51 protein-coding genes and 1 pseudogene (1 of these 52 cut by a window edge) are annotated in these 57,076 nt (G+C 73.5%); 40 read left to right on the plus strand and 12 right to left on the minus strand.

What is annotated here, in order from left to right:
- The first annotated feature begins 112 nt into the window (after positions 1-112).
- The 12 genes and pseudogenes from rbfA (at position 113) to E1166_RS04440 (ending at position 12,387) form a co-directional block, all read left to right on the plus strand.
- Positions 113-601 carry a 30S ribosome-binding factor RbfA gene (gene rbfA / locus E1166_RS04385; protein ID WP_132335991.1) on the plus strand — a complete coding sequence of 163 codons (489 nt, stop codon included), beginning with the start codon at positions 113-115 and terminating at the stop codon, positions 599-601.
- Positions 602-618: 17 nt separating this feature from the next.
- Positions 619-1,650, plus strand: a complete 1,032-nt coding sequence (locus E1166_RS04390; RefSeq protein WP_132336093.1) for a bifunctional oligoribonuclease/PAP phosphatase NrnA — start codon at positions 619-621, stop codon at positions 1,648-1,650.
- Between the two features lie 138 nt (positions 1,651-1,788).
- A complete protein-coding gene (locus E1166_RS04395; protein ID WP_132335993.1) occupies positions 1,789-2,196 on the plus strand; it encodes a hypothetical protein in 408 nt (135 codons plus the stop codon).
- Entirely contained in the window at positions 2,196-2,405 is a 210-nt protein-coding gene (locus E1166_RS04400; RefSeq protein ID WP_207914003.1) for a DUF6186 family protein, read from the plus strand. The genes E1166_RS04395 and E1166_RS04400 overlap by 1 nt, the downstream gene beginning before the upstream one ends.
- Before the next feature lie 650 nt (positions 2,406-3,055).
- A complete protein-coding gene (locus E1166_RS04405; protein ID WP_132335995.1) occupies positions 3,056-4,372 on the plus strand; it encodes an MATE family efflux transporter in 1,317 nt (438 codons plus the stop codon).
- Positions 4,373-4,435: 63 nt separating this feature from the next.
- The gene (gene truB / locus E1166_RS04410; protein ID WP_132335997.1) at positions 4,436-5,320 is read left to right on the plus strand and encodes a tRNA pseudouridine(55) synthase TruB; all 885 of its coding nucleotides are present in this window, start codon (positions 4,436-4,438) and stop codon (positions 5,318-5,320) included.
- A gap of 52 nt (positions 5,321-5,372) precedes the next feature.
- Positions 5,373-6,302 carry a bifunctional riboflavin kinase/FAD synthetase gene (locus E1166_RS04415; protein ID WP_132335999.1) on the plus strand — a complete coding sequence of 310 codons (930 nt, stop codon included), beginning with the start codon at positions 5,373-5,375 and terminating at the stop codon, positions 6,300-6,302.
- Between the two features lie 194 nt (positions 6,303-6,496).
- Positions 6,497-6,766: a 30S ribosomal protein S15 gene (gene rpsO / locus E1166_RS04420; RefSeq protein WP_109804764.1), complete on the plus strand. Its 270-nt coding sequence runs from the start codon at positions 6,497-6,499 to the stop codon at positions 6,764-6,766.
- Between the two features lie 221 nt (positions 6,767-6,987).
- Positions 6,988-9,360, plus strand: a complete 2,373-nt coding sequence (locus tag E1166_RS04425; protein WP_132336001.1) for a polyribonucleotide nucleotidyltransferase — start codon at positions 6,988-6,990, stop codon at positions 9,358-9,360.
- Between the two features lie 138 nt (positions 9,361-9,498).
- Positions 9,499-10,764: pseudogene (locus E1166_RS04430) on the plus strand (pitrilysin family protein); the annotation flags it as partial.
- A gap of 84 nt (positions 10,765-10,848) precedes the next feature.
- Positions 10,849-11,622 carry a 4-hydroxy-tetrahydrodipicolinate reductase gene (gene dapB / locus E1166_RS04435; protein WP_132265590.1) on the plus strand — a complete coding sequence of 258 codons (774 nt, stop codon included), beginning with the start codon at positions 10,849-10,851 and terminating at the stop codon, positions 11,620-11,622.
- A gap of 291 nt (positions 11,623-11,913) precedes the next feature.
- Positions 11,914-12,387 (plus strand): GNAT family N-acetyltransferase, encoded by a 474-nt coding sequence (locus E1166_RS04440; protein ID WP_132336005.1) that lies wholly within the window; start codon positions 11,914-11,916, stop codon positions 12,385-12,387.
- A gap of 9 nt (positions 12,388-12,396) precedes the next feature.
- Here the strand turns inward: E1166_RS04440 and E1166_RS04445 are convergent, their stop codons facing one another.
- Positions 12,397-12,975, minus strand: a complete 579-nt coding sequence (locus E1166_RS04445) for a GNAT family N-acetyltransferase (RefSeq protein WP_132336007.1) — start codon at positions 12,973-12,975, stop codon at positions 12,397-12,399.
- A 35-nt stretch (positions 12,976-13,010) separates the two neighbouring features.
- Between E1166_RS04445 and E1166_RS04450 the strand changes: the two genes are divergently transcribed.
- On the plus strand, positions 13,011-14,321 hold the full coding sequence (locus tag E1166_RS04450; protein ID WP_132336095.1) for a glycosyltransferase 87 family protein: 1,311 nt from the start codon (positions 13,011-13,013) through the stop codon (positions 14,319-14,321).
- Here the strand turns inward: E1166_RS04450 and E1166_RS04455 are convergent.
- The gene (locus E1166_RS04455) at positions 14,220-14,771 is read right to left on the minus strand and encodes a GNAT family N-acetyltransferase (RefSeq protein ID WP_132336009.1); all 552 of its coding nucleotides are present in this window, start codon (positions 14,769-14,771) and stop codon (positions 14,220-14,222) included. The two genes, E1166_RS04450 and E1166_RS04455, sit on opposite strands and share 102 nt — an antisense overlap.
- Before the next feature lie 152 nt (positions 14,772-14,923).
- Here E1166_RS04455 and E1166_RS04460 point away from each other — a divergent pair, with 152 nt between their 5' ends.
- The 3 genes from E1166_RS04460 to E1166_RS04470 all read left to right on the plus strand — a co-directional run bounded on the left by E1166_RS04460 (position 14,924) and on the right by E1166_RS04470 (position 17,315).
- Positions 14,924-15,223, plus strand: a complete 300-nt coding sequence (locus tag E1166_RS04460; RefSeq protein ID WP_165944232.1) for a PASTA domain-containing protein — start codon at positions 14,924-14,926, stop codon at positions 15,221-15,223.
- A gap of 101 nt (positions 15,224-15,324) precedes the next feature.
- On the plus strand, positions 15,325-16,542 hold the full coding sequence (locus E1166_RS04465) for a crosslink repair DNA glycosylase YcaQ family protein (RefSeq protein ID WP_132336013.1): 1,218 nt from the start codon (positions 15,325-15,327) through the stop codon (positions 16,540-16,542).
- Between the two features lie 290 nt (positions 16,543-16,832).
- On the plus strand, positions 16,833-17,315 hold the full coding sequence (locus tag E1166_RS04470) for an SH3 domain-containing protein (protein ID WP_132336015.1): 483 nt from the start codon (positions 16,833-16,835) through the stop codon (positions 17,313-17,315).
- A gap of 104 nt (positions 17,316-17,419) precedes the next feature.
- Here E1166_RS04470 and E1166_RS30740 read toward each other — a convergent pair whose 3' ends face one another.
- A complete protein-coding gene (locus E1166_RS30740) occupies positions 17,420-17,593 on the minus strand; it encodes a hypothetical protein (protein ID WP_165944233.1) in 174 nt (57 codons plus the stop codon).
- A 50-nt stretch (positions 17,594-17,643) separates the two neighbouring features.
- On the opposite strand from E1166_RS30740, the gene E1166_RS04475 reads away from it, so the two are divergent.
- The 5 genes from E1166_RS04475 to E1166_RS04495 all read left to right on the plus strand — a co-directional run bounded on the left by E1166_RS04475 (position 17,644) and on the right by E1166_RS04495 (position 23,485).
- The gene (locus E1166_RS04475) at positions 17,644-18,180 is read left to right on the plus strand and encodes a DUF2752 domain-containing protein (protein WP_243710149.1); all 537 of its coding nucleotides are present in this window, start codon (positions 17,644-17,646) and stop codon (positions 18,178-18,180) included.
- A 103-nt stretch (positions 18,181-18,283) separates the two neighbouring features.
- Complete coding sequence (thyX, locus tag E1166_RS04480) at positions 18,284-19,027, plus strand: FAD-dependent thymidylate synthase (protein ID WP_132265601.1); 744 nt, start codon at positions 18,284-18,286, stop codon at positions 19,025-19,027.
- 46 nt (positions 19,028-19,073) lie between these two features.
- Complete coding sequence (gene dapA / locus E1166_RS04485; protein ID WP_132336019.1) at positions 19,074-19,997, plus strand: 4-hydroxy-tetrahydrodipicolinate synthase; 924 nt, start codon at positions 19,074-19,076, stop codon at positions 19,995-19,997.
- A gap of 54 nt (positions 19,998-20,051) precedes the next feature.
- Entirely contained in the window at positions 20,052-21,740 is a 1,689-nt protein-coding gene (locus E1166_RS04490; protein WP_132265574.1) for a ribonuclease J, read from the plus strand.
- Positions 21,741-21,925: 185 nt separating this feature from the next.
- Positions 21,926-23,485 (plus strand): S1 family peptidase, encoded by a 1,560-nt coding sequence (locus tag E1166_RS04495; protein ID WP_132336021.1) that lies wholly within the window; start codon positions 21,926-21,928, stop codon positions 23,483-23,485.
- Positions 23,486-23,605: 120 nt separating this feature from the next.
- On the opposite strand, the gene E1166_RS04500 is transcribed toward E1166_RS04495, so the two are convergent.
- Together E1166_RS04500 and E1166_RS04505 are read right to left on the minus strand one after the other, a co-directional pair.
- Complete coding sequence (locus tag E1166_RS04500; RefSeq protein WP_243710155.1) at positions 23,606-25,177, minus strand: YbjN domain-containing protein; 1,572 nt, start codon at positions 25,175-25,177, stop codon at positions 23,606-23,608.
- A 32-nt stretch (positions 25,178-25,209) separates the two neighbouring features.
- Entirely contained in the window at positions 25,210-25,686 is a 477-nt protein-coding gene (locus E1166_RS04505) for a YbjN domain-containing protein (protein ID WP_132265567.1), read from the minus strand.
- Positions 25,687-25,800: 114 nt separating this feature from the next.
- On the opposite strand from E1166_RS04505, the gene E1166_RS04510 reads away from it, so the two are divergent.
- Positions 25,801-28,269: a DNA translocase FtsK gene (locus E1166_RS04510; RefSeq protein ID WP_132336025.1), complete on the plus strand. Its 2,469-nt coding sequence runs from the start codon at positions 25,801-25,803 to the stop codon at positions 28,267-28,269.
- 135 nt (positions 28,270-28,404) lie between these two features.
- On the opposite strand, the gene E1166_RS04515 is transcribed toward E1166_RS04510, so the two are convergent.
- Positions 28,405-28,647 carry a hypothetical protein gene (locus E1166_RS04515; RefSeq protein WP_132265562.1) on the minus strand — a complete coding sequence of 81 codons (243 nt, stop codon included), beginning with the start codon at positions 28,645-28,647 and terminating at the stop codon, positions 28,405-28,407.
- A gap of 118 nt (positions 28,648-28,765) precedes the next feature.
- Positions 28,766-29,080: an SMR family transporter gene (locus E1166_RS04520; RefSeq protein ID WP_132336027.1), complete on the minus strand. Its 315-nt coding sequence runs from the start codon at positions 29,078-29,080 to the stop codon at positions 28,766-28,768.
- Positions 29,081-29,294: 214 nt separating this feature from the next.
- On the opposite strand from E1166_RS04520, the gene E1166_RS04525 reads away from it, so the two are divergent.
- The 7 genes from E1166_RS04525 to E1166_RS04555 all read left to right on the plus strand — a co-directional run bounded on the left by E1166_RS04525 (position 29,295) and on the right by E1166_RS04555 (position 35,711).
- On the plus strand, positions 29,295-30,218 hold the full coding sequence (locus E1166_RS04525) for an ornithine cyclodeaminase family protein (protein ID WP_132336029.1): 924 nt from the start codon (positions 29,295-29,297) through the stop codon (positions 30,216-30,218).
- Positions 30,219-30,388: 170 nt separating this feature from the next.
- Positions 30,389-31,942 (plus strand): 30S ribosomal protein S12 methylthiotransferase RimO, encoded by a 1,554-nt coding sequence (rimO, locus tag E1166_RS04530; protein ID WP_243710150.1) that lies wholly within the window; start codon positions 30,389-30,391, stop codon positions 31,940-31,942.
- Positions 31,943-32,019: 77 nt separating this feature from the next.
- A complete protein-coding gene (pgsA, locus tag E1166_RS04535) occupies positions 32,020-32,607 on the plus strand; it encodes a CDP-diacylglycerol--glycerol-3-phosphate 3-phosphatidyltransferase (RefSeq protein WP_132270739.1) in 588 nt (195 codons plus the stop codon).
- A gap of 112 nt (positions 32,608-32,719) precedes the next feature.
- Positions 32,720-33,271, plus strand: a complete 552-nt coding sequence (locus tag E1166_RS04540; protein WP_132336031.1) for a CinA family protein — start codon at positions 32,720-32,722, stop codon at positions 33,269-33,271.
- Positions 33,272-33,433: 162 nt separating this feature from the next.
- Complete coding sequence (locus E1166_RS04545) at positions 33,434-33,883, plus strand: helix-turn-helix transcriptional regulator (protein ID WP_132270737.1); 450 nt, start codon at positions 33,434-33,436, stop codon at positions 33,881-33,883.
- 185 nt (positions 33,884-34,068) lie between these two features.
- On the plus strand, positions 34,069-34,920 hold the full coding sequence (locus E1166_RS04550; RefSeq protein WP_132336033.1) for a PspA/IM30 family protein: 852 nt from the start codon (positions 34,069-34,071) through the stop codon (positions 34,918-34,920).
- A gap of 23 nt (positions 34,921-34,943) precedes the next feature.
- The gene (locus tag E1166_RS04555; RefSeq protein WP_132336035.1) at positions 34,944-35,711 is read left to right on the plus strand and encodes a hypothetical protein; all 768 of its coding nucleotides are present in this window, start codon (positions 34,944-34,946) and stop codon (positions 35,709-35,711) included.
- Between the two features lie 114 nt (positions 35,712-35,825).
- On the opposite strand, the gene E1166_RS04560 is transcribed toward E1166_RS04555, so the two are convergent.
- From E1166_RS04560 to E1166_RS04575, 4 genes are all read right to left on the minus strand, one after another.
- On the minus strand, positions 35,826-39,428 hold the full coding sequence (locus E1166_RS04560; RefSeq protein WP_132336037.1) for a multicopper oxidase domain-containing protein: 3,603 nt from the start codon (positions 39,426-39,428) through the stop codon (positions 35,826-35,828).
- Positions 39,429-39,596: 168 nt separating this feature from the next.
- The gene (locus tag E1166_RS04565; RefSeq protein WP_132336039.1) at positions 39,597-40,400 is read right to left on the minus strand and encodes a zinc finger domain-containing protein; all 804 of its coding nucleotides are present in this window, start codon (positions 40,398-40,400) and stop codon (positions 39,597-39,599) included.
- A gap of 151 nt (positions 40,401-40,551) precedes the next feature.
- Entirely contained in the window at positions 40,552-40,794 is a 243-nt protein-coding gene (locus E1166_RS04570; protein WP_132264614.1) for a CPCC family cysteine-rich protein, read from the minus strand.
- A gap of 79 nt (positions 40,795-40,873) precedes the next feature.
- On the minus strand, positions 40,874-41,668 hold the full coding sequence (locus E1166_RS04575) for an SAM-dependent chlorinase/fluorinase (protein ID WP_132336041.1): 795 nt from the start codon (positions 41,666-41,668) through the stop codon (positions 40,874-40,876).
- A 320-nt stretch (positions 41,669-41,988) separates the two neighbouring features.
- Between E1166_RS04575 and E1166_RS04580 the strand changes: the two genes are divergently transcribed.
- Positions 41,989-42,534, plus strand: coding sequence for a hypothetical protein (locus E1166_RS04580; RefSeq protein ID WP_132336043.1), 546 nt, complete (start codon positions 41,989-41,991; stop codon positions 42,532-42,534).
- 124 nt (positions 42,535-42,658) lie between these two features.
- On the opposite strand, the gene E1166_RS04585 is transcribed toward E1166_RS04580, so the two are convergent.
- On the minus strand, positions 42,659-47,335 hold the full coding sequence (locus E1166_RS04585) for an ATP-dependent helicase (protein ID WP_132336045.1): 4,677 nt from the start codon (positions 47,333-47,335) through the stop codon (positions 42,659-42,661).
- A gap of 174 nt (positions 47,336-47,509) precedes the next feature.
- Between E1166_RS04585 and E1166_RS04590 the strand changes: the two genes are divergently transcribed.
- From E1166_RS04590 to E1166_RS04635, 10 genes are all read left to right on the plus strand, one after another.
- Positions 47,510-47,890 (plus strand): hypothetical protein, encoded by a 381-nt coding sequence (locus E1166_RS04590; protein WP_132336047.1) that lies wholly within the window; start codon positions 47,510-47,512, stop codon positions 47,888-47,890.
- Between the two features lie 218 nt (positions 47,891-48,108).
- Positions 48,109-50,940, plus strand: coding sequence for a Na+/H+ antiporter subunit A (locus tag E1166_RS04595; RefSeq protein ID WP_132336049.1), 2,832 nt, complete (start codon positions 48,109-48,111; stop codon positions 50,938-50,940).
- Positions 50,937-51,413: a Na(+)/H(+) antiporter subunit C gene (locus tag E1166_RS04600; protein ID WP_132336051.1), complete on the plus strand. Its 477-nt coding sequence runs from the start codon at positions 50,937-50,939 to the stop codon at positions 51,411-51,413. Before E1166_RS04595 ends, E1166_RS04600 begins: the two co-directional genes overlap by 4 nt.
- Complete coding sequence (locus tag E1166_RS04605; RefSeq protein ID WP_132336053.1) at positions 51,410-52,912, plus strand: Na+/H+ antiporter subunit D; 1,503 nt, start codon at positions 51,410-51,412, stop codon at positions 52,910-52,912. The genes E1166_RS04600 and E1166_RS04605 overlap by 4 nt, the downstream gene beginning before the upstream one ends.
- The gene (locus E1166_RS04610; RefSeq protein WP_132336055.1) at positions 52,909-53,472 is read left to right on the plus strand and encodes a Na+/H+ antiporter subunit E; all 564 of its coding nucleotides are present in this window, start codon (positions 52,909-52,911) and stop codon (positions 53,470-53,472) included. The genes E1166_RS04605 and E1166_RS04610 overlap by 4 nt, the downstream gene beginning before the upstream one ends.
- Positions 53,469-53,732: a monovalent cation/H+ antiporter complex subunit F gene (locus E1166_RS04615; protein WP_132336057.1), complete on the plus strand. Its 264-nt coding sequence runs from the start codon at positions 53,469-53,471 to the stop codon at positions 53,730-53,732. The genes E1166_RS04610 and E1166_RS04615 overlap by 4 nt, the downstream gene beginning before the upstream one ends.
- Positions 53,733-53,734: 2 nt before the next feature.
- The gene (gene mnhG, locus E1166_RS04620; protein ID WP_132336099.1) at positions 53,735-54,070 is read left to right on the plus strand and encodes a monovalent cation/H(+) antiporter subunit G; all 336 of its coding nucleotides are present in this window, start codon (positions 53,735-53,737) and stop codon (positions 54,068-54,070) included.
- Between the two features lie 159 nt (positions 54,071-54,229).
- A complete protein-coding gene (locus tag E1166_RS04625) occupies positions 54,230-55,585 on the plus strand; it encodes a hemolysin family protein (protein ID WP_132336059.1) in 1,356 nt (451 codons plus the stop codon).
- Positions 55,582-56,646, plus strand: coding sequence for a hemolysin family protein (locus tag E1166_RS04630; protein ID WP_132336061.1), 1,065 nt, complete (start codon positions 55,582-55,584; stop codon positions 56,644-56,646). The genes E1166_RS04625 and E1166_RS04630 overlap by 4 nt, the downstream gene beginning before the upstream one ends.
- A 132-nt stretch (positions 56,647-56,778) precedes the next feature.
- Positions 56,779-57,076, plus strand: partial view of a sporulation protein gene (locus tag E1166_RS04635; protein ID WP_132336063.1) — the start only. 635 nt of this gene lie beyond the right edge of the window; the window shows 298 of its 933 coding nt (coding positions 1-298); it begins with the start codon at positions 56,779-56,781; its stop codon lies off the right edge, out of view.

Genomic DNA, 57,076 nt, shown 5'->3' on the forward strand with positions numbered 1-57,076 from the left:
GGGCGGGGGCGCGTGGCGCGCGGGTAGTGTTCGACATGTCGGGCGGTCGGTCCCGGCGGCCGATTCGCGCCGCCGCTCCGGCCGGGAGCAGGATGCCCTGGAGGTGGGGGAGATGACGGATCCGGCCAAGGTACGCCGGCACGCGGAGCGCATTCGCGAACTGGTCGCGTCGGTGGTGCGGAGCCAGATCAAGGACCCCCGGCTCGGCATGATCACGATCACCGACGCCCGGATCACCGCCGACCTGCGTGACGCCACGGTCTTCTACACCGTGCTCGGTGACGCGGCCGCCCAGGCGAGCACCGCCGCCGCGCTGGAGAGCGCCAAGGGCATGCTGCGCAGCACCGTGGGCAAGGCGCTCGGGCTGCGTCACTCGCCGACCCTGACCTTCGTCCTCGACGACGTGCAGGACCAGGTCAAGCACATCGACGACCTGCTCGCCCAGGCCCGCCACGCCGATGCCGAGGTGCAGCGGCTCGCCGCCAGCGCCCAGTATGCGGGCGACGCCCAGCCGTACCGGGTCGACGACGAGGACACCGACGACACCGAACCGGACGACGACGAGGACGAGGGCACCCCCTCCGCGGCGGACCGACGGTGAGCGGCCCAGCCGGCGATCTGCTTCCCGGGCCGGCCCTCGCCGCGCCGACCGAGGCCGACTGGGCCGCCGCGGTCGCGGCGGTACGCCGGCTGCCGGCCGATGCGCGGGTGCTGCTCGTCTGCCACGTCAACCCGGACGGCGACGCGCTCGGCAGCATGCTCGGCTTCGGGCTCGGCCTGCGCCGGCTGGGCGTACGCCGGCTCCAGGCGACCTTCCCCGGCCCGCCCGAGCTGCCCGAGCCGTTGGGCTGGCTACCCGGTCTCGACCTGCTGGTGCCGTCGGTCGAGGCGTACCCGGACCCGGATCTGGTGGTGTGCTTCGACGCGGCCAGCGCGTCGCGGCTGGGCGAGCTGGTCGACCGGCTCGACACCGCCGGCGACGCGCTGGTGCTCGACCATCACGCGTCGAATACCGGCTTCGGGCGGCTCCACCTGGTGGACCCGGGGGCGGCGGCGACCTCGGTCGTCGCCGAGGAACTGCTCGCCCGGCTCGGCGTGTCGCTGGACGCGGAGATCGCAACCTGTCTCTACGTCGCGTTGACCACCGACACCGGCTCGTTCCGGTTCGAGGCGACCACGCCCGCCGTGCATCAGCTCGCCGCCCGGCTGCTGGCCACCGGCATCCGGCCGGGCGACATCTCCCGCCGGGTCTTCGACACCCGACCCTTCGGCGCGGTACGGCTCTTCGGCGAGGTGCTCGGCCGGGCGGTGCTGGATCCCACGGCGGCGGCCGGGCGCGGCCTGGTCTGGACGTACGCGACGCTGGACGATCTGGTTCGGCACCACCAGCGGCCGTACGTCCTGGAGTCCTTGATCGACTCGGTCCGGTGCACGGCCGAGGCCGACGTGGCGTGCGTACTCAAGCAGGTCGGGTCCGAGGAGTGGGCGGTCTCCCTGCGCAGCAAGGGCGCGGTCGACGTCAGCCGGGTCGCGATGGCGCTGGGCGGCGGTGGGCACCGGTTCGCCGCCGGGTTCACCGGCCACGGTGACGCCCAGGAGGTGCTCGGGCGGATCCGGGTCGAGGTGGACGCCGCGCTGATCGCGTCCTGACCTGCGACGCCGTGTCGCCCCGCCCGTGCCCGGCGGTTGAGAATGCCCGCGCCCGGTGGGGCTCGCGCGTACGCCGGCTTCCTGGTCTGCGGGGTGTCGGGTCTTTCGGCGCTGGATGGGCGCGGGCAGAATCGGAGGATGGAGCAGCCTCGCGATCTCACCGTCGAGGCGCCGCGCGCCTGGGACCGTCCGATGGTCACCGTGCCGGTGCTGGCCTGTTTCTCCCTGGTCGGCGGTCAGTTGCCCTCCTTCTCGGCGCAGGCCAACCTCTGGATCCTGACCACCGGCGGTGCGTTGATCTGGCTGGGGCTCGGTAACCGGGTGCCGCGGCGACCGCCCCCTGGCCGGCTGGACCGAGGGGCCCTCTGGTGGGTGCTGCCGGTGGCCGTTTTCGGGGTGTTCGAGGCCGCCACGTTCGTGATGTCGGCCGGTGACGAGTTTCCCACCTTCAGCCGCCTCGCCGATCCGATCCTGGCGGACGAACTGGTGCGTTCCGCCGTCTGGTTCGGCTGGCTGGCGGCGTTCTGGGGACTGGTGCGCCGGTGATGCGGCTGGTCGCCATCGCGGGGTTCGCGACCGCGCTGGTGCTCTTCGCCGTGGTCGAGTGGGCGGCCCGCCGACCGGGTTCACGGGTGCCCTCCCTCGCTGATGTCTGCGCCTACGTGATGCGGTACGAGGTCGGACCGGTTCCGGTGGGCCGGATCGGGGTGTTCGGCTTCTGGTGGTGGCTGGGCTGGCATTTCCTGGCCCGCTGACGCCTGCTGCCAGCCATCCGGTCTGGCCGCCTCCCATGATCGACTCCAAACGCGGCAAACGGCGGTATCCCCACGCAGGGATACCGCCGTTTGCCGCATCCGGGGCCGGCCAGCGTCTCCCCGTCCAGATGACGGGATCCACGGGCAGCATGTGGAAAGTAAACGTTAACTTGGGAAAGGACCGGCGCTTCGGCGCAGGTCGGGGCGGTGGTTCCACACCCGGTGCCGCCACCCTCCAGGGTCGATCGACCCGGGCTCACGCTGCCAGGCGAGCCGCATCCGGTGATCCCGGAGGACCGCCGGCGCTCAGCAGGACCGCCCGTGGGGCCGTCGGTAGGACGGTCCACACCCTGGAAGGGGCACTCCCATGCCGTCCAAGCCCAAGCCCGACACCACCGACGAGGCGCGCGAGCAGATGCGGCGCGCGCTGCAGACCTCGATGGACACCCGTCAGTGATCCAGGTCGAGCGGCGGTGACGTCGCCGAGGTCCGCGTCGACGACCTCACCGCCCTTCGCCCGGCCGGCCGTCGCGCGGTGGCGACGGGGTGCTGGACGCCGTACCGCCTCGCCCGGGTGGTCCGCCAGAAGCCAGCCGTAAGCGCCGGTAGCCCATAGCGGGCCTTACTCGTGGTGTGGCAGGATCGCGGCGATGAGTCAGTCCGCCACCGCGCTCGCGCCGCCGCGCCGGATCGCCGCCCTCGCCCTGCCCGCCCTGGTGGTGCTCGCCGCCGAGCCGCTCTACGTGCTGGTCGACACGGCGGTCGTCGGGCACCTCGGTCGGGTGCCGCTCGCCGCGTTGGCCGTCGGCGGCACCGTGATGACCCTCACCGCCTGGCTGGGCACCGTGCTCGCGTACGGCATCACCGGGCGGGCGGCCCGCCGGTTCGGCGCCGGTGACCGGGCGGCGGCGGTGGCCGAGGGCGTACCGGCGTCCTGGCTCGCGTTCACCGTCGGGGTGCTGGTGGCGCTCGGCATGCAGGTCGGCGGCGGCGCGTTGGCGCGTACCCTCGCCGGAGGCGGCGGCGACGTGGCCGACGCGGCCGGGCAGTGGCTGCGGGTCGCAGCGCTCGGCGCCCCCGGTTTGCTGCTTGCCGCCGCCGGCAACGGCTGGCTGCGCGGCATCCAGGACACCCGCCGTCCGCTGCTGTTCGTGCTCGCGCCCAACCTGCTCTCGGCGCTGCTCTGCCCGCTGCTGGTCTACCCGGCCGGGCTCGGCCTGGTCGGCTCGGCGGTGGCCAACGCGGTCGCCCAGACCGTCTCCGGCGTGCTCTTCGCCGCGGCGCTGGTCCGCGAGCGGGTGTCGCTGCGGCCCCGGCCCCGACTCATCCGGCAGCAGTTGGCGCTCAGCCGGGACCTGCTCGTCCGGGGCCTGGCGTTCCAGGCCAGCTTCCTCTCCGCCACCGCGGTCGCGGCCCGCTTCGGCGCCGCCGCCGTCGGCGCGCACCAGATCGCGCTGCAACTGTGGTTCCTCACCGCGCTGCTGCTCGACGCGCTCGCCATCGCCGCCCAGGCGCTGGTCGGGGCTGCGCTCGGCGCCGGGGACGGCACCGGCGCCCGCGCGCTGGCCCGTCGCTTCGCGCTGCTCGGCGGCGCCTGCGGGATCGGCTTCGCGGTGCTCATCGCCGCCGGCGCCGGCCTGGTCCCGTCGTGGTTCAGCTCCGACCCCCAGGTACGCGAGCAGGCGATGCTGGCCTGGCCCTGGTTCGTCGCGATGCAGCCCCTCGCCGGGGTGGTCTTCGCCCTCGACGGGGTGCTGATCGGCGCGGGGGACGTTCGTTACCTGCGCAACCTCACCATCGTGGCCGCGCTCGGCGGGTTCCTGCCGGCGATCTGGCTGGCGTACGGGCTGGACCTGGGGCTGGGCGGCATCTGGGCGGGGCTCACCCTGTTCGTGGTGATCCGGCTGGTGGCGCTGCTGCTGCGGCTGCGCTCCGGCGGGTGGGCGGTCGTCGGGGCGGTGCGCTGACCGGGCCCGGAAACCACCCTGCGGTGACGGCGGCCGCGGCCCTGTCTGGCAGGCTTGCCGGTCGTGAGCACTGACGGTCTGATCGTGGTGGACAAGCCCGGCGGCATGACGTCGCACGACGTGGTGGCGCGGGTCCGCCGGCTGGCGCGAACCAGGCGGGTCGGGCACGGCGGCACCCTCGACCCGATGGCCACCGGCGTGCTGGTGATCGGGGTGGGTCGGGCGACCCGGCTGCTCACGTACGTCATCGGCGCGGGCAAGAGCTACACCGCGACGGTCCGGCTCGGGCAGGCCACCGTCACCGACGACGCCGAGGGCGACGTGATCGCCACCACCCCGGCAGGGCAGCTCACCGACGCGGCGGTGCGCGCCGCGTTCACGGCGCTGACCGGCGAGATCGACCAGGTGCCGAGCGCGGTCAGCGCCATCAAGATCAACGGGCAGCGGGCGTACCAGCGGGTGCGCGAGGGGGAGAGCGTCGAACTGCCCGCCCGCCGGGTCACCGTCTCCCGCCTCGACGTACGGGCGATCCGCCGCGACACCCCCGACGTGACGGACGTCGACATCGACGTCACCTGCTCGTCCGGGACGTACATCCGGGCGATCGCCCGCGACGCCGGGCTGGCGCTCGGCGTCGGCGGGCACCTCACCGCGCTGCGGCGTACCGCGGTGGGGAATTTCACCCTGTCCGAGGCCGCCACCCTCGCCGACCTGGAGCAGCGCGCCCCCGAGGTGGTCAACCTGCCGCTCGACGTGGCGGCCGACCGGTACTTCCCGCGCCGGGACGCCACCGCCGCCGAGGCGAGGACGCTGTCCCACGGCGGTCCCCTCGACGCGGCCGGGCTCGCCGGACCGTACGCCGTCTTCGGCCCGGACGGTGGCCTCATCGCTATCGTCAGCGAGCGGGACGGCCGGGCCCGCGCGGAGATCGTGCTCGCCCCGGCCTGACGGACCACGCAGGGTGGTCGCCGGCCGTCGCTGGCCGGCGGGGAGGAGAGACATGCAGCGGTGGCGAGGGTACGACGCGGCGCCCGGCGGGTGGGGGCGGGCGGTCGTCACCATCGGCGTCTTCGACGGCGTGCACAAGGGGCACCAGGCGACCATCGGGCACGCCGTCGCCCGGGCCCGGGAACTGGGCGTGAGGTCGGTGGTGGTCACCTTCGACCCGCACCCGGCCGAGGTGGTGCGCCCCGGCTCGCACCCCGCCGTGCTCACCGAACCGGCCCGCAAGGCCGAACTGATCGAGGCGCTCGGCGTGGACGTGCTCTGCGTGGTGCCGTTCACCCCGGAGTTCTCCCGGCTGCCCGCCGAGGAGTTCGTGCACGACGTCCTCGTCACGCACCTGCACGCCGCGCTGGTGGTGGTGGGGGAGAACTTCCGGTTCGGGCACCGGGCGGCCGGGGACGTCGCCCTGCTGGAACGACTCGGCCGCACCTTCGGCTTCGCGGTCGAGGGCGCACCGCTGGTGGCCGAGGCCAACACGGTCTACTCCTCGACGTACATCCGCTCCTGCGTCGACGCCGGTGACGTGGCCGCCGCCGCCGCGGCGCTCGGCCGCCCGCACCGGGTCGAGGGTGTGGTGGTCCGCGGCGACCAGCGCGGACGTGAGCTGGGTTACCCCACCGCCAACCTGTTGACCCACCGGTACGCGGCGGTGCCCGCCGACGGCGTGTACGCTGCCCGGCTGGTCCGGCGGGGTCACCCCGAGCCGCTGGCGGCGGCGGTGTCCATCGGCACCAACCCGACCTTCTCCGGGCGGGAACGCCGGGTGGAGGCGTACGCGCTGGACTTCTCCGGTGACCTCTACGGCGAGCGGTTGGCCCTGGATTTCGTCGCGCACCTGCGGGAGCAGCGCAGGTACGACGCGATCGAGCCGTTGGTGGCCCAGATGGCCGAGGACGTCGAGCGGACCCGTGACCTGCTGGGTTGAGCGTGACCACCGGGTGCGTCGCCGCCCTTGACCGGCCGGTACCGGGGTGGGCTGGTAGTGTTGCGGAGACGTCGGCTGACCGACGTGGGGCCTCGCGTGCCTGCACGACGCCGCGGGTGCGAGGAACCGGTCCGTTCCCCGGTCCCCGACCGGTCCGACGGACCTCAGCGAACAACCCACGAAACAGGGAGAACATGGCGCTCGACCAGGAAGCCAAGGCCAAGATCCGCACGGAGTACGCGACCGCCGAGGGCGACACCGGTTCGCCGGAGGTGCAGGTCGCGGTCCTCACCAAGCGGATCGCCGAGCTCACCGAGCACCTGAAGGTGCACAAGCACGACCACCACAGCCGCCGCGGGCTGCTGCTGCTGGTCGGCCGTCGCCGTCGGCTGCTCAACTACGTCCAGAAGAAGGACATCAACCGCTACCGGTCGCTCATCGAGCGGCTCGGTCTGCGCAGGTGACGAAACGGGGGAGTGGCTGCGGCCGCTCCCCCGTTCCGGTACCACTGAAGGAAACGGGCCGCGCGACCACCCGATGAGGGAGCCGGTCAGCACCGGTCTCCGGTAGTGGCCCCCGGGCACCCCGGCACTACGCCGGCCACCCGGGCGCTTCGATCGAAGACCGGCAGTCTGAGCAGCTCCCCGCGTCGTGGGCCCCCGATGCGAAGGAGCACGACAGCACCATGACCGAGACCAACCTCGGCACCGAATCCCGTACCGCCGTGATCGACAACGGGACCTTCGGCACCCGGGAGATCACGTTCTCCACCGGCCGCCTGGCCCGCCAGGCCGCCGGCTCCGTCGTCGCCCAGCTCGGCGAGACGGTCGTCCTCTCCGCGACCACCGCCGGAAAGCAGCCGAAGGAGCAGTTCGACTTCTTCCCGCTGACCGTGGACGTCGAGGAGCGGATGTACGCCGCGGGCCGGATCCCCGGCTCGTTCTTCCGCCGCGAGGGTCGGCCCAGCGAGGACGCGATCCTCACCTGCCGGCTGATCGACCGGCCGCTGCGCCCGTCGTTCGTCAAGGGCCTGCGCAACGAGGTCCAGGTCGTCGAGACCGTCCTCGCGCTCGATCCGCAGCACCCGTACGACGTGGTGGCGATCAACGCCGCCTCCATGTCGACGAAGCTCTCCGGCCTGCCGTTCTCCGGCCCGATCGGGGCCACCCGGATGGCGCACGTGGACGGCCAGTGGGTCGCCTTCCCGACCATCGAGGAACTGGCCCGGGCCACCTTCGACATGGTGGTGGCCGGTCGCGCCCTGGCCGACGGCGACGTCGCGATCATGATGGTCGAGGCGGAGGCCACCGAGCACACCGTCGCGCTGGTCGCCGGCGGCGCACCGGCCCCGACCGAGGAGGTCGTCGCCAGCGGCCTGGAGGCCGCCAAACCGGCCATCCGTGAGCTGTGCCGGGCGCAGAGCGAGCTGGCCGAGGTCGCCGCCAAGCCGGTCGCCGAGTTCCCGGTCTTCCTGGACTACCAGGACGACGTGTACGGCGCGGTGGCCGAGGTGGCCCGTGCCGAGGTCGCCGAGGCCCTCAAGATCGCCGGCAAGGCGGACCGCGAGGAGGCCCTGGACCGGATCAAGGCCAAGGTCGCCGAGGAGCTCGGCGGTCGTTTCGAGGGGCGGGAGAAGGAGCTCAGCGCCGCCTTCCGGTCGCTGACCAAGTCGGAGGTCCGCAACCGGGTGCTGCGTGAGCAGGTCCGCATCGACGGCCGCGGTCCGCGTGACATCCGGCCGCTGACCGCCGAGGTGGGCGTGCTGCCCCGGGTGCACGGCTCGGCGCTGTTCGAGCGCGGCGAGACCCAGATCCTGGGCGTCACCACGCTGAACATGTTGCGCATGGAGCAGTCGCTGGACACCCTCTCCCCGGAGAAGTCCAAGCGCTACATGCACAACTACAACTTCCCGCCGTACTCCACCGGCGAGACCGGTCGGGTCGGTTCGCCGAAGCGGCGCGAGATCGGCCACGGCGCCCTGGCGGAGCGGGCGCTGATCCCGGTGCTGCCGGCGCGCGAGGAGTTCCCGTACGCCATCCGGCAGGTTTCCGAGGCGCTCGGCTCCAACGGCTCCACCTCGATGGGTTCGGTCTGCGCCTCGACGCTGGGTCTGCTCAGCGCCGGTGTGCCGCTGAAGGCGCCGGTCGCCGGCATCGCCATGGGCCTCATCTCCGACGAGGTCGACGGCAAGACCCAGTACGTGACGCTGACCGACATCCTCGGCGCCGAGGACGCGTTCGGTGACATGGACTTCAAGGTCGCCGGCACCCGGGACTTCGTCACCGCGCTGCAACTCGACACCAAGCTCGACGGCATCCCGTCGGACGTGTTGGCCGCCGCTCTCCAGCAGGCGCACGAGGCGCGGCAGACCATCCTCGACGTGATGCAGGCGGCGATCGAGGCTCCGGCCGAGATGTCGGACTACGCGCCGCGGGTCACCACCGTGAAGATCCCGGTCGACAAGATCGGCATGGTGATCGGGCCGAAGGGCCAGACCATCAACGCCATCCAGGACGAGACCGGCGCCGAGATCTCCATCGAGGACGACGGCACCATCTACGTCGGCGCGACCAACGGGCCGTCGGCCCAGGCCGCGGTGGACCGGATCAACGGCATCGCCAACCCGACCCTGCCGAAGGTGGGCGAGCGGTTCCTCGGCACGGTGGTCAAGACCGCCGCGTTCGGCGCGTTCGTCTCGCTGCTGCCCGGCCGTGACGGCCTGCTGCACATCTCCAAGGTGGGCGACGGCAAGCGGGTCGAGAAGGTCGAGGACTTCCTCAACGTCGGTGACCGGGTCGAGGTGGAGATTGCCGACATCGACGCCCGCGGCAAGATTTACCTGGACAAGGTCCGTCCGGAGGGTGCGGAGGCGCCGGCCGCCGCCGAGACCGCCGAGGCTGCCGACGGTGAGCGTCCGGCCGGTCGGGACCGGGGCGGCGACCGTGGGCCGCGCGACCGTGGTGAGCGGGGCGACCGCGGCGACCGGGCACCCCGTGGTGAGGGTGGTGGCGAGGGCGGCGGCGAGTCGCGTCCGCGTCGCCGGACCCGGCACAGCTGATCGGTGACCGGCCGGGCGGCGTCGCCGCCCGGCCGGTTCCGGGTCACCGCACCACCCACCCCTCGTCAACTGGGAGCAGGTTTCGTGAGTCGGACTGGGCGTTCGTCTTTTCCTGCGGGTCGACGGGAGGTGGTGGACGGGTCGGTGCGCCGTACCGTGCTGCCCAGCGGGCTGCGCGTGCTCACCGAGGCGATCCCGGCGATGCGCAGTGTGTCGTTCGGCATCTGGGTGGCGGTCGGTTCCCGCGACGAGACCGGCCGGCAGGCCGGTGCCGCGCACTTCCTGGAGCACCTGCTGTTCAAGGGCACCCACAAGCGCAGCGCGCTGGACATCTCCGCCGAGATCGAGGCGGTGGGGGGCGAGACCAACGCCTTCACCACCAAGGAATACACCTGCTACTACGCCCGGGTGCTGGACGAGGACCTGCCGCTGGCCATCGACGTCATGTGCGACCTGGTCGCCGACTCGGTGCTGGCGGCCGCCGACGTGGAGACCGAACGCGGCGTGATCCTCGAAGAGATCGCCATGCACGACGACGAGCCCGGCGACGAGGTGCACGACCTGTTCGCCCGTGCCGTCTACGGCAACCATCCCCTGGGCCGGCTGATCTCCGGCACCGAGGAGACGGTCACGCCGATGACCCGGCGGCAGATCCAGGGCTTCTACCGCCGCCGCTACACCCCGCCGCACATCGTCGTCGCCGCCGCCGGCAACCTCGACCACGCCACGGTGGTCCGGCTGGTCCGTCAGGCGCTGCGGGGCACCCCGCTGGACACCGCGCCGGCCGCGCCGGCCGCGCACCGGGCGGCCACCCCGGCGGTACGCACGAAACCGGCCACCACCATGGTCGAGTCGAAGGAGACCGAGCAGGCGCACGTCATCCTCGGCTGCCCCGGCATCGCCCGCACCGACGACCGTCGGTTTGCCCTCGGCGTGCTCAACAACGTCCTCGGCGGCGGCATGTCCAGCCGGCTGTTCCAGGAGATCCGCGAGCAGCGCGGGCTGGTCTACTCGGTCTACTCCTACGCCAGCCAGTACGCCGACAGCGGCCTCTTCGCCGTCTACGCCGGCTGCGCGCCGGGAAAGGTGGACGAGGTGCTGGCCCTGACCCGCGCCGAGCTGGCCCGGGTCGCCGCCCAGGGAATCAGCGAGGCGGAGCTGGCCCGGGGCAAGGGCATGAGCAAGGGCTCGTTCGTGCTGGGGCTGGAGGACACCGGCTCCCGGATGAGCCGGCTGGCCAAGGGCGAACTGCTCTACGGCGACCTGACGCCGGTCGACGACCTGCTCACCCGGGTCGACGCGGTGACCCTCGACGAGGTGAACACGCTCGCCGCCGACCTGCTCGCCCGACCGATGTCGCTGGCGGTGGTCGGCCCGTTCGACCGGCACCGCTTCTCCGCCTGACCGCCGTCCCCGGGACGGGCCGGCTGGTGGGACGGTTGGCGGTCCCGGAGCGTGCCCGCGTCCGACTGGGATAGGTTGTCGCCCGTGACTGAGGAGCAGGAGAAGGGCCTGGCCGAGCCGATCCGGGTCGGCGTGCTGGGAGCCCGGGGCCGGATGGGCGTCGAGGTGTGCAAGGCGGTCGATGCCGCCGCCGACATGGACCTGGTGGCCATGGTCGACCAGGGCGACTGGTTGTTCAACGCCTCCGACGCCGGTGCCGAGGTGGTTGTCGACTTCACCACGCCGGACGTGGTCATGGACAACCTGCACTGGTGTATCGACCAGGGGATCAGCGCGGTCGTCGGCACCACCGGCTTCACCGAGCAACGGATCGAGCGGGTGCGCGGCTGGCTGGAGCGCAAGCCCGGGGTCGGCGTGGTCATCGCGCCCAACTTCGGCATCGGCGCGGTGCTGATGATGCAGTTCGCCGCGAAGGCCGCCCGGTACTTCGAGAGCGTCGAGATCGTCGAGCAGCACCATCCGCGCAAGCTCGACGCCCCCAGCGGTACCGCCACCCACACCGCCCGGCGGATCGCCGCCGCCCGCGCCGAGGCGGGGCTCGGACCCGTGCCGGACGCCACCGCCGACGAGGTGCCGGGGGCCCGCGGCGCCGACATCGACGGGGTACGCGTGCACGCTGTCCGCGCCACCGGTCTGGTCGCCCACCAGGAGGTGCTCTTCGGCACCACCGGTGAGACGCTGACCATCCGGCACGACTCGTACGACCGGGTGTCATTCATGCCGGGGGTGTTGCTGGCGGTCCGCGCGGTGCGACACCGGCCGGGCCTCACCATCGGCATCGACGACCTGCTGGACTGAGGCACCGGTCGCTCCGGGGGCGACGGCAGATGCCTGTCCGTGCGCTACAAACCTGACTGCACGCATGGATCGGCCGGCGAGGCGGCGCGGGCGTCACCACGGTGGCTGAATCATTGACGCCATCAGATTGGTAGCGTCCGGCGGCACGCCGGCCGTCGGTTGCGGACGCCGTCCCGACGCCGACGAGGTCGCATTGCCGCCGGCACGGTCGGTGCTTGCCGGCAATACGGACGGCGCTTGTCGTCGGTGCGGCCGAGACTCGCGGCCGGCGCAGGGCCTAGGCTCATCCCCATGATCGATTCAGGGCTGCGCGACCGGGCCGGCCGACACGTCACGTTGCGTCCCGTCGACGACCAGAACTGGCGGGGCGTCGCCGACGTCGCGCCCCGCGACGACCAACGCACCTGGGTGCCCGCCCTGGCGGCCCGCTACCTGGTGCTGACCATGCGCTCCGACGTGTGGACGTCGCTGGCGGTGGTCGCGGACGAGACGGTGGTCGGGCACGTCATGTGGGGCGTCGACGACGACGGTTCCCGTTGGCTCGGCGGCCTGGTCATCGACGCGGCCGAGCAGGATCTGGGCGTCGGGCGGGCCGCCGTCCGGACCCTGGTGGACTGGCTGGCGGGGCAGGACGGTGGCGGGCACCCGATCCGCCTGTCGTACCACCCGGACAACGCCCCGGCGGCCGCTCTCTACCGGTCACTGGGTTTCAGGCCGACCGGAGCGATGGAGGACGGCGAGATCGTGGTCGAGCTCCACCCCTGACCGGCGGACTCAGTCGGCGTCCGGCGCGGAGGGGACCGCGACGTGCAGCCGGAGCTGGGGCACCAGCATGTCGTCCACATCCAGCGCACGGGCCGCGCCGTCGGGCTCCCAGCCGGTGCTGGTGAGGAACTTCCGGGTTGCCTCGTCCCCCTCGAACGCCCAGGCCACCGCGCGGCGCAGGCCGTCGGCCCGCCAGCCGTCCACGGCGGCGGCGAGCAGCCGGCTGCCGTGCCCTCGGCGCCCCCAACGCGGCTCGACCAGCAGGTCGGTCACCGCGGCCACGTCCGAGCCCAGGGACTCGGCCGGCTCCTGCGGCGCGAGCGCCTCGGCGTCCGCCGGCCCGGAAGCGACGAACCCCACCAGATAGGATTGCTCGGCCTGTTCGACGGCGACCAGCACGCGGTGCGCGCCGGAGGGCGGCTCCTGCACCGCCGCGTGCCACCGCCGGGCCAGCCACGCCTCGTCCAGGTTGTCGAGCACGTGCCGTGGCAGGATCCGGCGATAGGCGACCCGCCAGGTCGCGAGCTGGATGCGTGCGATCTCGCCGGCGTCCTCGGGACGCGCCGGGCGGACGTACCCGAGAGCCATGGGACGCAAGCCTACGCAGGGTGGGGGAGACGATGGTGGCGCAGGGTGCCAGGCGGACGGCCGCGCAGGTCGTCGGGGTGGTGGCGCTCGCCGTCGCGGTGGCCGCCTTCCTGTCGGTGGCAGCCGTGCGGCACGGCTTCTTCGACCTGAAGGTCTACTACGGCGCGCTGCACTTCTGGGTCCACGACCACGGCGAGATCTACGACTACCTCAAGCCCGGCACCCAGTACGGCTTTACCTACCCGCCCTTCGCGGCGCTGGTCATGCTGCCGATGGCGTACCTGCCCTGGATGGCGGCGATCGTGGTGAGCGTGGCCGCCAGCGTGCTGGTGAGCACCGTGCTGATCTGGTGGCTGCTGGACCCGGTCGCCCGCCGGGCCGGCTGGACCCGCTGGTTCGCCCTCGCGGTGGCGCTCTGCCTGGCCGCCGCGTACGAGCCGATGCGCGAGACGGTCAACTTCGGTCAGGTGAACATGCTGTTGCTGTTCCTGGTCGGGGTGGACCTGCTGCGGCTGCTGCCGGCCGGCAACCGGTGGGCCGGGGTGGGCATCGGCCTGGCCACCGCGATCAAACTGACCCCGGGTATTTTCATCGTCTACCTGCTGATCACCGGGCGGTGGCGGGCCGCGGTCACCTCGATGGCCGCCGCCGCGGCTGCCACCCTGCTCGCCGCCGCGCTCTTTCCCGACGCGTCGCGCGAGTTCTGGACCTCGGCGCTGTGGAACACCGGCCGGGTCGGCGAACTCGCGTTCGTCTCCAACCAGTCGCTGCGCGGCGTGGTGGCCCGGCTCGCACCCCAGCACCCCAGCACCCTGGCCTGGCTGGCGCTGGTGCTGGTCACCCTCGCGGTGTGGGTCTGGCGGTCCCGGGCCGCGGTGGCGGTCGGCGACGAGGCCGCCGGCCTGGCTCTGACCGGCGCGGTGATGTGCCTGGTCAGTCCGGTGACCTGGGTGCACCATCTGGTCTGGCTGCTGCCCGCGCTGATCCTGCTGGTCGACAACGCCGTCGCCGCGCCGCCGCGCAGCGTCCGCCGCCGGGCCCTGGCCACGTTCGCGGCCCTCGGGTACGGGCTGCTGACCAGCCGCATCGTCTGGGTGTGGGAGAAGGACTTCACCGGCCTGGACGGCTTCCTCGGTGGCAACACCTACGTCTGGATCAGCCTGGCGCTGCTGGTGCTGCTGCCGATCCGCACCTGGGCCGTGCCGGTGGCCGGCTCCGGCCCGGACCGGGTCGGCCCGGGCGGGTCAGCTGCCGAGCCGGCCGGCGTAGCGCAGCTCGTCGAGCGGGACCGGGGGACGGCCGCCGGAGAGCGGCACCGGGTAGGTCGTCCGCTCACCGTCGGCTGACAGCCCGGCTCGCTCCCAGAAGCGGCGGGCCCGAATGTTGCCGGCCAGCACCCACAGTCGGTAGCGCCGCCAGCCCCGTGCCGCCAGGCCGGTGTGGGCGGCGGCCAACAGTGCCCGGGCGGTGCCGTCGCCCCAGTGCGCCGGCTCCACGTACATCGCCAGAACCTCGCCGCAGGTCGGGTCCAGGTCGCCCCGGTCCTGGTCCTTGCGGTACGGCCCGAACGTGGTGAACCCGGCTGGCGTCCCGTCGACCTCGGCGAGCAGGGTGGTGAACGGGTGCTCCGGGTCGGCCGTGCCGAGATCCCGCCGGCGCTGTGCCCACGCCACCGGGTTGAGCCGGTCCAGCACCTCCGCCGGCATGAGCCCGGCGTAGCCGGCCTGCCAACCGTGGACGTGCACCCGGGCGATCGCCTCGGCGTCCTCGGGTTCCTCTCGGCGGATGGTCAGCATGCATCCGTTGTATGCCCTTATGGGTGGTAGGTCCAGCACTCGGCCTGGAGTGTTCCGGGACGGACAGGATCGTGGAATATTGATACGGTGACGGCTCCGCTACTCACCGGGGGATCCGCATGACATTCCGACCAATCCTTCGTGCCCTCGTCTTGGCCCTCGCGGCCGGGGTTGCCAGCGTCACCCTGACGGGACCGGTCCATGCCACCGCCGTCGAAGATCCGGGGAGCAGCGTCCCGGTTTGCGGCCGCGGGATCGTCCCCGACGTGTTGGGTATGTCCCAGGAAGACGCGCTCCTCGCGCTGCAAACGGCCGGATTCGCAGATGTCGAGGTCCGGCTGCTGAAAGGCGGTCTGGCCGATGATCCGTCCCAGCTGAGGGTCGAAGCCCAGAACCCGAAGCCGGGATACGCGAGCCGCTGCACCAAGGTAATCATCTACCTCTACTACTAACGCCGCTACGGCAGGCCGAAGCGGCCCGCGCGTTTCGGGGCCACTTCGGTTCTCCACCGGCCTTCACGACTGTCGTACGGCTGGTCTAGCGTTCTGCGACGATGGCCGCACCGGAATCGCTCTCCCTCGCCCAGGCCCGGCGGGTGGCGCTCGCCGCCCAGGGCTTCGCCGACCCGCCGCCCGGCGGGGTGCCCACCCGGCGGCACCTACGCCGGGTGCTGGACCGGGTCGGGTTGATCCAGATGGACTCGGTCAACGTCCTGCAACGGGCGCACTACCTGCCGCTCTACAGCCGGCTCGGGCCCTACCCGACCGCGCTGCTCGACGACGCCGCCTACCGCGCTCCGCGGGAGCTGTTCGAGTACTGGGGCCACGAGGCGTCGCTGGTGCCGGTGTGGCTGCACGCCGCGCTGCGCTGGCGGATGGCCCGCGCCCGCGACCAGGCCTGGGGTGGGATGCGCCAGGTCGCGCAGGAGCAACCCGAGCTGGTCGCCTGGGTCCGCGACGAGGTGGCCGCGCGGGGGCCGCTCACCGCCGCCGAGATCGAGCACGACGCGCCCCGGGAGACCGGCAACTGGGGGTGGAACTGGTCGGCGGTGAAACGGGCACTGGAATACCTCTTCTGGGCCGGCGAGGTGACCGCCGCCGAACGCACCCCCTCCTTCGCCCGCCGCTACGACCTGCCCGAGCGGGTGCTGCCGGCAGCCGCCCTGAACGCGCCCACCCCGACCGACGCGCAGGCGTACCGGACGCTGGTGTCGGTGGCGGCCCGCTGCCTCGGGGTGGCCGCCGAGTCGGAGCTGCGCGACTACTTCCGTCTCCCGCTGGCCGCCACCCGGCAGGCCATCGCCGAACTGGTCGAGGCGGGGGAGTTGCTGCCGGTGACGGTGCGCGGCTGGCGGCAGCCCGCCTGGCTGCACGCCGGGGCCCGGCTGCCCCGGTGGGTGCGGGGCAACACCCTGGTCAGCCCCTTCGACCCGCTGGTCTGGGAACGGGCCCGCACCGAGCGGCTCTTCGGCTTCACCTACCGGATCGAGATCTACGTGCCGGCCCCGCAGCGGGTGTACGGCTACTACGTGTTGCCGTTCCTGCAGGGGGAGCGGTTCACCGCCCGGGTCGACCTCAAGGCCGACCGCAAGGCCGGGGTGCTGCTGGTGCCGGCGGCCTGGCGGGAGCCGGGCGTCGACGAGGGGGAGACCGCCGTCGCGCTCGCCGCCGAGCTGTACCGGCTCGCCGGCTGGCTCGGCCTCGACACGGTGGCCCCACCGGCGGCCGGTGACCTCGCCGCCCCGCTGGCCGCCGCGTTGACCAGCACGTGAAGATCAACTATTTGGCCCCTGGTGTCGCGGTTCTTACCAACGCCCCGACAAACACATCGACGCGTCCGCACTGCCCGTCACCCCCGCCGGCGACCTCACCCCCGACCCGACCTCTTCCACCCGACCCGACGGCACAGGGCAATCGGACACCGAGCGGTAAGTAGCACGCCACGATAACCGACTGGACCGGGCGCGCCCCTAGGATGAAGTAGCTCGATATTTCGCCGCCGTTCTCGCTGCTACGGGCAGTGCCGCATGGGCGGGGACGATTACGAGACAGGGAGTAGCAGATGAAGCTCACCGCAGTCGCGCGCCGGGTGGCGTTCGCCGTGGCCCTCGGCCTACCGCTGATGGTCGGGCCGGTCGTGGCCGCCGGCCCGGCGACCGCGCAGTCCGCCCCGCAGATCGCGACCGCCCCGGGCGCGGGCGGCAGCACGGATGGTACCGCCCCGGCGGCGCGGATCTCCGCTGGCGACCGAGCCGGCACCGGCCCGGCCACGGCGATGGCGCCGCGCTGCGGTTGGCTGCCCGGCGCCTACGAGCCGTACAGCGTCGGCTTCTCGGGCGCCGGTATCCGCCTGCGCTCCGGCCCGTCGACGGCCTGCACCGTGCTGGGTCTGGGCTACGCGGGCCAGAGCGCGACCCTGCGGTGCGGCGCGGTGGGCGACGACGGGTGGGGCTGGTACTACGTCAGGAACAACAGCACCGGCGTCACCGGCTTCGTCCGGGGTGACGGCCTGACGGGCGTACCGATCTCCACCCTGGCGTGCTGACGGCCGGTGTCGGCCGGCAGCGGTCGGCACCGATCTCCGGGCCGCGTCGGGCACCTGTCCGGCGCGGCCCGCCGCCGCCCACCCGATCCGACGGCTCCGGCGGCTCACGCCGCGCCCAGGCGAACCTGGCCGGCAACCTGGTTACAGTGCGGGTAGGTCGGCACCTCGATCGCCAAGCTCTGAGTCCGCCGACGCACAACCGAGACCGACGTGTCCGGGGTGTCGATGCCATGCCACAGCATCACCAGGGAAGCGATGATCCGCAGGATCACGGCCACGCCCTCCCTCACCGCCAGCCAGCGCTGCGTGGCCGGTGTACGGTGAGCGCGTGACGAGCGTCGACGGGCCGGGCACTTCGCGGCAGGATCCCCCCGGGGCCGGCTGGCCCGCCGGGGCGTACCCGTACCCGCCGGTCGAACCGGATCGGCTCACCCGGTTCGTGCTGCGGGTGCACGAGCGGGCCCCGCGCTGGGCGGTCCCCCTGGCCGCTCTCGGCTGCGTCGGCATGGGGGTGGCGTACACGCTGGTCAGCGACCCGACCCGGAGCGCGCCGGACGCGGAGCCGAGCTGCCTGCTCAAGCTCACCACCGGGCTGGACTGCCCGGGCTGCGGCGGCACCCGCGCCCTGTGGTACGTGCTGCACGCCGACCTGCCGGCCGCCGCCCGGCACCACCTCGTCTTCGTCTTCGCGCTGCCCTTCCTGGCCTACCTCTTCGTGGCCTGGGCGGGAAACCAGGCGTTCGGCTGGCGCCTGCCCGAGCTGCGGATCAGCCCTCCGATGATCGGCGGCTTCCTCGGTCTGTGGCTCGCCTTCTCCGTCGTGCGCAACCTGCCCTGGGCGCCGTTCACCTCCCTGTACGTGTGACGTCCGCCCGAGCCAACCCGGCGATCGGGTGCGGCGTCTCACGTCCGTGAACCCACCTTTCCTCACGGTCGACCCGGCCACTACAGTCGCAGGAATGCCGGAGATGGTGCAGCCCCAGGTCAAGCTGATCGCGTGGACCCAGTTCCAGGCCCCGGACGACGTGCCGTGGTCGACCGACGCCGACGGCGGTCAGGCCCTGGCCGAGTTCGCCGGGCGGGCCTGCTACCAGAGCTGGAAGAAGCCGAACCCGGCCACCGCCAGCAACGCCGGCTACCTCGCCCACATCCTGGAGGTCGGGCACCTGTCGGTGCTGGAACACGGCTCGGTGAGCTTCTACTTCACCGGCGTCTCACGTTCGTTCACCCACGAACTGATCCGGCACCGGCACTTGTCGTACTCCCAGCTCTCCCAGCGCTACGTCCCCGAGCGGGACGCGGCGATGGTCGAGCCCAGGGTGATCGCCGAGGACCCGGAGCTGCACAAGAAGTTCGTCGAGGCCGCCGAGGCGAGCGTCCGGGCGTACACCGAGCTGCTGGAGGGGCTGGAGCAGCGCTTCGCCGACGAACCCAACCCCACCCTGCGCCGCAAACAGGCCCGACAGGCGGCCCGCGCGGTGCTGCCCAACGCCACCGAGACCCGCATCGTGGTCACCGGCAACTACCGCGCCTGGCGGCACTTCATCGCCATGCGCGCCACCGAACACGCCGACGTCGAGATCCGCGAGCTGGCCGTGGAGTGCCTGCGCCAGCTCCAGCAGGTCGCCCCGAACGTCTTCGGCGACTTCGTCGTCACCACCCTGCCCGACGGCAGCGAGGTGGCGGCGAGTCCGCACCGCGAGTGGTCCTGAGCCCTTCGCCACCGGCCCGCCGGTGGTCGTCCGCTAGGTTGTGAACATGACGCACGACCACCCTGCCGCTCCCGACCGGGGCCCGTCGCGCCCCTTCGGCCGACTGATCACGGCCATGGTGACCCCGTTCACCGCCGACGGCTCCCTCGACCTCGACGGCGCCGTACGGCTCGCCACCCACCTCGTCGACGAGCAGGGCAACGACGCGCTGGTGCTCAACGGCACCGCCGGCGAGTCCCCGACCACCACCGGCGCGGAGAAGGAGGCCCTGGTCCGGGTCGTCGCGGAGGCGGTCGGTGACCGGACCCGGATCCTCGCCGGAGTGGGCACCAACGACACCCGGCACACCATCGAGCTGGCCCGCTCGGCGGAGAAAGCCGGCGCGCACGGCCTGCTCGTGGTCACCCCGTACTACAGCAAGCCGCCGCAGAGCGGGCTGCTGCGCCACTTCACCACGGTCGCTGACGCCGCCGGGCTGCCGGTCATGCTCTACGACATCCCGCACCGCGCCGGGACGGCGATCGACACCGAGACGCTGGTGCGGCTGGCCGAGCACGGCCGGATCGTCGCGGTGAAGGACGCCAAGGGCGACCTGACCGCGACCAGTTGGGTGACCAGCCGCACCGACCTCGCCTTCTACAGCGGCGAGGACGCGCTCACCCTGCCCGCGCTGTCCGTCGGGGCGGTCGGGGTGGTCGGCACCTCCACGCACTTCACCGGCGCGGGCACCAAGCGGATGATCGAGGCGTACGAGGCGGGCGACCACGCCGGGGCGTTGGCCCTGCACCGGAGGCTGCTGCCGCTGTACACCGGGATCTTCCGTGCGCAGGGAGTGGTGCTGGTGAAGGCGGGCCTGGCGGCCAAGGGCCTGCCGGCCGGCCCGGTGCGTTCGCCGCTGGTGGACGCCACTGCGGACGAGGTCGCCCAGTTGCGGGCCGACTGCGCGGCGGCGGGCGTGGACCTTTCCTGACATGACCGGACGACACGACGGGCGCCGTACGGCGTCGCAGAATGAGGTGGACGCGTGACCGAGGCGCACATCGAGGCTGAACTGCCGCCGCCGCTGCCGGAGGGCGGCCTGCGGATCATCCCGCTTGGCGGGCTCGGCGCCATCGGTCGGAACATGACGGTCTTCGAGTTCGACGGCAAGCTGCTGATCGTCGACTGCGGGGTGCTCTTTCCCGACGTCGAGCAGCCCGGGGTCGACCTGATCCTGCCGGACTTCGGCCCGATCCTGGACCGGCTCGGCGACGTCCAGGCGATCGTGCTGACCCATGGCCACGAGGACCACATCGGCGCGGTGCCGTACCTGCTCGCCCACAAGCCGGACATCCCGCTGGTCGGTTCGCAGTTCACCCTGGCGTTGGTGGAGGCGAAGCTCGCCGAGCGGCGGATCCAGCCGTACACGCTGACCGTGCGGGAGGGCGGCCGGGAGCGGTTGGGCCCCTTCGAGTGCGAGTTCTTCGCCGTCAACCACTCCATTCCGGATGCCCTCGCGGTGGCCATCCGCACCCCGGCCGGCCTGGTGCTGCACACCGGCGACTTCAAGATGGACCAGCTGCCGTTGGACGGCCGGATCACCGACCTGGCGGGGTTCGCCCGGCTCGGTGCCGAGGGCGTGGACCTGCTCCTGTCGGACTCCACCAACGCCGAGATCCCCGGGTTCGTCACGCCGGAGCGGGAGATCGGGCCGGTGCTCGACTCGATCTTCGCCAAGGCGCGCGGCCGGATCATCGTGGCCTCGTTCGCCTCGCACGTGCACCGGGTGCAGCAGGTGTTCGACTCGGCGGTCGAGCACGGCCGCAAGGTGGCGCTGATCGGCCGGTCCATGGTCCGCAACATGGGCATCGCCCGTGATCTCGGTCTGCTCAACATCCCGCCCGACCTGGTGGTCGGGTTGGATGAGGCGACCACCCTCCCACCGGACCGGATCGTGCTGATGTCCACCGGTTCGCAGGGCGAACCGATGAGCGCCCTGGGCCGGATGGCCAGCGGCGACCACCGGCACATCACCATCGCCCCGGGCGACACGGTGGTGTTGGCCAGTTCGCTGGTGCCGGGCAACGAGACCTCGGTCTACCGGGTGATCAACCGGCTGGCCCGGGCCGGCGCGGTGGTCGTGCACAAGGACGTGGCCAAGGTGCACGTCTCCGGTCACGCCCCCGCCGGTGAGCTGCTCTACCTGCTCAACGTCACCCGGCCCAGCAACCTGATGCCGGTGCACGGCGAGTGGCGGCACCTGCGCGCACACGCCCGGCTGGGCATCGAGTCCGGGGTCGCGCCGGACCGGGTGGTGCTCTGCGAGGACGGCGACGTTGTCGACCTGGTCGAGGGCCGGGCCCGTCTGGTCGGGCACGTGAAGAGCCGGTACGTCTACGTCGACGGGCTGGCCGTCGGTGACGTCAGCGAGTCGCTGCTCACCGAGCGGCGCATCCTCGGTGACGGCGGCTTCATCGCCACGACCGTGGTGGTCGACTCGGTCACCGGCAAGGTGGTCGCCGGGCCGACCGTGTCGGCGAAGGGCTTCTCCGAGGACCCGGAGGCGTTCAATCCGGTGATCCCGCTGGTCACCGAGGCACTCAACCGGGCCGCCTCCGACGGCATCACCGACCCACATCAGCTCCAGCAGATCGTCCGGCGCACGGTGGGGCGGTGGGTCAACGACGCGTACCGGCGCCGTCCCATGATCGTCCCGACGGTTGTCGAGGTCTGAGCCACGTCACCTCGCACGCCGGTTCACCGTTCTCGGTGGACCGGCGTCGTCGGGTCCGGGTAGGACCAACCCGTGACGAGCTGAACACGGTGGGCTGAAAACTCCGACAGGTTCAACCGATCGGCGTCCGTCTTCGTACTCCCGGTCGGCAGGCGTACCCGCGCCGGCCGGGAGGAGCATGGCGGATGGACCGCAAACGGATGACAGCCATCGGTGTCGTGGTGGCGGCGCTGGGTTTGACGGCGGCGGTGACCCTGCCGTCGTTCGCCGGGCAGAGCGCCGCGCCGGGCACCGGCGGACCGGCCGGGGCGACCGCCACCGACGGGGTGGCCCCTGAGGTGGTGGACGCGCTGCGCCGCGACCTGCGGCTCAGCCGCGAGCAGGCGGTACGGCGGCTGACCGCCGAGCGGCAGGCCGCCGGCACGGTGAACCGCTTGCGGACCAGCCTCGGCGGCGACTACGGCGGTGCCTGGCTCAGCGCCGACGGGTCCACCCTGACCGTCGCGGTGGCCGACCCGGCGCAGGCGGCGAAGGTGAAGGCGGCCGGCGCGGTCCCGAAGCAGGTGCGGCGGGCCGTCAACGAGTTGGACGCGGTGAAGAGCCGGCTCGACTCGGTGGGTCGCACGGCCACCCCGGAGATCACCGGCTGGTACGTCGACGTCGCCACCAACTCGGTGGTGGTACTCGCCCAGCCGGGTGCGGAGGCGCGGGCCCGCCGGTGGGCGGCCAACAGCGGTGCCCCCGCCGACGCGGTGCGCGTCACCACCTCCCGCGAGCAGCCGCGTCCGCTGTTCGACCTGGTGGGCGGCGAGCCGTTCTTCATCAACAACGCGGGGCGCTGCTCGATCGGGTTCTCGGTGGTGGGCGGATTCGTCACCGCCGGGCACTGCGGCCGGGTGGGGGCCCGCACCACCGGCTTCAACCAGGCCCAGCAGGGCACCTTCGCGGCGTCGTCGTTCCCCGGCGACGACTGGGCGTTCGTGCGTACCAACAACCAGTGGACCCCGCAGGGCGTGGTGACCGACTTCAACGGCGGCGTCGTGCCGGTCAACGGGTCCACCGAGGCTCCGGTCGGCGCCTCGATCTGCCGTTCCGGGTCCACCACGGGTGCCCGCTGCGGCGTGGTCCAGGCCAAGAACGCCACCGTCAACTACCCGGAGGGGACGGTCACCGGACTGACCCGGACCAACGTCTGCGCCGAGCCGGGCGACTCCGGCGGCTCCTGGATCTCCGGTGACCAGGCGCAGGGTGTCACCTCCGGTGGTTCGGGCAACTGCACCGTCGGTGGGGTCACCTTCTTCCAGCCGGTCAACGAGATCCTCCAGCGCAACAACCTGACGCTGGTGACCGCCAACAACGCCCAGCAGAGCACGCAGCCGCAGGCCCCGGCCACCGTGCCGCCGGCGCAGGCCTCGCCGCCGCCGGCCACCGGCGACACCGCCTGCGCCGGCACCGTCCGCCGCAGCGGGACCCTCACCGCCGGCCGGGCGCAGGCCCAGCCGGACGGCCGCTTCTACGTGGCACAGGCCGGTGCGCAGAGCGCCTGCCTGGAGGCGACCGGCAACGGCCGGCTGCTGCTGGAGCTGCAACGCTTCACCGGGGGCGCCTTCCAGACCGTCGCCCGTGCCGCCACCGTCGACGGGGTGGCGAAGCTCTCCGCCAACGGCGCCGCGGGGGCGTACCGGTACCGGATCACCGCGCTGAGCGGCTCGGCCTCGTACACCCTGGCGTTCTCCGCAAACTGACCGGCCGGGTGGCCGCCCGGCCGCCCACCCGCCACCGCGGGCCACGCCCGCGGTGTCCCGACAGCGGCCCCCGACCTCCACCGCCCGGTGGTCGGGGGCCGCGCCGCGTGGCGGGCGCCCTCAGGGCAGCGCCGCCACCGCCCGCGCGTACGCCACACCGGTGGCCACCGCCGAGTCGACCAGTACACCGAGCTGCGCCGGGGCGACCCCGTGCGCCAGGTCGGTGGTCACGTCGCCGGCCAGCACCAGCTCACCGTCGCCCGGTTCGTGCACGTACGCCTTGGGCAGCAGCCGGTCGTGGTTCCAGGCGTTGCAGAACGCGTACGTCTCGGCGAGCCGGTCCGCCGGCAGCCGCCGGTCCGCGAGCACCCGGGCGTGCAGGATCTCCCCGCGCTCACCGACCTGCCGGAACTGGATCACCGCCTCGTGCCACCGGCCGACCACGACACCGCCGGCCTGCACGGCGTAGCCGTCGCCGCGGCGGTCCAGCACGTCGGTGAGCATCGACAGGCGCAGCGGGACCGGCTCGTCGGCGGCCGGCGCGAGGGGCGGTTCGTCCTGCGCCGGCTCGTCGGGCCCGTCGGCGGGCAGGGGCACCACCACGCCGCAGGGCCGCTCGGCCAGCCAGGAGGCGATCCGGCCGGACTGGTGGCCGGTGCCGTTGCGGGCGTCGAAACTGCCGGCCAGCCCGGTGGCCAGGGTCAGCAGGTCGGTGCCGAGGGTCGCCACGTCCAGCTCGGCCGTCGGTCGGCCGCCGTGCCCGGGGCGGTGCACCCGCCGGTCGCCCAGTCCCGCCTCGGCGGCGACGGCGCAGACCAGCGCCCCGGCGGCGGCGAACTCCATCGCGGACAGGTCGTCGTACGGGTGGTCCAGTCGGGGCAGCTGCTCGGCGAGGATCGCCAACCCCCGCTCCGGGTGCCCGCCCAGGGCGCAGAACCGCAGGTGTGCGGCGAGCCACGGGAAGGCCGCCGGTTCCCGCCGGTGCCGCCGGTACGCCCGCAGGTGCGCCTGCCCAGCCTGCGGCGCCTCTCCGGCGCGCAGCCACGGCAGCAGCCCTGCCGCCAGGGCCCGTTCCGGCTGGTCGGTGCAGTCCACCGCGCCGGCTGTGACCGGTCGCAGGACGTCGCTCGCCGCCGCGTCGTCGCCCCAGCCGGCGAGCAGTTCGGCCCGACGGACCGGTAGGCACCCGGGGCAGCCGGCCGTCGGATCGGGCGGGGCGGCGGACCAGACGGCGTACCAGTGCCGGGCGGTCGGCTCGTCGCCGAGGTGGTCGGCGAGCCGGCAGCGTAGCTGGGCCACCAGAGCGTTCTCTTCGCCGACCCGCTCGGTCAGGTCGTCGAGGAGGGCACGGACGGTGTCCAGGCCGATCCGTGGGGTGCCGATCGCCGCTTCGACGGCGTACCGCTGGTGCCGGCGCAGCAGGTCGGCGTCGCCGGGACGCTCGACCAGCAGCTCGGGGCACCGGTCGAGGGTGGACAGGCAGCGCCGCACCGGCTCGACCAACCGCCACCGGTGGCCGTGCAGCAGGTACGCCTCCACCAGCGCGAGCCGGGCGTCCAGTGCGGACCGGGGGTCGCCGAGCGCGTCGGCGCGGGCGGCGAGCCGGTCCAGCTCCGCGAGGCGGGCCTCGCCGTCGGGCAGGTCCCGAGCGTCGTCCAGGGCGACCACCAGCTCGGGGGACCGGGCGGCCACCAGCGGGCGTCGGCCATCGTCGGGTCCGCCGGTCACCGGGTCGTCCCGCCGGGCAGCCGGCCGACGGCGGCGGCGAGCTGGCAGCCGGTGGAGATGCCGCAGTCGATGAGCTGGTCGAGCTGGTGCGGGGTCACGCCATGTTCCAGGTCGGTGGTGACCTCACCGCAGACCCGGGCCACCCCGTCGTCGTCGACGTGCACGAACGCCTTCGGCCAGAGCCGGTCGTGGTTCCAGGAGTTGCAGAAGGCGTAGAGCGCGGGGACGTACTCGATGCCGAAGGCCGGGGCGGCCATGGTGCGGACCTGGAGCAGCTCGCCGGCCTCACCGGGACGGAGGAACCAGATCAGGTTGTCGTCCCAGCGACCGACCAGGTCGCCGTCGTGGTCGGTGGACCAGGCGTAGCCCCGCCGGTCCAGTACGGCGGCGACCAGTTCGCGGCTCAACGGCCGCAGGGTCTGCGGGTGCCCGGCCAGGGGGTCCGGACCGTCCTCGAAAGCAGGCGACGCCATCGGGCATCCCTTCCTGAGGCGAATAACACGTCTGCGCGCGCGGCCCGTGCTGCGACACACGGACACGACCCGGAAAAGCGGCGATCTTCCGGGGCACGCCGTTACGGTGACTCTATGGCGGGCCGTACCTCTCAGGCGAGCCGGCGACGCGGCGCGTCGCCGCGCGGAACCACGAACAGCCGTGCCCGCCAACCAGCGAAGAAGGCCACCAAGGCCGGCAAGGCGACACCCCGGCGGCGGACGGCGGCCCGGCCCGGCCCGGCGGCGTACGTCGGGCGGGCGGTCGGTGCCCTGTGGATGGGCCTGGCGCACGGGGTCGGCTGGGCGGTGCGTGGCGCCGGCCGGCAGGTCGCCTCCGCCCGGGACCTGGACCCGGAGCACCGCCGCGACGGCGCCGGGCTGTTTGTGTTCGGCCTGGCCATCCTGAGCGGAGTGGGGATCTGGTTCTCCGGCGCCGGCCCGCTCGGCCAGCGGATCGCCGACACGGCACGGCTGTTCCTCGGCGCGATCGCGATCGTGGTGCCGGTGCTGCTGATGATCGGTGCCTGGCGGCTGATGCGTACCCCGCCGGACCCGGCGCACCGTGGACGCGGCCTGATCGGTTGGGGTTCGATGCTGGTCGCCACCGCGGCCATGCTGCACATCGGCCAGGCGCCGGTGGACGGGACGCAGCGCGACTACGCGGGCGGGCTGATCGGGGCCGGCGTCGGTGACGTGCTGAAGGCGGCGGTCACCGCCTGGGTGGCGGTGCCGCTGCTGATTCTGCTGCTCCTCTTCGGACTGCTGGTGGTCACCGCCACTCCGATCAACAAGATCCCGGAGCGGCTCGGCCTGCTCGCCGGGACTCTCGTCGCCCCGCCGGAGACCGACGCAGCCGAGGTGGTGGTCGAGAAGCCGGCCCGCCGCCGGCCCCGGAAGAAGGCCCTGCCGCCGGACCCGGACGCCCTGGACGCTCTGGACGACGACGACCCCGACGCGGTGGATCTCCAGGACACCCTGGTGCTGCCCCGCAAACCGCCGGCGAAGGTGCCGGCCAGTCGCCGGCCGGTGGAGCCGCCCGAGCACTCGCCCCCGCCGACCCGCGCCGAGCAGTTGGCGCTCACCGCGACGGACGGGGACTACACCCTCCCGCCGGCCAACATGCTCAGCAGCGGCGCCGCGCCGAAGACCCGCAGCAAGGCCAACGACGAGGTGATCGCCGCGTTGACCGGGGTGTTCGACCAGTTCGGGGTGGACGCCGAGGTCACCGGCTTCACCCGCGGCCCGACCGTCACCCGGTACGAGGTGGAGCTCGGCCTGGGCGTCAAGGTCGAGCGGATCACCCAGCTTTCCCGCAACATCGCGTACGCGGTGAAGTCTCCCGACGTGCGTATCCTGAGCCCGATCCCGGGCAAGAGCGCGGTCGGCGTGGAGATCCCGAACACCGACCCGGAGAACGTCGCCCTCGGCGACGTGCTGCGCTCCCGGGCCGCCACCAGCGACCACCATCCGATGGTGGTGGCGCTGGGCAAGGACATCGAGGGTGGCTACGTGGTGGCCAACCTCGCGAAGATGCCCCACATTCTGATTGCCGGGGCCACCGGGGCCGGCAAGTCGAGCTGCCTCAACAGTCTGTTGGTGTCGATTCTGACCCGGGCCACCCCGGACGAGGTGCGGCTGCTGCTGATCGACCCGAAGCGCGTCGAGATGACCGGCTACGAGGGCATCCCGCACCTGGTCACGCCGATCGTGACGAACGCGAAGAAGGCGGCCGACTCGCTGGAGTGGGTCGTCCGCGAGATGGACATGCGCTACGACGACCTCGCCGCCAACGGGGTCCGGCACATCGACGACTTCAACCGCAAGGTACGCAACGGCGAGATCAAGGCCCCGCCGGGCAGCGAGCGGGAGCTACGGCCGTACCCGTACCTCTTGGTGATCGTGGACGAGCTGGCCGACCTGATGATGGTCGCGCCGCGCGACGTGGAGGACTCGGTGGTCCGGATCACCCAGCTGGCCCGGGCCGCCGGCATCCACCTGGTGCTGGCCACCCAGCGTCCCTCGGTGGACGTGGTGACCGGTCTGATCAAGGCGAACGTGCCGTCCCGGTTGGCCTTCGCCACCTCCTCGCTGGCGGATTCACGGGTCATCCTGGACCAGCCGGGCGCGGAGAAGCTGCTCGGGCGCGGTGACGGTCTCTTCCTGCCGATGGGTGCGTCGAAGCCGATCCGGATCCAGGGCGCCTGGGTGACCGAGCGTGAGATCGCCGACGTGGTCAAGTTCTGCAAGGACCAGCGGGAGCCGGAGTTCCGTCCGGACGTGCTCGCCCCGGCGCAGGACAACAAGAAGAAGGTCGACGAGGAGATCGGCGACGACCTGGACCTGCTGGTGCAGGCGGTGGAGCTGGTGGTCACCTCCCAGTTCGGCTCGACCTCGATGCTGCAACGCAAGCTGCGGGTCGGCTTCGCCAAGGCCGGCCGGCTGATGGACCTGATGGAGACCCGGGGGGTGGTCGGCCCGTCCGAGGGCTCCAAGGCCCGGGACGTGCTGGTCAAGCCGGACGAGCTGGAGGAGGTCCTGGCCGGTCTGCGCGGCGGGGAGTGACGGCGAAGGCCCGCCGTTCGGCGGGCCTTCGCGTGCTGGTGCGCTCGTCGGGGTCGGGGTCCGGTGCCGCATACCGGCCGGCTGGTGCCCCGGTGCCGCGTACCGACGGGCCGTTCCCCGGTGACCGCAGGGCGGTCAGTTGAGCACGGCGGCGGCGAGCGCGACGCCGATCACCGCGCCCACGACGCTGGCGCCGGCGGCGTACCAGCCGAGCGGCTTGTCGCCGAGAACCGCGCCGACGATGCCGAGCGCCAGGCCGGCGATGCCGAAGATCACCGGTGCCACGAAGATCGCGACGACGGCGAAGACGAAGGCCAGGATCGTGCAGATCCGGGCGGCGTTGCTGCGCGGGCGGGCGGTCGCGTGCGTGTCGGCCATGACGTCCTCCGTGGTGAGAGCCGAAATCCTGCGGTCGGTTGGTCCCTACCCGTTCGGGCGGGTCAATAGACATCCCCCGTTGCCGCCTGCGAGGAATGACCGCAATCGGGCCAGCCGGTCAGTGGAAGATCTTGAGGCCGACCACGCCGGCCACCACCAGCAGCAGGCAGATGATGCGGGGCAGGTTGGCCGGCTCGCCAAGGGCCACCATGCCGACCAGTGCGGTGCCCACCGCGCCGATGCCGACCCAGACCGCGTACCCGGTGCCGACCGGGATCTCGCGCAGGGCGTACGCCAGGCCGGCCAGGCTGGCCACCATCGTCACCACGAAGACGATCGACGGGACGGGCCGGGTGAAGCCGGCGCTGCGGTCGAGGGCGACCGCCCACGCGGTCTCCAGCAGTCCGGAGACCACCAGCACGATCCAGGCCATGAGATCTCACCTCGGGATTCCGTCCCGGGCCGTCGCGGGCCACGGGACGAGTCGGGCGGGTCGCGGGCGTCTGTCCTGACCGGGTACGCCCATTGCTCGTCCGGGGCGGCCGGGACCGCCGGAGCCGACGCTAACACCGCCCATTGACCGCCTACCGGTGACGTTTCCCACCATCCATTGAGTTGAAGTTAACTTGATGTTTCATCATGGCCGCATGACCGTGTTTGTCACCGACCGGGACGTCGCCGCCGCACTGGACGCCGCCACCACCGTCGCGACCATGCGGGACGCCCTGCTGGCCGCCCACGCCGGCCGGCTCGTCGCACCACCCCGGGCGTCCGTCCCGCTGACCGGTGGACGGATGGTGCTCACCGCCGGCCACCTCACCGACCAGTGGTACGGCTTCCGCTCCTACGACACCCTGAACCTGCCCGAGTCCGAGCAGCTCGTGGTGCTGCACGACGGGCGTACCGGTGCGGTGCGGGCGGTCGCGGTCGGCGAGGAGCTGGGGTCGCGGCGTACCGGAGGGTTGGGCGGGGTGGCCGTCGACGCCCTGGCCCGCCCGGACGCGACCACCCTGGGCGTGGTCGGCTCCGGGCGGCAGGCCTGGACGCAGGTCTGGGCCGCCACGGCGGTACGCCCGCTGCGCGAGGTGACCGTGCACAGCCGGTCGGCGGCCCGGCGCGAGGCGTTCGCGGCCCGGGTTCGCGCCGAACTGGGCGTACCCGCCCGGGCCGTGGCCACCGCCCGGCAGGCGGTCGCCAACCGGGAGATCGTGGTGCTCGCCACCACCAGCGTCACCCCGGTGCTGGACGCTGCCGACCTCACCCCGGGCACCCACGTCAACGCCGTCGGCTTCAAACAGGTCGACCGGCACGAATTCGGCACCGACCTGCTGGAGCGCGCCGACCTGCTGCTCACCGACTCGCCGACGCAGGCCACCGCGTACGTTCCGCCGATGCTCGCCGCCGTCGAGCCGTACGCGGCCGGGCTGCGTGACCTGGGCGCGGTGCTGGCCGGCGCGGTCCCTGGCCGGACCGGCGCGGACCAGATCTCGGTCTTCTGCTCGACCGGCCTGGCCGGCACCGAGGTCTTCCTGCTCGACCGGTTGGTCCGGGTCGGCGCGGCCACCATCTGACCTACCCTCGCCGCCCGGCCGCCCCGCGGGGGCGGGCCGCAGATTGCGGCATTATGCCCTGTCCTGCGGACCGTTCACCCCGGTATGCCGCATTCGGCGTCCGGCCCGTGCCCGTCCGGTCGGACGACGCCCGCCGGCGCCGGGTCGCGCCGAGCGCCCGGTACCCTCGGATGGTGTCTGCCACCTCCCCTTCCGACGGTTCCAGCCCGGCGCGCCTGTCGCGACGCCACGACCACGAGCCGCCGGCCGACGTCTCCGGCCGTCGGGTCGCGCTGTTGACCCTGGGCTGCGCCCGTAACGAGGTCGACTCGGAGGAGTTGGCCGCCCGGCTGCACGCCGACGGCTGGCAGGTCACCACCGACGGCGAGGGCGCCGACGTGGTGGTCGTCAACACCTGCGGGTTCGTGGAGAAGGCCAAGCAGGACTCGATCCAGACGCTGCTCGCCGCCGCCGACACCGGGGCCAAGGTGGTCGCCGCCGGCTGCATGGCCGAGCGGTACGGGCGGGAACTCGCCGACAGTCTCCCCGAGGCGCAGGCGGTGCTCAGCTTCGACGACTACCCGGACATCGCCGCACGGCTGGACGCCGTGGTCGCCGGCGAGTCGATCGACGCCCACACCCCGCGCGACCGGCGGGAACTGCTGCCGCTGACGCCGGTCAAGCGGCGGGACGCGGCGGTGTCGCTGCCCGGCCATGGCACCCCGGCCCGCTCGGTGGTCGAGGCCGACGCGCACACCCCGGCCCACCTGCGTCCGGTGCTGCGTCGCCGGCTGGACACCGGTCCGGTCGCCTCGCTCAAGCTGGCCAGCGGCTGTGACCGCCGCTGTGCGTTCTGCGCCATCCCCGCTTTCCGCGGCGCCTTCGTCTCGCGTACCCCGGACGAGCTGCTCGCCGAGGCGGAGTGGCTGGCCAAGACCGGTGTCCGGGAGTTGGTGCTGGTCAGCGAGAACTCCACCTCGTACGGCAAGGACCTGGGTGATCCCCGGGCGCTGGAGAAGCTGCTGCCGCAGCTCGCCGCGATCGACGGCATCGTCCGGGTCCGGGCCAGCTACCTGCAGCCCGCCGAGACCCGACCCGGTCTCGTCGAGGCGATCGCCACCACACCGGGGGTGGCACCGTACTTCGACCTGTCGTTCCAGCATTCCAGCGAGCCGGTGCTGCGCCGGATGCGCCGATTCGGCTCCACCGAGCGGTTCCTGGAGCTGCTGGCCTCCGCCCGCGCCCTGGCCCCCGAGGCCGGCGCGCGGAGCAACTTCATCGTCGGCTTCCCCGGTGAGACCCGCGCCGACTACCAGGAGCTGGTCCGCTTCCTCACCGAGGCGCGGCTGGACGCGATCGGCGTGTTCGACTACAGCGACGAGGACGGTACCGAGGCCGCCGGTCTGCCCGGCAAGGTGTCCGCGGCCACCGTCCGGCGGCGCTACGACCGGCTGGCCGCGCTCGCCGACGAACTCTGCTCGCAGCGGGCCGAGGAGCGGCTGGGTTCGCGCGTCGAGGTGCTGGTCGACACGGTGACCGACGGTGTGGTGGAGGGGCGCGCGGCCCACCAGGCGCCCGAGGTCGACGGCTCCACCACCCTGGTCGCCCCGGCCGGCGGTGGGGTCGACCTGGCCGCACTGCGCCCCGGCGACCTGGTGGCCGCCACGGTGACCGCGACCGAAGGTGTCGACCTGGTGGCCGTACCGGATGAGATGATCTCGGCGGCGCCCGGCGCGGAACGGTGACGACGGGCCCGGAGGAAGCGGGGGAGTCACGTGGTGCGGTGCCAGGTACGCCACGCCGGCCACAGCGGGACACGGCCGTGACCGGCGCGACGGAATCGGCGCCGGTGGCTGCCCCGGTGCCGGTGATCAACGCGGCGAACGGGCTGACCCTGCTGCGGCTGGTGCTGGTGCCGGTCTTCGCGGTCTCGCTGGTGGGGTCGGAGATGACCCACGCCGGCTGGCGAATGGCCGCGTGCCTGATCTTCGTGGTCGCCTCGGCGACCGATCTGGTCGACGGGTGGATCGCCCGCCGGTTCGGTCTGGTCACCTCGGTCGGCAAGGTGGCCGACCCGATCGCCGACAAGGCGCTCACCGGCGCGGCCCTGGTGCTCCTGTCCTTCTACGGCGGCCTGCCCTGGTGGGTGACGGTGGTGATCCTGGTCCGGGAGCTGGGCATCACCGCGCTGCGGTTCTGGGTGATCCGGCACGGAGTGATCGCGGCCAGCCGGGGCGGCAAGGTCAAGACGGCCCTCCAGGTCCTCGCGATCACCTGGTATCTCTGGCCCATGCCGGCCGTGCTCGCCGGCGTCGGTCCGTGGATCATGGCCGCGGCCGTCGTCGTGACGGTGGTCACCGGCTTCGACTATCTCCTCCAGGCGTTCCGGCTGCGCCGTCCGGCGCGCTGATCGCGGTCCGACGCCGCGCTCGGTGCAGCGCCGGCCCGGCCACGGCACCCGGCGGTGCCGGATCCGGCGCGAGGATGAGTAGGGCAGGCGGTACAGGGAAGGGAGGGACGACATGGGGACGGACGCGAACCACGAACTGCCCGCGGGAAGCCCGGCCGCGGCGGCGGTGCACCTGCTGCACGAGCGGGGCGAGACGCTGGCCACGGTCGAGTCCCTGACCGGCGGGCTGCTCTCCGCCTCGATCGTCGAGATCGCCGGGGTCAGCGGCGTCTACCGGGGCGGTCTCGTCACCTACGCCACCGAGCTGAAGTCGCAGCTGGCCGGCGTACCCGAGGGTCTGCTGGCCGATCGCGGACCGGTCGACCCGGACGTGGCCGTCGCCCTCGCCGAGGGCGGGCGGCGGCGCTGCGGGGGAGACTGGGGACTGGCCACCACCGGTGTGGCCGGGCCGAAACCGCAGGACGGCAAGCCGGTGGGGTTGGTCTATGTCGCGGTGGCCGGTCCGATCGGGTCGGCCGTTCGGCAGCTCGATCTCGACGGCGGCCGGGAGCACATCCGATCCGCCGCGGTGATCGAGGGGTTGCGGCTGCTCGTCGAGTGCATCCGGGCCGACGGTGGGCCGGCACCGGAGGACCGCCGGGCGGCGCCGGAGGCCGGGCGGTGACCGGGTGATCGGATTTGACCGCCGGGGTGGGATGTCGTCCGGCCGGGCAACGGGTACGGTTGCGGGAAGGCTCCGGCGCGCGACGTCGGCGCCGGCGCGGCGGGCCGCGTCCGGCGCGGGCGGCAGCCCGGGCGAGAGGTGTTCCCGTCAGGGGGAGGTGCGATGGTCCTGCTACGCCGTGTGATCGGCGACGCACTGCGGGCGCGCCGGCAGGGTCAGCACCGTACCCTGCGCGAGGTTTCCACCGCCGCCAATGTCAGCCTCGGCTACCTGTCCGAGATCGAGCGCGGCCAGAAGGAACCGTCCAGCGAACTACTGGCCGCGATCTGCGACGCGCTCGGTGCCCGCCTGTCCGAGCTGCTACGTGAGGTCAGCGACACCGTTGCTCTCGCCGAGCAGATGCCGGGTGTGCTGGTGCCGGTGCAGGACGAGCCGGCCGAGCAGAAGCCGGTGTCGGCCGCGGCCGTCCGCAAGGCCACCGACCGGGGTGTCCGCCAGGTCACCTCCGACGGCAAGGTGGCCGTCCAGGTTCGGCAGGAGTCTCCGCTGAAGGCCACCCTCCGCAGCACCCGGGTCCGCGCCGGCGAGCGGGACGTGGTCTGCGCCGCCTGACGGCTCTTCACGTGGCCGGCTCTGCCGGTGCCGCGTAGGGTTGATCGCAGGTCGCGCGTGCTCTCCCGCCGTACGGATACCGGGCTGGCGTCGGGCTGCGACGATGGGGACATGCCGCGCGGCCAGGCGGATCGGTCCCGTCGCGGGCCGAGGCGCAGGCACGCTACTGAGGGGATACCGCGGAGATGGCGAACCCGTTCGTCAAGGGCTGGCACTACCTGATGGCGCTCTTCGGTACGAAGATCGACGAGCACGCCGATCCGAAGGTGCAGATCCAGCAGGCCGTCGAGGAGGCGCAGCGCCAGCACCAGGCGCTGGTCCAGCAGGCGGCGGCGGTGATCGGCAACCAGCGGCAGCTGGAGATGAAGCTCTCCCGGCAGATGTCCGAGGTCGAGCGGCTGCAGGCCAACGCCCGGCAGGCGCTCGTCCTCGCCGACCAGGCCCGCGCCCGGGGTGACGAGGCCGAAGCGGCCCGGTACGAGCAGTCCGCCCAGGTGCTCGCCACCCAACTCGTCTCCGCCGAACAGGCCACCGAGGACCTGAAGACCCTGCACGACCAGGCGCTGGCCGCCGCCGCCCAGGCCCGCCGCGCGGTCGAGAACAACTCGATGATCCTTCAGCAGAGGCTCGCCGAGCGCACCAAGCTGCTCAGCCAGTTGGAGCAGGCCAAGATGCAGGAGAGCGTGGCCCGTTCGCTGGAGTCGATGTCGGCGATCACCGCCGGCGGCAACGTCCCCACCCTCGACGAGGTACGCGACCGCATCGAACGCCGCTACGCCACCGCCATGGGCCGGGCCGAGCTGGCCGGCAACTCGGTCGAGGGGCGGATGCTGGAGATCCAGAGGTCGACCCTGGACGCGGCCGGGTCGTCCCGGCTGGAACAGATCCGGGCCAGCATGGCCGGTGAGCGGTTGGCCGGCGAGCCGGAACGGCCCGCCGCGCAGCAATCGGCCGATCCGGGCGTGGCCAAGCTCGACGAGATTCGGGCCAGCATGAGCCGCGAACGCGGCACCGGGAACACCAGCGCCGCCGGCTGAGCGGCCGGCACGAGGAGGTACGGGTGGCCGACGAGCGGACGCGACACTTCCGTCGGCTGCGCCGACTGCGGCGCTCCGCCCGATGGTGGACGGTGACGGCCGGTGGGCTCGGCGGCGCGGCGGCGGTGCTGACGCCGTACGCGGGCATCGGGCTGCCGGACGCGGCGTGGGCCGCCGGGGCGGGCAGCGCGCTGGCACTGGCCGCCTGGCGTTGGCTCGACCTGCGGGCTCTCGCGGCGCGTCCGGCCCCACCCGCTCTCGACCCGGCCGAGGCCGCCGCCCGGTCGCGGGCCCGTCTGGTCGCCGCCGTCGAGCGGCTCCCGGTCGGTCCGGGCGTGCTCGCCGAGGCCCGACGGTTGCGGGCTCGGCTCGCGCTGCGTGGCACCGCCGCCGCCGGTGCGTGGGCCCGGCTGGACCGGGCGGCGCTCACCCTCGCCGGCATGGCGCCCCGGCTCACCGGGCTGGCCGAACCGGCGGTGCTGGAGGCCGCCGCGGCCGACCGGTCCCTCCGCGACCTGGCCGCCCGGGTGGCCAGTGTGGAACGTGCCCTGCGGTTCGCCCCGCCGGAAGCCCGGCCCCGGCTGGCCGAGGCACATCGCGCCCTCGCCGGTCAGTTGGACGACGGGGTGACCGCGTACGAGGGGCTGGTGGCGGCCGCGGCCGGGTACGTCGCCGAGGACGTCCGCCCGAGCACCGAGCACCCGGCGGCGTCCCGGCTGACCGAGGCGACCGACCTGCTGCACGGCGTGGCGTCGGCGCTGGCCGAGCTGCGCGCCGTGCGCCGCTCCTAGCCGACGGAGGTCGCGCCAGGTTGCCCTGGCCTTGACCGCGAAGACGGCAACCTGCCGCGACCCGGTCTGCTCACCTCCGTATGCGGGGCGCCGGGCCGGGCGCGGGTCGGCGGGTCAGGCCGGGGTGGTGACCGGCACCGGGGCGGTGAAGGGCGACTCGCCCACCACGTTGAACGAGCGGATCCGGTAGTGGTAGGTCACGCCCCGGGCCAGACCGGAGTTGGTGAACCCCCGGCCGGTGACGGTGAAGGTGGCGACCTCCCGGGTGAACGCCGGGTCGAGCGCGCGCTGCACCGCAAAGCCCGACCCCGGCCCACTCGGGACGCTCGACGCCCAGGTCAGCACCACCCTCGCGGTGTCCGGGCCGGGAGCGGTCACCGCGACGGCCAGCCCGGAGGGCACTTCCGGGATCGGTGGGGTGATCACCGTGGCCAGCGTCGACCAGGGCGACACCGCACCCAGGTAGGTGGTCCGGACCCGGTAGTAGTACGTGGTGTCCGGGGCGACCGCCGGGTCGAGGTGCTGCTCCGCCACCCCGATCGCGGTGGTGGCCGGGCCGCTGGTGAAGGTCGGGTTGGTGGCCCGCTGCACGTCGATCCCGGTGGCGAAGGAACGGTTGGTCCAGCGCAGAGCCACCCGCAGCGGCCCGGCCGGCGGGATCTGTGCGCTCATCCCGGTGGGGGCGGCCAACCCCACCGACGCGGGGACGCTGTTGGACCAGGCCGAGCAGCTCGCCGCGTTCTCCGCCCGGATCCGGTAGTGGTACGTCACGCCGGGGGTGACCGTCGCGTCGGTGTACCGGGTGGCGGTGGCCGCCACGGTGATCGTGGTGACGCCGTTGGTGAAGGCCGCGTCGGTGGCCCGTTGCAGCAGGTGGCTGGTGGCCGGCGGGCGGCTGCCGTTGCCGGTCCAGGTCAACGCGATCGCCGGGAGGGCGGTGGCCGAACCGGGTGCCGGGGTGGCGGTGAGCCCGGTCGGCCCCTTCGGCGAGACCCGGAACACCAGCGGCCGGCTCATGCCCAGGTCACGCAGGCCGGCGGCGCTGCTGGACCAGCGGTACTCCCAACCCAGGTTGACCATCTGGTTGACCACGGTGGCGGGGCGGCCGTCGAGCGGGCTGACCGGGGCGGCCCCCACCCGGACCCCGGCCGGCCGGCTCGGGTCGAGCAGCCGGAGACTGTCGCCGATCCGGAACGGTAGCGGCGGGACGACCGGCCGCAGCGCCAACACCACATCCTCGCCCGGGTTCACCCGGATGGTCTCCTTCCACCCCAGCTCGCCCGGTTCCGGTGGCCGAACCGTGCCGTCCCGGCCGACCCGGTTGACCAGTTGGGCGTCGCAGCCGTCCAGGTGGACGCTGTGGGTCTGCCGGCCGGTGCCGGTGATCCGCCAGAGCTGGGTGCCGTCGGCGGTGGTGCCCGGTGTGCTCGGGTCGGCGGTCACCACGACCTCGGTCGCCGGGTCGGTCGGGCCGAGCGGCAGCGCCGTCGGACCGAGGGGGCCGGCGTGCGGGTGGGCGACGCCGAGCCGGGCGGCCTGCCGCCCGTGCCCCGGCTCGAAGACCGGGCCGACGGTCTTCACCTCGATCGGCAGAGTGACCGGGTGGGTCGCCCCGGGCGGGATGAAACTCGCCGTCACCGCGTGCGCCGGCACCACGGTCCGCCGGTCGGTACGGGTGGCGAAGGCGGCGTCGTACTCCGGCTGCGGCACGATCGGCGGGCGTTGGCTGGCCGCGTACGCCCCGGGCAGGCGTTGGGCGAGCCGGGCCAGGTCGTACGGGGCGGCCGGGATGCCGGCCACACGGAACTGCAACAGGGTACGGGTGTTCGGGCCGTACCCGGGGTGGGTGCCGGGGGGTCCGCCCTCGGCGCGACGGCCCGCGGCACCGGTGTGCTGGTCGTACCGGGGATCGAAGCAGGGCAGCGGGGCCGGGGCGTCGTTGTGGAGGATCAGCGTGCCGCCGGGCGGGACGGTGGAGAAGTCGACCACCACGTCGGCCCGCTCGCCCGGGGCGAGCAGCAACGCGTGGCCGTCCACGTTGAGCACCGTGGGGTCACGCCGGTCGTACCGGTAGCCGACCGGACGGTGCGGCACCACCACCGGGGCGGGCAGCAGCCCGCACTCGTTGCCGATCTGGATCATGCGGGGGCCGGCGGCCGTGGGGTCGGGGACGCCGCCGTCGCGGCCGTCCACCGGCCAGTCCGTCGGGCGGCCGGCCGCCCGGACCGCCTCCACCATCGGCACCTCGCCCGCCCCGGCGTCGGCCAGGGTGCCGTCGGGCCGCCACATCGGGCCGTCCGAGCGGGCCCGGTAGATCGCCAGGTTGAGGCTGCGGTCGGCGCAGGCGTTGAGGATCCGGAACCGGTACGCCTTCGGCTCGACCGTCAGGTACGGGTACGCGACGCCGTTGACCAGCGGGGTGTCGCCGTATGCGGCGGGAACCGCGCTCGGGTGCGGCAGCCCCGGCACCTGCGGCGGCTCCTCCGGCGCGGCGACCGGGTCGTGGTGCGGGTTCGGCACCGGTCCGACCGCGACCGCGTCCCCGATCTCGGCGGTCCACGGGCCGTAGTCCCAGCGGCCGGTCGGGTTGCGCCCCGACTCCCGGTACGGGTCCTGGCGTGGCTGGTAGACGTGCGGGTGCCAGAGGCTGCCCCGGGCGCCCCACCGGTCCCGGTCCCAGGTGGGGTCCTGGGCGGCGAGTTGGGCGTCGTCGGGCACGAAGGTCTTGTCCTGGATCACCAGCGGTAACTGGTCGGCGGGGAGCACCCCGTCGGCCACCAGCCGTTCCTCGGCGGGGTCGGTGAGCAGGTAGAGCGCGAGCTGCCCGGAGTAGACGGTCAGCCGGGACAGACCGAGGGTGTTGTCGTGCAGCCACATCAGTCGGCCGCTCTGTTCGTTGGGGAAGTACAGGGTGGTGGCGCCCGCGCCGGGGGGTGGCATGTCCGGCACGTGGGCCAGGCCGGGGCCCGTCGGGTACGGGGTGATCTCACCCGCCGGGGTCACCCACTGCCACGGGTTGCCGGCGCTGATCCAGCCGGTCTGCGCGCCGGCCAGGTGGAGCACGGCGCGGTTCTGCGGGTATGGGGCCGGTCCGTCCAGCGGCCCGCCGCCGGCGCCGTCCAGTGTGCCGTCGACGGGCAGGAAGAGTTCGCCGGCCCGGCCGGTGGGGAGCTGGTTGATGAACGTGATCCGGACCGGCCGCCCGCGCCGAGCGATGATCATCGGCCCGAGGTGGTACGGCCGCTCCGGGGCGACGACCGTGTTGTGTCCGTCCGGGTCGGTGCCGAGGTTGAGCTGGCGGTAGCCGCGCAGCCGGGTGCCGGGCAGGTCGCGGTGCAGCCGTTGGGTGTACTCGGCGAGCCCGATCTCGTAGTAGTCGCAGCCCGGGTAGCGGGTGGTATCGGGCGCCGCGACCGGTAGCTGCCGGTCCCCTCCGGTGCTGCCGGCCGGGCCCGGCAGCGGCAGCGGATCGACGAACTTGCGGATGCCGGTGCCCGGCACCACCTGCCCGTCCGCGTCGAGGGTGGGCAGCGGGCTGTGCGCGTGGTTCGGCACCGTGCCGAAGCAGCGCGGCAGGGCGGCCGGGTCGAGGCTGGCCGGCGCGGAGGCGGGCACCGACTCGGCGACCCGGGCGGCGGGCACGGTCGGGGTGTGGCGTGAGGTGCTCCGGGCGGCACGGCCGGTCCAGCCCGGCCGGAACATGCGGAACAGGGCCATGGCTCTCCCCGGGACGGGCGGGTACGGCCGCCACCCCGGCGTGGTGGGCGTGCCCGCTGTTGACGATCGGTGAGCGGTTCACCGCAGCATGCGACGGCCAGGGCGGGGATGGAAGTACCTGTTCGTCCTGATCTCGGGGAAACTTGCCGGTTCGTGGAAGTTCCACGGTCAACGGGGTGCGGGTTGGCAGACCGGGCACCAGTAGGTCACCCGCTCGCCGAGTTCCGCCTTGTGGATCGCGGTCCCGCAGCGATGGCACGGCTGCCCGCGCCGGCCGTACACGTGGCTGGTCCGCCCCCGGTGCAGCGAGCCGGTGGTGCTCTGCGTCCACCGGCCCCGGTTGGCGGCCAGCAGCCGCTGTGCCAGAGCCACCGTGCCGGCCAGGTCGGGCACGTCGCGTACCGGGGTCCACGGCGAGACGCCGCGCAGGAAGAGCAGCTCGCAGGCGTAGAGGTTGCCCACCCCGGCCAGGTTGCGCTGGTCCAGCACGGCCTCGCCGATGGTGGCGTCCGGGTGCGCGGCGAGCCGACGGACCGCCTCGGCCGGATCCCAGTCCGGCCCGAGCAGGTCCGGGCCGAGGTGTCCGACCAGGGACTGCTCCTCGGTGGTCGGCACCAGCGCCAGGTCGTGCAGGTGATAGCCGACGGCCACGGCCCCGGCGCTGCGCAGCACCACCCGGATCAGGTGCGCCGGCCGCGCGGTCCAGCGCTCCCCCGGGGCATAGGTCCGCCAGGTGCCGTCCATCCGCAGGTGCGAGTGCAGGGTCAGGGGTGCGGCTGCGGGGACATCCGGCGGCGCGGCCAGCCGAAGCAGCAGGTGCTTACCCCGGCTGACGCAGTCGCGGACCGTCCAACCGGCCAGGTCGGTGGTGGCCAACTGCGGCACCCGCAGGTCGCTTCCGCTCAGCCGCGCTCCCGCCAGCGCGCGGTGCAGCACGCGGGCGGTGTTCCAGACGGTGTCACCTTCGGGCATGCCACCATCCTCCCTCGCCCGAGCAGAACTCGCATGTGTCGCCTTTTGTGCGGTCCTTTCCGTAGATCACGGGATAGTGCCCCATTAATCGGGCAGATCTGATCAAGGTGGTCCAGACCAGGTCGGCGGCCGGGTCAGGTCGGGGCTGCGGTCAGGGACGCTCGTCCGGGCGGGGCGGGCGGACCATGTCCTGGTAGCGGGGGTGACTGGCGCCGTACACGGCGAAGTTCAGCCGGGCGTGGGTCAGGCTCAGCTCACCGTTCGGCCCGCCGCGCACCTCGTCGGCATCGGCGTCGCCCTGCCCGTCGTCGGTCCAGAAACAGACCGGGCAGGTGCCCCCACCGGTCCGGGACGCGCAGCAGGGACAGGCCGCCGGAACCCAGAGCTCACCCACGGGAAGCAAGCTTTCCACATCGGAGACGCGAGCACGGCGGGGGTGGTCGACCCCTGCGACGGCGGCTCCGCGGTGCCGGTCAGCCGGACGGCGTACCGGTCACCCGGACCAGGTCGCCCGGGCCGACCCCGAGCAGGTCGACGGCCCGCCCCCGGTTCACCGCCACCGCCAGCAGGCCGGCGGCGTCCACGTAGAGCACCAGCGTGCCGTGCGGCGCGTCGCCGAAGGTGCGCCCGCGTACGGCCGGACGACCGGCGACGTACGGCTCGCCGGGCAGCGTGTCGAGCAGGCCGGCCCCGGCGGCGAGTTGCACGTTGCCGAAGTGGTCGACGGTGAGCACCTCGGCGGCGAACCCGTCGGCCTCGCGGCGCAGGACCGGCTCGGGCAGGCGTACCAGGGTTGCCGGGTCGACGGCCCGCCCGGCCTCGGCCGGCGGCCCGCCCAGCGCGAGCCGGGCCGCCACCGGGGCGAAGACGTCCCGGCCGTGGAAGGTGGGTGACACCGTCGGGGCCAGCCAGTCCGGGTTGGTCAGCTCGACCGCCGCGCTCACCCCGCCCAGCGCGGCGGCGGCCGGCAACAACAGGCCGTTGTCCGGCCCGACCAGCAGCCCGCCCGGCGTCACCAGGGCGACGCCGCGCCGGGAGGTGCCGACCCCCGGGTCGACCACGCCGACGTGTACGCCGTACGGCAGGAACGGCACGGTCTGGGCGAGCACCGCGGCGCCGCGCCGGACGTCCGCGGGGGCCACCAGGTGGGTCACGTCGATCACCCGCACCGCCGGGGCCAGCCTCGCGACGACCCCGTGGCAGGCGGCCACGAAGCCGTCGGTGAGCCCGTAGTCGGTGGTCAGCGAGATCCAGGCGGTCGGGGTCATGCCCGAAGGCTAGGCCATTCCGGACATCGGCATGACCCACGCCGGGCCGTCCGCGCAGTGTGGCACCGCGCGGGCGGCCGGCTCCCGGGCGCACCGGCGGGTGCCGGACCCGCAGAGGGTGACCGTTTCGACACCCCGGCCTGCCGCCGCCAGGGGCACCTCCTGCATGGCCAGCGCCGGATTCCGGTATCCGCTGGCGGCCATCACCGGCCCTCGCGGCGCTGCGGGCCAGCAAGGTCCAACGGCTCGACGCCGCCCGCAGCAGGGACATGGCCGACCGTAGGGTGACGGGTCGGCCCGTCACCGGGCAGACTTTCCGGGTGACAAAACACCCTCGTGCCCAGACGATCACCGTGCTGCTCCTGGTCGGCCTCGGGCTCACCGCCTGTGGTGACGACCCCGAACCAGGGGACCCCTCGTGGGCCAACGGTTCCCCGACGCCGGCCACCGCCGAGGCCGCGCCCGCGGAGGCGCCGCAGGAGAGCCCGGCCGGGGGCCGGGGAGCCCGCCGGCCGGCGGAGAGCCCGTCGACGCCGCCGTTCACCATGCCGAAGCGGGACCCGGCCGCGCCGGCCGCGCGCAAGGTGGTCGACGCGTTCAAGGCCGCCGGGCTGACGGTGACGAACGTGCGCGACCGCAGCGCCGACTGTGGACCCGACGGAGCCGGTCTCGGCTGCGCCGAACTGCTGGTCACCGACGCGGTCCGGGTCTACGTCTTCCCGGACGAGGCGAATGCCAGCAACCAGAGCGACGTCTGGGGTGCCGACGCCTACCGGGAGGGGGCCGTGGTGCTCAGCTACGCCGGCACGAAGACCAGCGGCGCGGAGCGCAAACGCTACAACGACGTCCTGGCCAAGCTGGGCTGAGCCGGCAGCGCCCGGCTCCGGCAGCGTGGGTCGGCCCGACCGGGGCCGGCCGCAGGCCGGGTGCGGCGGCTCGGGCCGGGGGTTGCGGCCCCGGGCCAAGGGCGGCGCCGGCCCCCGGCGCCGGTCAGCCGCGTAGCCGTAGCCCGCGCGGGGTGGCCCGGAAACCGGCGGCGGTGAGCGCGTCGCGCAGCGGCGAGGAGCGCACCGCCTCGCCGTCGGCGCGTTCCACCGACATCGCGCCGAGCGCCCCGGAGTGAACCGCGTCGGCCAGCGCCTTGCCCGCGGCAGCCAACGCGTCGCCGTCGTCGGTGAAGGAGAGAATCGTCCGCCCGCCCCGCTCGACGTAGAGCACCAGGTCACCACCGACCAGCACCACCAGCGCACCGGCCTTGCGCCCGGCCCGGTGCCCGCCGGCCGGGAGGGCACCGTCGCCGGAGTCGACCACCCGTTCCGGCCACGGCAGCGCGGCACCGTACGGGTTGGCCGGGTCGGTGGCGGCGAGCACCAGCGTCGCGCCGCCCCGACCGCGCCCCCCGTCGGCCGGGTCGGTGAGGGCCCGGATCCGGTCCACCGCCCCGGGCACCGCGAACTGGGCCGCTCCCAGCCCCTCCACGAAGTAGCCGCGCCGGGCCGCCCCGCGTTCCTCCAGTGCGGACAGCACCGGGTAGACCGCGGCGAACCCGCCGGTCACCTGCTCGGCGACCACCGCGCCACGGGTCACCACCCCGTGCCGCTCCAGCAGCACATCGGCCAGAGCCGCGGCCCGCCGGGTCGGGTCGGTGTCCCGCTCCGGCAGCCGCGACCAGCGACCGGCCACGGTGGGCGGGCCGCTGCGGCTGGGCAGCGCCATCCGGCCGGGACGGCGGTGCCGGGTACGCGGGGCGGACGGCCGGGACCGGTGCGCCCCGCCGCCGCCGAGCACCGCCCGCAGCGGGGCGAGCGTGTCGTTGGTGAGGTGACCGGCCCAGAGCAGATCCCACACGGCGGCGATCAGCGCCGCGTCGTCGGGGCCGCCCACCCGGTCCGACAGGGCGCGGAAGAACAGCGCCTGCCCGTCGGCGAGCGCGTCGAGCACCGCGGCGTGCAGCGGGGTGAGCGCCAGGGCGTCATCCGGTGGCGGCAGCAGCAGCCCGGCGGCGTCCGCGTACGCCAGGGTGACCCAGCCGTCCCCGCCGGAGATGGCGCCGGAGCCGGCCCAGAGCACCTCGCCGCTGGCGCACAGCTCGTCGAGCTGGGCGGGGGAGTAGTCGGCGACCCGGGCCGGCAGGACGAGCCGTTCCAGCGCGGACGCGGGCACCCTCGCCCCCTGGAGCTGTTCGACGGCGACGGCCAGGGCGTCCACCCCCCGGGCGGACGAGCCGACCTGCTGCCAGCGGGGCAGGAACGCGGCCAGCGCCCTCGGCGGCACCGGCTCGATCTCCCGGCGCAGCGCGGCGAGGCTGCGTCGGCGCAGCAGCCGCAGCACCTCGGCGTCGCACCACTGGGTGCCGACGGTGTCCGGCGCGAACTCTCCCGAGACCACCCGGCCGTTGGCGGCGAGCCGGCGTAGCGCCTGCTCGACCACGAAGACGCCGAGCCCGAACCGGGCGGCGCAGGTCGCCGCGGCGAACGGCCCGTGGGTACGGGCGTACCGGGCGACCAGGTCGCCGAGCGGGTCAGCCACCGGGGCGAGGTACGCCTCGGCGACCCCCACGGGCAGCGCCACGCCGAGCGCGTCGCGCAGCCGGGCGGCGTCCTCGACGATGACCCAGCGTTCCTCCCCGGCGATGCGGACCCGCAGTACCCGGCGTGCCGCGGCCAGCTCGGTGAGCCACGCCGCCGGTACGCCCCGATCGGCCAGTTCCGCCTCGGTGAGGTCGCCGACGACCCGGAGCAGCTCGACGACGTCCTCGGCGTCTCGGGGGCGGCGCTGCTCGGTGCGCCAGCGCACCTGCCGCTCCGTCTCGGCCAGCACCGCCGGGTCGAGTAGTTCCCGCAGGTCGACCCGGCCGAGCAGTTCGCCGAGCAGGGCGGAGTCCAGCGCCAGCGCGGCGGCACGCCGCTCCGCCAGGGGCGCGTCGCCCTCGTACAGGAACGCGCCGACGTACCCGAAGAGCAGCGAGCGGGCGAACGGCGAGGGACGTTCGGTCTCCACCTCGACCAGCCGCACCCGGCGGGCGGCCAGATCGCGCATGTGCTGGGCCAGGGCCGGCTGGTCGAAGACGTCCTGGAGGCATTCCCGGGCGGCTTCCAGGGTGACCGGGAAGTCGGCGTACTCGCGGGCGACGTCGAGCAGTTGGGCGGCGCGTTGGCGCTGCTGCCAGAGCGGCTGGCGGCGGCGCGGGTCGCGGCGGGGCAGCAGCAGGGACCGGGCCGCGCACTCGCGGAACCGGGACGCGAACAGCGCGGAGGTGCCGACCGACTCCTCCACCAGTTGGCTGATCTCGTCAGGGTCGAAGACCACCACGTCGGCGCCGGGCGGACTGTCGGCGGTGTCGGGCAGGCGCACCACGATCCCGTCGTCCGACGGCAGCACCTGGGCGTCCACCCCGTACCGTTCGGTGAGCCGGCGACCGATCGCCAGCGCCCAGGGCCCGTTGACCCGTGCGCCGAGCACGCTGTGCACGGCGAGTCGCCAGTCGCCCAGCTCGTCGCGGAACCGCTCGACGATGACGGTACGGTCGTCGGGCAGGGACCGGGTAGCGGCCTGCTGCTCGCGCAGGTACGCCAGCAGGTTGCCGGCGGCCCAGTCGTCCAGGCCGCCGGCGCGCAGCGCGGCGAGCGCCTCGTCGTCGCCGTGGCGCAGCAGGGCACGCATCCGGGCGCCGATGGCCCGACCCAGCTCCACCGGCCGACCGAGCTGGTCGCCCTTCCAGAACGGCATCCGGGCGGCCTGGCCCGGGGCGGGGGAGACCAGCACCCGGTCGGGAGTGATCTCCTCGATCCGCCAGGACGAGGACCCGAGCAGGAAGACGTCACCCACCCGGGACTCGTAGACCATCTCCTCGTCGAGTTCGCCGACCCGGGCGGCGCGTTCCGCGCCGGCCAGGAAGACCCCGAACAGCCCCCGGTCGGGGATGGTGCCGCCGCTGGTCACGGCGAGCCGCTGGGCGCCGGGGCGGCCGGTGAGCACGTCCGTGGCGCGGTCCCAGACCAGCCGGGGGCGCAGCTCGGCGAAGGCGGTCGACGGGTAACGCCCGGAGAGCATGTCCAGTACGGCGTGCAGCGCCGAGTCGGGCAGCTCGGCGAAGGGAGCGGCGCGGCGCACCAGCGCCGCCAGGTCGCCGACCCGCCACGGGTCGAGGGCCACCATGGCGACGACCTGCTGGGCCAGGACGTCGAGCGGGTTGCGGGGGTAGTGCAGCTCCTCGATGGCGCCGGTGGCCATCCGCTCGGCGACCACCGCGCAGGAGAGCAGGTCGCCCCGGTGCTTGGGGAAGACCACGCCCCGGGACACCGCGCCGACCTGGTGCCCGGCCCGGCCGACGCGTTGCAGGCCGGCGGCGACGCTGGGCGGCGCCTCGATCTGGACCACCAGGTCGACCGCGCCCATGTCGATGCCGAGCTCCAGGCTGGAGGTGGCGACCACGGCGGGCAACTGCCCGGACTTGAGGGCCTCTTCGATGTGCTTGCGTTCCTCCCGGGAGACGCTGCCGTGGTGCGCCCGGGCGATCACCGGTGCGGCGCCGACCGCCCCGCCGGACTGCGCCATCACCTGCGCCGGCGCCCGGCCGGCGCCTACCGGCCCGACGCGGAGGTGATCCGCCGCGACGTGGTCCGGGCCGCCGCCGTGCGCGCCCGGGGCGCCCGGCCGCTGCCCGCCCGGGGTGGCGGCCAGTTCCTCGGCGGCCAGTTCGTTGAGCCGGGCGCAGAGCCGTTCGGCGCTGCGCCGGGAGTTGGTGAAGACGATGGTCGAGCGGTGCGCCCGGATCAGGGAGAAGACCCGCTCCTCGACGGCCGGCCAGATCGAGGCGCGGCGCGGGCCGAGGCCGCCCGGCTCGTCCTCGGGTTGCTCCTGTTCGTCGAGGCGGGTCATGTCCTCCACCGGGACCTGGACACTCACCTCGATGGTCTTGGCGATGGCCGGTTGCACCACGTCGACCGGGCGGCTGCCGCCCAGGAAGCGGGCGCAGGCGTCGATCGGCCGGACGGTGGCGGACAGGCCGATCCGCTGCGCGGGACGGTCCAGCAGCTCGTCGAGGCGTTCCAGGGAGAGCGCCAGGTGGGCGCCGCGCTTCGTCCCGGCGACCGCGTGCACCTCGTCGACGATCACCGTCTCCACGCCGCGCAGGGAGTCGCGTGCGGCGGAGGTGAGCAGCAGGAAGAGCGACTCCGGGGTGGTGATGAGGATGTCCGGCGGGGTGCGGGCGAAGGCGCGGCGTTCGTCGGCGGGAGTGTCGCCGGTACGCATGCCGACGGTGATCTCCGGTGGGGCGACGCCCAGCCGGGTGGCGGCCTGCCGGATACCCGCGAGGGGAGCCCGCAGGTTGCGCTCGACGTCGACCGCGAGGGCCTTGAGCGGGCTGACGTAGAGCACCCGGCAGCGGTGTCGTGCCTCGGCCGGTGCCGGCTGGCGGGCCAGTCGGTCCAGCGACCAGAGGAACGCGGCCAGGGTCTTGCCGGACCCGGTCGGGGCGACGACCAGGGCATGACGGCCGGCGGAGATCGAACGCCAGGCGCCGATCTGGGCGGCGGTGGGCGTGGCGAAGGCGGCACGGAACCATTCCCTGGTCGCCGCGCCGAACCCGGCCAGCACATCGGGCCCGGAGGCTGCGCCCGCCTGACCGCGGCCCGCCCTACCGGTACCTGCCTGGTCGCTCATGGCACCATCCTGCCTGCTCGGTGTGACATCACCACCGGCCCGGACGCTGTCGGTACAGCAGCGGTTCTCATTCGAAGGATCAGGTACGAGACCGTTAAGTCCGCCGTAACTGGTTGCTAGTGAGCCGCAACATAAAGTAACTTCACTGCAGCGCGTCGGGCGAGGGAGGATCGGATGACCGTCGAGCGGCACGGCCTCAGATCCGGAACCGATGTGCTGATCCGCAAGGTCGACAGCCATCTGGCTGCCGTCCGCAGCAGCCTGCGCGGCCCCGATCTGGAACTCGCCGAGCGTCTCGCCCGCTCCCTGCGTGAGCTGGTCGTCTCCACCGCCCAGGCCAGCGCCGCCGACCGGGCTCAGGTGCGGGCCGCGGTGCACTACTTCGTACTGCGTCGGGAGAGCCGCGGCAACCTGCTCTCGGTGCGCTCCCTGACCGCCGCCCAGCGCGTGGTCAACAAGGTCGCCCGGCAGCTCGGCCGACCGGACCTGCTGGTCGAGGTGGCGCGCTGGGATCGGGAGCCGTCCGTCCCGGTCGGCGAGGTCATCCTGCGCTGACCCGCGCTCCGGCGGGGTGGTTTCCCTGCCTCGGTCGGGCGGGCGGCCGTGCCGTTGCGCGCCGGCAGGTGGCCGCTTCGCGTCCGCGCCGACCAACCGAGGGCCAAGTAGGCATATTTCGGTAAAATCACCCATGGGTCCACGAACTGGCGTGTGATCAGTGCTGGCCGGGACGATCCGACCCGGTGCGTGCCGCCAGCTCAACCGGGGGAGGACGGGTGCTCGTACTGCTGCTCCTCCACCTGGTGGCGGCACTGCTCGCGCCGCTGCTGGTGCGGTGGTGGGGTCCGCGTGCCTGCTACCTGCTGGCACTCGCGCCGGCTGCCGCCCTCGGCTGGGCGTTGACCCGGACGCCGCAGGTCCGCGACGGCGGCGCGGTCGTCGAGACGTACGGCTGGATCGGCCAGCTCGACCTGGACGTCGCGTTCCGGATGACGACGCTGTCCTGGCTGATGACCCTGCTGGTCGGCGGGGTCGGGGCGCTGGTGCTGGTCTACTGCGGGCGCTACTTCGACCGGGGCTCGGTCGGGCTCAGCCAGCTGCTGGCGGTGCTGGTCGCCTTCGCCGGGGCGATGCTCGGCCTGGTGCTCGCCGACGACCTGCTGCTGCTGTTCGTCTTCTGGGAACTGACCACCGTCTTCTCGTACCTGTTGATCGGGCACGACGCCGAGCGACGCTTCACCCGATGGGCCGCCGCCCAGGCGTTGACCGTCACCACCCTCGGCGGCCTGGCGATGCTGCTGGGCTTCCTGGTGCTCGGCGAACACGCCGGTAGCTACCGCTGGTCGGTGATCGCCGAGGCGCCGCTGCCCGGAGGCGCCGGTCAGGTCGCCGCGGTCCTGCTGATCCTCACCGGGGCACTGGCCAAGTCGGCGATCATCCCGTTCCAGTCCTGGCTCCCGGTCGCGATGGCCGCCCCCACCCCGGTCAGTGCCTATCTGCACGCGGCGGCCATGGTCAAGGCCGGCGTCTATCTGATCGGGCTGCTCGCCCCGGTCCTCGCCGACACCGGACCGTGGCGGCCGGTGGTGCTCATTCTCGGCCTGGCAACCATGATCGCCGGCGGCACGGCCGCGCTGCGGCAGTCCGACCTCAAGCTGCTGCTGGCGTACGGGACGGTCAGCCAGCTCGGGCTGCTGGCGGTGGTGCTCGGCGTCGGCACCGCCGACGCCGCGCTCGCCGGGGTCGCCATGCTGCTGGCGCACGCCCTGTTCAAGGCGGCTCTCTTCCTCGTCGTCGGCATCATCGACCACCAGGCCGGTACCCGCGACCTGCGGCAACTCAGCGGACTCGGCCGGCGGGCGCCGGTGCTCGCCGGGGTGGCCACGCTCGCGGTCGCGTCGATGGCCGGGGTGCCGCCGCTGCTCGGCTTCGTGGCCAAGGAGGCCGTCTTCGCCGTGCTCGTTAGTCGGCCGCTGCTGCTCGCCGGCCTGGTGGCGGGGACGGTGCTCACCGCGGCGTACAGCATCCGGTTCCTCTGGGGCGCCTTCGCCACCCGGCCCGGCGTGATGCCCACCGATGCCGCCCCGGCGCCGCTGCCGATGCTGGCGCCCGCGGCCCTGCTGGCCGTCGCCGGGCTGGTCGCCGGCGCCGCGGCCACCGCCCTGAACGGGCTACTGCGCCCGTACGCCGAACTCTTCGGCCCGCCGCACGAGAAACTGGCGCTCTGGCACGGCCCCACCCTGGCGCTCGGCCTGTCGGCCCTGACCCTGGCCGGTGGTGTGCTGCTGCACGCGACGCGCGGCCGGCTCACCCCGGTGCTGGCCCGGCTCCATTCGCCGGTCACCGGCAACCAGGGGTACGAGTGGCTCACCCGGCACTTCGACCGGCTGGCCACCGAGATCACCGGCGCGACCCAGCGCGGTTCCCTGCCGCTGTACCTGGGCACCATCCTGCTCACGCTGGTGCTGGTACCCGGCGGCACCCTGCTGGTCACCCGTCCGTGGGCGGAGCGGATCGCTCTCTGGGACACCCCGTTGCAGCTGGTGGTGGTATTGGTGGTCACGGTCGCGGCGGTGCTCGCGGTCGGCGCCCGCCGCCGGCTCACGGCAATGCTGCTGGTCGGGATGACCGGCTACGGCACGGCGATGCTGTTCGTGCTGCACGGCGCCCCCGACCTGGCGTTGACCCAGTTCCTGGTGGAGACCGCCAGCATCGCGGTCTTCGCGCTGGTGCTGCGCCGGCTGCCGGAACGCTTCTCCGCCCGTCCGCTGCGCCGCGCCCGTTTCGGGCGGCGGCTGATCGGGGTCGCCGTCGGCGTGGTCCTGTCCGGTCTCGCCCTGGTCGCCACCACCGCCCGCACCGCCGAGCCGATCTCGGTGGCCTTTCCCGACCTGGCGGTCCTGCAGGGGTACGGCCGCAACGTGGTCAACGTGATCCTGGTCGACATCCGGGGCTGGGACACCACCGGTGAGATCTCCGTGCTGGTGGTGGCCGCCACCGGGGTGGCCAGCCTGGTCTTCGAGAAATCCCGCACCGGCCCCCGACCCCGGCGGGATCCGGCCGGCCGACGGCGCGACGACCGCCCGGTGTGGCTGCACGGTGGACCCACCCTCCGCGAGCGCCGCCGGTCGATCGTCTTCGAGGTGGTCACCCGCCTGGTGTTCCACACCGTCGTGCTCTTCTCGCTCTTCCTGCTCTTCTCCGGCCACAACGCCCCCGGCGGGGGCTTTGCCGGCGGTCTGGTGGCAGGTCTGGCGCTGGCCCTGCGCTACCTCGCCGGCGGCCGGTACGAACTGGCCGAGAGCGCCCCGGTGGGCGCGGGCACCGTGCTCGGCGCCGGCATGGCGATCTCGGTCGGCAGCGGCGCGATGTCCCTGCTCACCACCGGCGCCCTGCTCGAGAGCACCAAGGTGGACCTGTGGTTGCCCCGGCTCGGCGATCCGTACCTGGTCACCTCGCTCTTCTTCGACATCGGCGTCTACCTGGTCGTGGTGGGCCTGCTGCTGGACATCCTGCGCAGCCTCGGTGCCGAGGTGGACCGGCACATCGAGGCCGCCGGTAGAGCCGAGCGGGGTCTCGTCATCGACCGGGGTGGAGAACCGACGTGACCGCGGACGGCGGGGGGCCGACCCTGGTGCTGGTGCTCGCCGTCGGCGTGCTCGCCGCCACCGGGGTCACCCTGCTGCTGGAGCGCAGCCTGACCCGGATCCTGCTCGGTGTCATCCTGCTCGGCAACGGCGTGAACCTGCTCATCCTGCTCGGCGGCCGGGCCGGCGGCGCTCCGGTGCTGGGCACCGGCCCGCCCGGCGGCTTCAGTGACCCGCTCCCGCAGGCGATGGTGCTCACCGCCATCGTGATCACCTTCGGGTTCACCGCCTTCGTGGCCGCCGTGGCGTACCGCAGCTGGTACCTCACCGGAGACGACGAGGTGCCGGACGACCGGGAGGACCGTCAGGTCGTCCGGCTCGCCGACCGCAACGAGATCGCCAGTTCCGACGTGGGCGCGGGCGGGTCGGACGCCCTCGAACAGGTGGACCCGTCGCCCCGCCGTCGGCCGCGCCGACCCGGAGGCCGGCCGTGACCCGGCTGGTCCCGCTGCCGGTGGTGGTGCCGCTGCTGGGTGCCGCGCTGACGCTGCTCCTCGGTGGCTGGCCCCAGGTGCAGCGCACGGTGAGCGTCGTCGCGCTCACCACCAACCTGGCCGTGTCGGCGGTGCTGCTGGTCGAGGCGTACCGGCACGGCCCGGTGGTGGTGCAGGTGGGCGGCTGGCCCACCCCGGTCGGGATCGTGCTGGTCGCCGACCAGTTGGCCGCGCTGCTGCTGGTGGTCTCCTCGGCGGTGACCCTCTGCGTGCTGCTGTACTCCATCGGTCAGGGTCTCAGCGAAACCAGCGAGTCGGCGCCGGTGAGCATCTACCACCCGACGTACCTGGTGCTGACCGCCGGCGTCACCAACGCCTTCCTCGCCGGGGACCTGTTCAACCTCTTCGTCGGCTTCGAGATGCTGCTCGCCGCGAGCTTCGTCCTGATCACCCTCGGTGGGACCGAGGCGCGGATCCGCACCGGCTCCACGTACGTCATGGTCAGCGTCCTGTCCTCGCTGATCTTCCTGACCGCGGTGGCCCTGGTGTACGCGGCCACCGGCACCCTCAACATGGCGCAGCTCGCCGGGCGCCTCGACGCGCTGCCTGACGGCGTACGTCTGGGGTTGCAGCTGACGCTGCTGCTCGCCTTCGGCATCAAGGCGGCGGTCTTCCCGGTTTTCGCCTGGCTGCCGGACAGCTATCCGACCGCGCCGGCCCCCGTGACCGCCGTCTTCGCCGGTCTGCTCACCAAGGTCGGCGTCTACGCGATCATCCGGACCGAGACGTTGCTGTTCCCGGGCGGGGAGGTCGCCGGTCCGCTGCTGGTGGTCGCCGGCCTGACCATGGTGGTCGGCGTCCTCGGCGCGGTGGCCCAGACGGACATGAAGCGGCTCTTCTCCTTCACCCTGGTCAGCCACATCGGCTACATGATCTTCGGGGTGGGGCTGAGTACCGTCGCGGCCCTCTCCGGCGCGATCTTCTACGTGGTGCACCACATCACCGTCCAGACCACCCTGTTCCTCGTGGCCGGTCTGGTCGAGGAACGGGCCGGCAGCACCGACCTGCGCCGGCTCGGCGGGCTGGCCCGGATCGCTCCGCTGCTGGGAGTGCTCTTCTTCGTCCCGGCGATGAACCTGGCCGGCATCCCGCCCTTCTCCGGCTTCCTCGGCAAACTCGGCCTGCTCCAGGCCGGCGTTGCGGTCGGCGGGCCGCTGGCCTGGGCGCTGGTCGCCGCCGGAACCCTGACCAGCCTGCTCACCCTCTACGTCGCCTCCCGGGTGTGGAACATCGCCTTCTGGCGGGCGCCCCGACTGGCCGGTGGGTCGCTGGTGCGGCTGCCCGGCCTGATGGTCGGCGCCACCACCGCGCTGGTGGTGCTGGGACTGGTGCTCACCCTCGCCGCCGGTCCGCTCTTCGACGTCACCGCCGACGCCGCCGCCGACCTGCGCCGGCGCACCCCGTACGTGGAGGCCGTACTGCCCGGGGGGTCGCCGTGACGGCCCCGTCCAGGTCCAGCCGCTGGCGGGACCAGGCCACCGCGCTGGGGTGGCTCATCGCCGCCTGGAACCTGTTCTGGGGCGAGTTGAGCTGGGGAAACCTGGCCGGTGGGGCGCTGGCCGGTGTGGCGGTGCTGGTGTTCTTCCCGCTGCCGCCGGTCACCTTCGCGGGCCGGCTGCGGCCCCGTGGGCTGCTGGTGCTGGTGGTGACGTTCGTCGTCGAACTGGTCAGCGCCAGCCTGCGCGTCGCCGCGATCGCCGTACGTCCCGGCTACCGGCCGCGCGGGGCGATCATCGGGGTACGGCTGCGGGTACGCAGCGACCTCAACCTGGCCCTCACCGCCGAACTGCTCTCCCTGGTCCCGGGCACCCTGATCGTCGACGTGGACCGGGCCGAGGGCGTCCTCTACGTGCACGTTTTCGATGTACACGGCACCGGGGACCTGACCGACAGCCGGGCCCGGATCCTCGCCGTCGAGGAGCGCATCGTCCGGACGATCGGCTCCGACGCCGAGCTGCGCCTGCTCACCACCGACCCCGACCGGAGGCCCGAGACATGACCGTCGTCCTCGCCGTCGTGCTGACCGTGCTGCTGTCGGCCACCGCGTTGCTGGCGCTCACCCGGATGTACCGGGGCCCGTCCCTGCTCGACCGGGTGGTCGCGGCAGACCTGCTGCTGGCCACCATGATCGGCGCGGTCGGGGCCGAGGCGGCGGTCAACCGGCACGCCACCAGCCTGCCCGTGCTGGTGGTGGTCTCGCTGCTCGGCTTCGTCGGCTCGGTGGCCTTGGTCCGCTTCGCCGTCCGGGAGGAGTCGTGAGCGTGACGGTCGTCCTGGACTGGTTGGGCGGGTCGGCGCTGGTGGTGGGCGCTCTGCTCAGCTTAGCCGCCGGCATCGGGGTGTTGCGTTTCCCCGGTGTGCTGGACCGGATGCACGCGGCCACCAAGCCACAGACCCTCGGCGTGCTGCTGTTGCTGCTGGGACTGGCGTTGCGGCTGCGTACCCCGGCGGATCTGGGCATGATCCTGCTGGTCGGCCTCTTCCAACTGGCCACCGCGCCGGTGGCCGCCCAGATGATCGGCCGGGCCGCGTACCGCTCCGGGCGGGTCGACCGGAAGTCGCTGCGCACCGACGAACTGGCCGACCGGGGAAACTAGTCGATGACGGCGGCTTTGCCACCACCATCAGCGAACTTCCAGCGGTCGCCGATAGAATTGTCGAATGATCGACTCTTCTGCCCAGGAGGGCAGCAGTAGCCAGCCGGGTCGTGCCCGGCATCCCCTCGCCCCGACGACCCCGGGAGCCCTGAGCGGCCCGTGTTGATCGTCTACGGTCTCGTTCTCATCATCGTTCTCACCGCGGCCACCGGCTACTTCGTGGCTCAGGAGTTCGGCTACGTCGCGGTGGATCGCGGCCGGCTCAAGCAACGCGCCGACGACGGCGACCAGGCGTCCGCCCGGGCGCTCCAGGTCACCGGCCGGCTCTCCTTCATGCTCTCCGGGGCCCAGCTCGGCATCACCGTCACCGCCCTGCTGGTCGGTTACGTCGCCGAGCCGTACCTGGGCGCCGGGCTGGCCGAGCTGCTCGGCGGGGCCGGTGTCCCCACCTCGGTCAGTTTGCCGCTGTCGGTGGCGCTGGCCCTGACCATCGCCACCGTGGTGCAGATGGTCCTCGGTGAGCTGGCCCCGAAGAACCTCGCCATCGCCCGGGCCGAGCAGCTCGCCCGGGCGCTGGCGCCCTCCACCCTGATCTACCTGAAGGTCGCCGGCCCGGTGATCAAGCTGTTCGACCGGGCCGCGGTCCGGCTGTTGCGCCGCATCGGCATCGAGCCGATCGAGGAACTGCCCAGCGGCGCGACCCCGGAGGACCTGGAGCAGATCATCGCCGACTCCCGCGAGGGCGGCCATCTCGACGTCGAGATGTCCACCCTGCTCGACCGGGGGCTCGACTTCCGGCAGTTGACCGCCGGGGAGGCCATGGTGCCGCGGGTCCACGTGCACACCGTACGGGCGCACGAGCCGGTCAGCCGGATCGTGCAGCTGCTCGACAGCGGCCACTCCCGCTTCCCGGTACGCGGGGCGGAAGGCGTGGACGACCTGGTCGGCGTGGTCGGCATCGCCGACGTGCTCGGGGTGCCCCCGGCGAAACGGGCGAGCACCCCGGTCAGTGAGGTGGCCGTACCCCCGTTGCTGGTGCCCGAGACGTTGCCGCTGCCGACCGTGCTGGACCGGCTCCGGTCCGGGCACCGGCAGCTCGCCTGCGTCGTCGACGAGTACGGCGGTTTCGCCGGCGTGATCACCCTGGAGGACATCGCCGAGGAGTTGGTCGGTCCGATCCGCGACGAGGACGACCCGCCGGAGCGGGCGCCCGCGCGGCAGGAGGACGGCTCCTGGGTGGTGCCGGCACGCTGGCGGATCGACGAGGTCGCCGACAGCACCGGCATCGCCCTGCCCGAGGCCCCCGAGTACGACACCCTCAGCGGCCTGGTGATGCGGGAGCTGGGCCGGGTGCCCGAGGTCGGTGACCGGCTGGAGATCAGCCTGCCGGCTGACGGTGAGGAGCCGCAGGAGCAGCCGAGGGCCGTGGTCGAGGTGCTGGCGGTGGACCGGCACGTGGCCGACATGGTGCGGCTGCGGATGGCCGGCGCGGCCCGCGACGGGGGTGCCGCATGAGCCCCGGCCTCGCCCTGTTCACCTCGGTGCTGCTGCTCGCCCTCAACGGATTCTTCGTCGCCGCCGAGTTCGCGTTGGTGGCGGCGAAGCGGTACCGCCTGGAGCAGTCCGCCGCCGGTGGCGGCCGGGCGGCCCGGGCCGCGCTGGACGGTGTCCGGGAGTTGTCCCTGATGCTGGCCGGCGCGCAGCTCGGCATCACCCTGTGCACCCTGGGTCTCGGCGCGCTCGCCGAACCGGCCATCGAACACCTGCTCAGCCCGCTGCTGCACGCCGTCGGGCTGCCGGAGGCGGCCAGCCACCTCATCGCGCTGGTGTTCGCCCTGGGCCTGGTGACCTTCCTGCACCTGGTGGTCGGTGAGATGGCGCCGAAGTCGTGGGCGATCACCGACGCCGAGCGGTCCGCGACGCTGCTGGCGCTGCCGTTCCGGGCCTTCGCCCGGGTCGCCCGGCCGGTGCTGTCGGCGCTCAACGCGCTCGCCAACGCGATGCTGCGACTGGTCGGCGTGCAGCAGCAGGACCAGCTTGCCCAGGTGCACGGCCCGGACGAGCTGCGCATGTTGCTGGAGCAGTCCCGTGAGCACGGTCTGCTCGGCGCCGAGCAGCACCAGATGCTGACCAGCATGTTGCAGTTGCAGGCCACCACGGTCGCCGACGTGATGGAACCGTTCGACCGGATCGTCACGGTTCGTCGGGACGACACCGCCGAACGCGTCGAGGAGGTCAGCCGCGACAGCGGCCGGTCCCGGCTCGCCGTGCTCGACCCGTCCGGGGAGGTCTGCGGCCTGGTCCACGTACGGGAGGCGGTGCGGGCGGTCACCACCGGGCGTGCGGCGACCGCCGGGAGCCTGATGACCCGGGCGTTCACCCTGCCCGCCGAGTCCACGGTCACCGAGGCGGTGGCCGCCATGCGCGCCGACCAGTCCCAGCTCGCGCTGGTGCGCAACGGCGGTGGCCCGACCCGGCCGATCGGTTTCGTGGCGCTGGAGGACCTGCTGGAGGAGGTCATCGGCGAGTTCGACGACGAGACTGACCCGGTGCCACGCGGGCGGCGCATGCGCTGAGGCGTCGACCCCACTCCACCGCCCGCCGTGACCGGTGGCCGGTGGAGTGGAGTGCCGGGCCGGACAGCGGGAATGCGCGCCGCGGCGGAGGCGACGCCCTCGCCGGACGGGGCGGGCGGCGGGAGCAGCGGGATGCGGTTGACGGGGGTGGCGCGGGAGTCCGGCGGGACCGGACTGTCGGTGAGCACCACCCTGACCAACCCGAGCACCCGCCCCGGCCTGCGCCTGCCCGGACGGGTGCTGCTCGCCGCCGGTCGGGACGACGTGCCGGTCCGGCACATCCGGCTGGGCCTGGTCGCCACCGCCGAACCCGACGATCCGCGCTCGCCCCGCCGGCTGGTGCAGTACCACCAGGTGCCGATCGCCGGCCGGTTCGTGGTGCCGGCGGGGCGGCGTCGAGCCGTCGACTTCGCGGTGCCGCTGCCCTGGG

The organism is Micromonospora sp. KC213 (assembly GCF_004348325.1).
GTDB lineage: Bacteria > Actinomycetota > Actinomycetes > Mycobacteriales > Micromonosporaceae > Micromonospora.

What these genes read in the sequence shown, in the direction of transcription:
- E1166_RS04495 (WP_132336021.1), top strand. Translation starts at nt 21,926, where the DNA reads ATGGACCGCAAACGGATGACAGCCATCGGTGTCGTGGTGGCGGCGCTG.
- rpsO (WP_109804764.1), top strand. Translation starts at nt 6,497, where the DNA reads ATGGCGCTCGACCAGGAAGCCAAGGCCAAGATCCGCACGGAGTACGCG.
- E1166_RS04560 (WP_132336037.1), bottom strand. Translation starts at nt 39,428, where the DNA reads ATGGCCCTGTTCCGCATGTTCCGGCCGGGCTGGACCGGCCGTGCCGCC.
- rbfA (WP_132335991.1), top strand. Translation starts at nt 113, where the DNA reads ATGACGGATCCGGCCAAGGTACGCCGGCACGCGGAGCGCATTCGCGAA.
- rimO (WP_243710150.1), top strand. Translation starts at nt 30,389, where the DNA reads ATGGTGTCTGCCACCTCCCCTTCCGACGGTTCCAGCCCGGCGCGCCTG.
- E1166_RS04405 (WP_132335995.1), top strand. Translation starts at nt 3,056, where the DNA reads ATGAGTCAGTCCGCCACCGCGCTCGCGCCGCCGCGCCGGATCGCCGCC.
- E1166_RS04585 (WP_132336045.1), bottom strand. Translation starts at nt 47,335, where the DNA reads ATGAGCGACCAGGCAGGTACCGGTAGGGCGGGCCGCGGTCAGGCGGGC.
- E1166_RS04455 (WP_132336009.1), bottom strand. Translation starts at nt 14,771, where the DNA reads ATGCTGACCATCCGCCGAGAGGAACCCGAGGACGCCGAGGCGATCGCC.
- E1166_RS04520 (WP_132336027.1), bottom strand. Translation starts at nt 29,080, where the DNA reads ATGGCCTGGATCGTGCTGGTGGTCTCCGGACTGCTGGAGACCGCGTGG.
- thyX (WP_132265601.1), top strand. Translation starts at nt 18,284, where the DNA reads ATGGTGCAGCCCCAGGTCAAGCTGATCGCGTGGACCCAGTTCCAGGCC.
- E1166_RS04590 (WP_132336047.1), top strand. Translation starts at nt 47,510, where the DNA reads ATGACCGTCGAGCGGCACGGCCTCAGATCCGGAACCGATGTGCTGATC.
- E1166_RS04395 (WP_132335993.1), top strand. Translation starts at nt 1,789, where the DNA reads ATGGAGCAGCCTCGCGATCTCACCGTCGAGGCGCCGCGCGCCTGGGAC.
- E1166_RS04540 (WP_132336031.1), top strand. Translation starts at nt 32,720, where the DNA reads ATGGGGACGGACGCGAACCACGAACTGCCCGCGGGAAGCCCGGCCGCG.
- E1166_RS04575 (WP_132336041.1), bottom strand. Translation starts at nt 41,668, where the DNA reads ATGACCCCGACCGCCTGGATCTCGCTGACCACCGACTACGGGCTCACC.
- E1166_RS04565 (WP_132336039.1), bottom strand. Translation starts at nt 40,400, where the DNA reads ATGCCCGAAGGTGACACCGTCTGGAACACCGCCCGCGTGCTGCACCGC.
- E1166_RS04630 (WP_132336061.1), top strand. Translation starts at nt 55,582, where the DNA reads ATGAGCCCCGGCCTCGCCCTGTTCACCTCGGTGCTGCTGCTCGCCCTC.
- E1166_RS04440 (WP_132336005.1), top strand. Translation starts at nt 11,914, where the DNA reads ATGATCGATTCAGGGCTGCGCGACCGGGCCGGCCGACACGTCACGTTG.
- E1166_RS04425 (WP_132336001.1), top strand. Translation starts at nt 6,988, where the DNA reads ATGACCGAGACCAACCTCGGCACCGAATCCCGTACCGCCGTGATCGAC.
- E1166_RS04510 (WP_132336025.1), top strand. Translation starts at nt 25,801, where the DNA reads ATGGCGGGCCGTACCTCTCAGGCGAGCCGGCGACGCGGCGCGTCGCCG.
- E1166_RS04400 (WP_207914003.1), top strand. Translation starts at nt 2,196, where the DNA reads ATGCGGCTGGTCGCCATCGCGGGGTTCGCGACCGCGCTGGTGCTCTTC.
- E1166_RS04465 (WP_132336013.1), top strand. Translation starts at nt 15,325, where the DNA reads ATGGCCGCACCGGAATCGCTCTCCCTCGCCCAGGCCCGGCGGGTGGCG.
- E1166_RS04550 (WP_132336033.1), top strand. Translation starts at nt 34,069, where the DNA reads ATGGCGAACCCGTTCGTCAAGGGCTGGCACTACCTGATGGCGCTCTTC.
- dapA (WP_132336019.1), top strand. Translation starts at nt 19,074, where the DNA reads ATGACGCACGACCACCCTGCCGCTCCCGACCGGGGCCCGTCGCGCCCC.
- E1166_RS04545 (WP_132270737.1), top strand. Translation starts at nt 33,434, where the DNA reads ATGGTCCTGCTACGCCGTGTGATCGGCGACGCACTGCGGGCGCGCCGG.
- E1166_RS04525 (WP_132336029.1), top strand. Translation starts at nt 29,295, where the DNA reads ATGACCGTGTTTGTCACCGACCGGGACGTCGCCGCCGCACTGGACGCC.
- E1166_RS04505 (WP_132265567.1), bottom strand. Translation starts at nt 25,686, where the DNA reads ATGGCGTCGCCTGCTTTCGAGGACGGTCCGGACCCCCTGGCCGGGCAC.
- E1166_RS04515 (WP_132265562.1), bottom strand. Translation starts at nt 28,647, where the DNA reads ATGGCCGACACGCACGCGACCGCCCGCCCGCGCAGCAACGCCGCCCGG.
- E1166_RS04415 (WP_132335999.1), top strand. Translation starts at nt 5,373, where the DNA reads ATGCAGCGGTGGCGAGGGTACGACGCGGCGCCCGGCGGGTGGGGGCGG.
- E1166_RS04445 (WP_132336007.1), bottom strand. Translation starts at nt 12,975, where the DNA reads ATGGCTCTCGGGTACGTCCGCCCGGCGCGTCCCGAGGACGCCGGCGAG.
- E1166_RS04470 (WP_132336015.1), top strand. Translation starts at nt 16,833, where the DNA reads ATGAAGCTCACCGCAGTCGCGCGCCGGGTGGCGTTCGCCGTGGCCCTC.
- E1166_RS04615 (WP_132336057.1), top strand. Translation starts at nt 53,469, where the DNA reads ATGACCGTCGTCCTCGCCGTCGTGCTGACCGTGCTGCTGTCGGCCACC.